55 protein-coding genes (2 of these 55 cut by a window edge) are annotated in these 57,671 nt (G+C 33.5%); 18 read left to right on the forward strand and 37 right to left on the reverse strand.

What is annotated here, in order from left to right; all coding sequences use genetic code 11:
- The 3 genes from EW093_RS04485 to EW093_RS04495 form a co-directional block, all read right to left on the reverse strand.
- On the reverse strand, positions 1–539 hold the start of the coding sequence (locus tag EW093_RS04485; RefSeq protein ID WP_149567245.1) for a pullulanase-associated domain-containing protein. Its footprint begins 2,128 nt before the window's first position; the window shows 539 of its 2,667 coding nt (coding positions 1–539); its start codon is at positions 537–539; its stop codon lies off the left edge, out of view.
- Positions 526–954 (reverse strand): pullulanase-associated domain-containing protein, encoded by a 429-nt coding sequence (locus tag EW093_RS04490; RefSeq protein ID WP_223111650.1) that lies wholly within the window; start codon positions 952–954, stop codon positions 526–528. Before EW093_RS04490 ends, EW093_RS04485 begins: the two co-directional genes overlap by 14 nt.
- 66 nt (positions 955–1,020) lie before the next feature.
- Positions 1,021–3,336, reverse strand: coding sequence for an alpha-L-rhamnosidase-related protein (locus EW093_RS04495; protein WP_149567246.1), 2,316 nt, complete (start codon positions 3,334–3,336; stop codon positions 1,021–1,023).
- Between the two features lie 142 nt (positions 3,337–3,478).
- Between EW093_RS04495 and EW093_RS04500 the strand changes: the two genes are divergently transcribed.
- From EW093_RS04500 to EW093_RS04510, 3 genes are all read left to right on the forward strand, one after another.
- Positions 3,479–4,315: an IPT/TIG domain-containing protein gene (locus tag EW093_RS04500; protein ID WP_187759830.1), complete on the forward strand. Its 837-nt coding sequence runs from the start codon at positions 3,479–3,481 to the stop codon at positions 4,313–4,315.
- A gap of 54 nt (positions 4,316–4,369) precedes the next feature.
- On the forward strand, positions 4,370–6,895 hold the full coding sequence (locus EW093_RS17260) for an amylo-alpha-1,6-glucosidase (protein WP_187759831.1): 2,526 nt from the start codon (positions 4,370–4,372) through the stop codon (positions 6,893–6,895).
- A 69-nt stretch (positions 6,896–6,964) separates the two neighbouring features.
- Positions 6,965–8,851, forward strand: coding sequence for an amino acid permease (locus EW093_RS04510; RefSeq protein WP_149567248.1), 1,887 nt, complete (start codon positions 6,965–6,967; stop codon positions 8,849–8,851).
- Here EW093_RS04510 and EW093_RS04515 read toward each other — a convergent pair.
- From EW093_RS04515 to EW093_RS04540, 6 genes are all read right to left on the reverse strand, one after another.
- Complete coding sequence (locus EW093_RS04515; RefSeq protein WP_149567249.1) at positions 8,848–9,906, reverse strand: protein-glutamate methylesterase/protein-glutamine glutaminase; 1,059 nt, start codon at positions 9,904–9,906, stop codon at positions 8,848–8,850. The two genes, EW093_RS04510 and EW093_RS04515, sit on opposite strands and share 4 nt — an antisense overlap.
- Positions 9,899–10,759: a CheR family methyltransferase gene (locus EW093_RS04520; protein ID WP_149567250.1), complete on the reverse strand. Its 861-nt coding sequence runs from the start codon at positions 10,757–10,759 to the stop codon at positions 9,899–9,901. Before EW093_RS04520 ends, EW093_RS04515 begins: the two co-directional genes overlap by 8 nt.
- Entirely contained in the window at positions 10,749–12,812 is a 2,064-nt protein-coding gene (locus EW093_RS04525) for a chemotaxis protein CheA (protein WP_149567251.1), read from the reverse strand. The genes EW093_RS04520 and EW093_RS04525 overlap by 11 nt, the downstream gene beginning before the upstream one ends.
- An 82-nt stretch (positions 12,813–12,894) precedes the next feature.
- Entirely contained in the window at positions 12,895–13,134 is a 240-nt protein-coding gene (locus EW093_RS04530; RefSeq protein WP_149567252.1) for an STAS domain-containing protein, read from the reverse strand.
- The gene (locus tag EW093_RS04535) at positions 13,124–13,633 is read right to left on the reverse strand and encodes a chemotaxis protein CheW (protein WP_149567253.1); all 510 of its coding nucleotides are present in this window, start codon (positions 13,631–13,633) and stop codon (positions 13,124–13,126) included. The genes EW093_RS04530 and EW093_RS04535 overlap by 11 nt, the downstream gene beginning before the upstream one ends.
- Positions 13,634–13,642: 9 nt before the next feature.
- Positions 13,643–15,673: a HAMP domain-containing methyl-accepting chemotaxis protein gene (locus EW093_RS04540; RefSeq protein ID WP_246745070.1), complete on the reverse strand. Its 2,031-nt coding sequence runs from the start codon at positions 15,671–15,673 to the stop codon at positions 13,643–13,645.
- Positions 15,674–15,852: 179 nt separating this feature from the next.
- Here EW093_RS04540 and EW093_RS04545 point away from each other — a divergent pair, with 179 nt between their 5' ends.
- Positions 15,853–16,305 (forward strand): PTS sugar transporter subunit IIA, encoded by a 453-nt coding sequence (locus EW093_RS04545; RefSeq protein WP_149567255.1) that lies wholly within the window; start codon positions 15,853–15,855, stop codon positions 16,303–16,305.
- Here EW093_RS04545 and EW093_RS04550 read toward each other — a convergent pair.
- On the reverse strand, positions 16,298–17,293 hold the full coding sequence (locus EW093_RS04550; RefSeq protein ID WP_149567256.1) for a lipase family protein: 996 nt from the start codon (positions 17,291–17,293) through the stop codon (positions 16,298–16,300). The genes EW093_RS04545 and EW093_RS04550 overlap by 8 nt on opposite strands.
- A gap of 92 nt (positions 17,294–17,385) precedes the next feature.
- Between EW093_RS04550 and EW093_RS04555 the strand changes: the two genes are divergently transcribed.
- On the forward strand, positions 17,386–18,906 hold the full coding sequence (locus tag EW093_RS04555; protein WP_223111651.1) for an SDR family oxidoreductase: 1,521 nt from the start codon (positions 17,386–17,388) through the stop codon (positions 18,904–18,906).
- Here the strand turns inward: EW093_RS04555 and EW093_RS04560 are convergent.
- Genes EW093_RS04560 through ileS form a run of 10 tightly spaced genes read right to left on the reverse strand, consistent with a single transcriptional unit; the run spans position 18,885 to position 28,786 of the window.
- A complete protein-coding gene (locus EW093_RS04560) occupies positions 18,885–19,280 on the reverse strand; it encodes a bacteriohemerythrin (RefSeq protein ID WP_187759832.1) in 396 nt (131 codons plus the stop codon). The genes EW093_RS04555 and EW093_RS04560 overlap by 22 nt on opposite strands.
- A gap of 10 nt (positions 19,281–19,290) precedes the next feature.
- The gene (locus EW093_RS04565; RefSeq protein ID WP_149567259.1) at positions 19,291–20,121 is read right to left on the reverse strand and encodes a pyridoxamine kinase; all 831 of its coding nucleotides are present in this window, start codon (positions 20,119–20,121) and stop codon (positions 19,291–19,293) included.
- Positions 20,111–20,632, reverse strand: coding sequence for a shikimate kinase (locus EW093_RS04570; RefSeq protein ID WP_149567260.1), 522 nt, complete (start codon positions 20,630–20,632; stop codon positions 20,111–20,113). The genes EW093_RS04565 and EW093_RS04570 overlap by 11 nt, the downstream gene beginning before the upstream one ends.
- Complete coding sequence (locus EW093_RS04575; protein ID WP_149567261.1) at positions 20,632–21,693, reverse strand: PASTA domain-containing protein; 1,062 nt, start codon at positions 21,691–21,693, stop codon at positions 20,632–20,634. The genes EW093_RS04570 and EW093_RS04575 overlap by 1 nt, the downstream gene beginning before the upstream one ends.
- A gap of 3 nt (positions 21,694–21,696) precedes the next feature.
- On the reverse strand, positions 21,697–22,623 hold the full coding sequence (gene fmt / locus EW093_RS04580) for a methionyl-tRNA formyltransferase (RefSeq protein WP_149567262.1): 927 nt from the start codon (positions 22,621–22,623) through the stop codon (positions 21,697–21,699).
- Positions 22,623–23,120, reverse strand: a complete 498-nt coding sequence (gene def / locus EW093_RS04585) for a peptide deformylase (RefSeq protein WP_149567263.1) — start codon at positions 23,118–23,120, stop codon at positions 22,623–22,625. Before def ends, fmt begins: the two co-directional genes overlap by 1 nt.
- Positions 23,121–23,133: 13 nt before the next feature.
- Entirely contained in the window at positions 23,134–24,177 is a 1,044-nt protein-coding gene (add, locus tag EW093_RS04590) for an adenosine deaminase (RefSeq protein WP_149567264.1), read from the reverse strand.
- A gap of 12 nt (positions 24,178–24,189) precedes the next feature.
- Positions 24,190–24,792, reverse strand: a complete 603-nt coding sequence (gene hisH / locus EW093_RS04595; RefSeq protein ID WP_149567265.1) for an imidazole glycerol phosphate synthase subunit HisH — start codon at positions 24,790–24,792, stop codon at positions 24,190–24,192.
- A complete protein-coding gene (locus EW093_RS04600; protein ID WP_149567266.1) occupies positions 24,789–25,664 on the reverse strand; it encodes a hypothetical protein in 876 nt (291 codons plus the stop codon). Before EW093_RS04600 ends, hisH begins: the two co-directional genes overlap by 4 nt.
- Complete coding sequence (ileS, locus tag EW093_RS04605) at positions 25,637–28,786, reverse strand: isoleucine--tRNA ligase (protein WP_149567267.1); 3,150 nt, start codon at positions 28,784–28,786, stop codon at positions 25,637–25,639. The genes EW093_RS04600 and ileS overlap by 28 nt, the downstream gene beginning before the upstream one ends.
- Before the next feature lie 198 nt (positions 28,787–28,984).
- Between ileS and EW093_RS04610 the strand changes: the two genes are divergently transcribed.
- From EW093_RS04610 to EW093_RS04625, 4 genes are all read left to right on the forward strand, one after another.
- Positions 28,985–29,464: a DUF4395 family protein gene (locus tag EW093_RS04610; protein WP_149567268.1), complete on the forward strand. Its 480-nt coding sequence runs from the start codon at positions 28,985–28,987 to the stop codon at positions 29,462–29,464.
- 93 nt (positions 29,465–29,557) lie between these two features.
- On the forward strand, positions 29,558–30,058 hold the full coding sequence (gene tpx, locus EW093_RS04615; protein ID WP_149567269.1) for a thiol peroxidase: 501 nt from the start codon (positions 29,558–29,560) through the stop codon (positions 30,056–30,058).
- A 188-nt stretch (positions 30,059–30,246) separates the two neighbouring features.
- Positions 30,247–32,124 carry an adenylate/guanylate cyclase domain-containing protein gene (locus EW093_RS04620; protein WP_149567270.1) on the forward strand — a complete coding sequence of 626 codons (1,878 nt, stop codon included), beginning with the start codon at positions 30,247–30,249 and terminating at the stop codon, positions 32,122–32,124.
- Between the two features lie 14 nt (positions 32,125–32,138).
- Positions 32,139–32,786, forward strand: coding sequence for a lysoplasmalogenase family protein (locus tag EW093_RS04625; RefSeq protein ID WP_149567271.1), 648 nt, complete (start codon positions 32,139–32,141; stop codon positions 32,784–32,786).
- On the opposite strand, the gene EW093_RS04630 is transcribed toward EW093_RS04625, so the two are convergent.
- The 8 genes from EW093_RS04630 to EW093_RS04665 all read right to left on the reverse strand — a co-directional run bounded on the left by EW093_RS04630 (position 32,770) and on the right by EW093_RS04665 (position 42,286).
- A complete protein-coding gene (locus tag EW093_RS04630) occupies positions 32,770–33,216 on the reverse strand; it encodes an EamA family transporter (RefSeq protein WP_149567272.1) in 447 nt (148 codons plus the stop codon). The genes EW093_RS04625 and EW093_RS04630 overlap by 17 nt on opposite strands.
- Positions 33,158–33,646 carry a DMT family transporter gene (locus tag EW093_RS04635; RefSeq protein ID WP_187759833.1) on the reverse strand — a complete coding sequence of 163 codons (489 nt, stop codon included), beginning with the start codon at positions 33,644–33,646 and terminating at the stop codon, positions 33,158–33,160. The genes EW093_RS04630 and EW093_RS04635 overlap by 59 nt, the downstream gene beginning before the upstream one ends.
- Positions 33,636–35,414, reverse strand: a complete 1,779-nt coding sequence (locus tag EW093_RS04640) for an aminopeptidase P family protein (RefSeq protein ID WP_149567274.1) — start codon at positions 35,412–35,414, stop codon at positions 33,636–33,638. Before EW093_RS04640 ends, EW093_RS04635 begins: the two co-directional genes overlap by 11 nt.
- Before the next feature lie 360 nt (positions 35,415–35,774).
- Positions 35,775–36,617: an ABC transporter permease gene (locus EW093_RS04645; protein ID WP_149567275.1), complete on the reverse strand. Its 843-nt coding sequence runs from the start codon at positions 36,615–36,617 to the stop codon at positions 35,775–35,777.
- Positions 36,610–37,818 carry a quaternary amine ABC transporter ATP-binding protein gene (locus EW093_RS04650; RefSeq protein ID WP_149567276.1) on the reverse strand — a complete coding sequence of 403 codons (1,209 nt, stop codon included), beginning with the start codon at positions 37,816–37,818 and terminating at the stop codon, positions 36,610–36,612. The genes EW093_RS04645 and EW093_RS04650 overlap by 8 nt, the downstream gene beginning before the upstream one ends.
- A 12-nt stretch (positions 37,819–37,830) precedes the next feature.
- Positions 37,831–38,766 (reverse strand): glycine betaine ABC transporter substrate-binding protein, encoded by a 936-nt coding sequence (locus EW093_RS04655; RefSeq protein WP_149567277.1) that lies wholly within the window; start codon positions 38,764–38,766, stop codon positions 37,831–37,833.
- A gap of 13 nt (positions 38,767–38,779) precedes the next feature.
- On the reverse strand, positions 38,780–39,970 hold the full coding sequence (gene mfnA, locus EW093_RS04660) for a tyrosine decarboxylase MfnA (protein ID WP_149567278.1): 1,191 nt from the start codon (positions 39,968–39,970) through the stop codon (positions 38,780–38,782).
- A 558-nt stretch (positions 39,971–40,528) separates the two neighbouring features.
- Complete coding sequence (locus EW093_RS04665; RefSeq protein ID WP_149567279.1) at positions 40,529–42,286, reverse strand: formate--tetrahydrofolate ligase; 1,758 nt, start codon at positions 42,284–42,286, stop codon at positions 40,529–40,531.
- Between the two features lie 205 nt (positions 42,287–42,491).
- Between EW093_RS04665 and hisC the strand changes: the two genes are divergently transcribed.
- On the forward strand, positions 42,492–43,541 hold the full coding sequence (gene hisC / locus EW093_RS04670; protein WP_149567280.1) for a histidinol-phosphate transaminase: 1,050 nt from the start codon (positions 42,492–42,494) through the stop codon (positions 43,539–43,541).
- Complete coding sequence (locus EW093_RS04675; protein ID WP_149567281.1) at positions 43,538–44,053, forward strand: hypothetical protein; 516 nt, start codon at positions 43,538–43,540, stop codon at positions 44,051–44,053. The genes hisC and EW093_RS04675 overlap by 4 nt, the downstream gene beginning before the upstream one ends.
- Here EW093_RS04675 and EW093_RS04680 read toward each other — a convergent pair.
- The 5 genes from EW093_RS04680 to EW093_RS04700 form a co-directional block, all read right to left on the reverse strand.
- A complete protein-coding gene (locus EW093_RS04680; protein ID WP_223111652.1) occupies positions 44,050–44,421 on the reverse strand; it encodes a S66 peptidase family protein in 372 nt (123 codons plus the stop codon). The two genes, EW093_RS04675 and EW093_RS04680, sit on opposite strands and share 4 nt — an antisense overlap.
- A gap of 86 nt (positions 44,422–44,507) precedes the next feature.
- On the reverse strand, positions 44,508–45,605 hold the full coding sequence (gene ychF, locus EW093_RS04685) for a redox-regulated ATPase YchF (RefSeq protein ID WP_149567283.1): 1,098 nt from the start codon (positions 45,603–45,605) through the stop codon (positions 44,508–44,510).
- Between the two features lie 19 nt (positions 45,606–45,624).
- Entirely contained in the window at positions 45,625–46,638 is a 1,014-nt protein-coding gene (gene cmoB, locus EW093_RS04690) for a tRNA 5-methoxyuridine(34)/uridine 5-oxyacetic acid(34) synthase CmoB (protein WP_149567284.1), read from the reverse strand.
- A 3-nt stretch (positions 46,639–46,641) separates the two neighbouring features.
- Positions 46,642–47,385 carry a carboxy-S-adenosyl-L-methionine synthase CmoA gene (gene cmoA, locus EW093_RS04695; RefSeq protein ID WP_149567285.1) on the reverse strand — a complete coding sequence of 248 codons (744 nt, stop codon included), beginning with the start codon at positions 47,383–47,385 and terminating at the stop codon, positions 46,642–46,644.
- A gap of 48 nt (positions 47,386–47,433) precedes the next feature.
- A complete protein-coding gene (locus EW093_RS04700; protein ID WP_149567286.1) occupies positions 47,434–47,925 on the reverse strand; it encodes a hypothetical protein in 492 nt (163 codons plus the stop codon).
- 68 nt (positions 47,926–47,993) lie between these two features.
- Here EW093_RS04700 and EW093_RS04705 point away from each other — a divergent pair, with 68 nt between their 5' ends.
- Entirely contained in the window at positions 47,994–48,503 is a 510-nt protein-coding gene (locus EW093_RS04705; RefSeq protein ID WP_149567287.1) for an NUDIX hydrolase, read from the forward strand.
- Positions 48,476–48,763: a DUF1456 family protein gene (locus EW093_RS04710; protein WP_149567288.1), complete on the forward strand. Its 288-nt coding sequence runs from the start codon at positions 48,476–48,478 to the stop codon at positions 48,761–48,763. Before EW093_RS04705 ends, EW093_RS04710 begins: the two co-directional genes overlap by 28 nt.
- Here EW093_RS04710 and EW093_RS04715 read toward each other — a convergent pair.
- Positions 48,756–49,784 (reverse strand): hypothetical protein, encoded by a 1,029-nt coding sequence (locus EW093_RS04715; RefSeq protein ID WP_149567289.1) that lies wholly within the window; start codon positions 49,782–49,784, stop codon positions 48,756–48,758. The two genes, EW093_RS04710 and EW093_RS04715, sit on opposite strands and share 8 nt — an antisense overlap.
- Positions 49,785–49,917: 133 nt before the next feature.
- Here EW093_RS04715 and EW093_RS04720 point away from each other — a divergent pair, with 133 nt between their 5' ends.
- A complete protein-coding gene (locus EW093_RS04720; RefSeq protein WP_149567290.1) occupies positions 49,918–51,591 on the forward strand; it encodes a histidinol-phosphatase HisJ family protein in 1,674 nt (557 codons plus the stop codon).
- On the opposite strand, the gene EW093_RS04725 is transcribed toward EW093_RS04720, so the two are convergent.
- Positions 51,588–52,472, reverse strand: coding sequence for a tetratricopeptide repeat protein (locus EW093_RS04725; protein WP_149567291.1), 885 nt, complete (start codon positions 52,470–52,472; stop codon positions 51,588–51,590). The genes EW093_RS04720 and EW093_RS04725 overlap by 4 nt on opposite strands.
- A gap of 307 nt (positions 52,473–52,779) precedes the next feature.
- Here EW093_RS04725 and EW093_RS04730 point away from each other — a divergent pair, with 307 nt between their 5' ends.
- Positions 52,780–53,091: a hypothetical protein gene (locus EW093_RS04730; protein WP_149567292.1), complete on the forward strand. Its 312-nt coding sequence runs from the start codon at positions 52,780–52,782 to the stop codon at positions 53,089–53,091.
- A 40-nt stretch (positions 53,092–53,131) separates the two neighbouring features.
- Here EW093_RS04730 and EW093_RS04735 read toward each other — a convergent pair whose 3' ends face one another.
- Positions 53,132–54,160, reverse strand: a complete 1,029-nt coding sequence (locus EW093_RS04735) for a hypothetical protein (protein WP_149567293.1) — start codon at positions 54,158–54,160, stop codon at positions 53,132–53,134.
- Positions 54,153–55,268, reverse strand: a complete 1,116-nt coding sequence (locus EW093_RS04740; protein WP_149567294.1) for a tetratricopeptide repeat protein — start codon at positions 55,266–55,268, stop codon at positions 54,153–54,155. Before EW093_RS04740 ends, EW093_RS04735 begins: the two co-directional genes overlap by 8 nt.
- Positions 55,269–55,391: 123 nt before the next feature.
- Between EW093_RS04740 and EW093_RS04745 the strand changes: the two genes are divergently transcribed.
- The 3 genes in view from EW093_RS04745 to EW093_RS04755 are tightly spaced (at most 8 nt apart) and all read left to right on the forward strand, a layout consistent with a single transcriptional unit that may run on beyond the window.
- Positions 55,392–56,759: a tetratricopeptide repeat protein gene (locus tag EW093_RS04745; protein ID WP_149567295.1), complete on the forward strand. Its 1,368-nt coding sequence runs from the start codon at positions 55,392–55,394 to the stop codon at positions 56,757–56,759.
- A gap of 8 nt (positions 56,760–56,767) precedes the next feature.
- On the forward strand, positions 56,768–57,448 hold the full coding sequence (locus tag EW093_RS04750; protein ID WP_149567296.1) for a metallophosphoesterase: 681 nt from the start codon (positions 56,768–56,770) through the stop codon (positions 57,446–57,448).
- On the forward strand, positions 57,438–57,671 hold the beginning of the coding sequence (locus EW093_RS04755; protein WP_246745071.1) for a transcriptional regulator. 684 nt of this gene lie beyond the right edge of the window; 234 of the gene's 918 nt are visible here — the first part of the coding sequence; the start codon lies at positions 57,438–57,440; the stop codon falls past the right edge of the window. Before EW093_RS04750 ends, EW093_RS04755 begins: the two co-directional genes overlap by 11 nt.

Here is a 57,671-nt window from a genome sequence, read left to right on the forward strand (position 1 = left end):
TCAAGGGTTAACTCTTTATCTGTTTTCATTCTAAATTTTAACTTTATCTGTTTATCAGTAACAGCTACTGCAGATAATATTTTATTATTTAGGCTGGAGTCAGCGTCCTTGAAAGTTAAATACTCAGTATCATCCCCAGATATTGCCCAATACTCATTATTAGAGTCTAGTTTTGGAAATGTTCTATCCCCATCGGGATCTTTATTATCACCGTTATGAATAATAAAGTTAAGTTCACCTTCTCCACTATATGGAATATCCCAATAAACACCAAAGGAGCTCTCTCCTGTAACAGGTAAAGCTGCTTCCCATTTAACTTCAGGTCCATTGTAACCTGCACCCCAAACATGAATACCCCAACCGGAGTAGTTTTTATCAAATCTGTGATAGTTTAACCTAACCATACCCTTAGGAACAGCAGGAGTATCACCCTTATCACTACCTGAAGAGACGCTTGCACAGGATGCAAGCGTTACCACAAGAAGAACTAAAAAATATTTAGTATCTTTCTCATTTAATCTCCTATTACTGAACATCATCTAGAGATGTATATAGTACTGAATCTCCTGAAAGTGCCCAAAATTCGTTAATTGTTTCTACGCCTTCAAATGTTCTATCACCATCTGGGTCTTTTTCATCACCATTATGAATAATGAAATTTAGCTCATCTTCACCAAAATAAGGGATATCCCAGTAAGCTCCAAAATCATCAAAACCTGTTGGCTCTACAGCTGCGGCCCAATCTACAGTATCTCCTGCATATCCTGCACCCCAAATATGTAAACCCCAACCTTCATAATTGTCATCCATTCTCTGGTAGTGTAATCTTACGTTCCCATCTTCAATAGCACCTGCTTCCACCATATCTTTAGTATTAGCTTCTGGTGCTGTTGTTAAACAACCAGCTGTTAATAATAACATTGCAATTACAAATAAATTAATAATTTTCTTCATTTCTATCTCCTATAACATATATAATGCAAGCGTTTGCAATACCTGTCAACAAAAATATTTACAAATTTATTCTATCGGTAAAATATATAGATTACCAAGCTCCGCATTATTAATTTCTATATTCATATTTTGATCATCATTAGCGTAAAATAGAGCTAAGGAGTGCTTTCCACTATCTAGAAGTAGCTCTATACTGTTTGAATAACCTACTTTTTTATTAAGTCCCCCTCTTTGTGGAAAAATAAATTTCCCAACAAACTCACCATCTAGTTCCGCCGATCGAATAGCACATTTATTCTCTGTACTAACATGTCCATTATTATTTATATAGTCGAATCTAATTAGATATAAACCCTTCTTCCCAACTTCAAAATCTAATTCAACCCTATCATCTTTAGAATTCCTAATGGCAATATAGTTATCAAATGTTCTACTGCTCCTTGGGTTTTTAACTAGTCTATCATCTAAATATTTTCCACTTTCTACAGGAATTGTTAGACTACCACCACTATAATTTGTTACAACATAGTTACTATAACCAGATTCAATACCATTTTCAGAGTATGCAAGAACTGAATAAATAGACGTTTTATCACTATCTAAATTATCAGTATAGGTTAAATCTTCAACTATTTTAGTTAACTCACCGTTTTTAAATATTCCATATTTATACCCCTCTGACACTGGTCTCCATTTAAGAACTACTTTATTATCCTCAATACTATATTTTAATTGGGGAACCCCAGGACTCTCGATACCGCTGTTTACAACATTTATTTTACTATTTATCTCATCAGATTCTAAAATTATTTCTACTGTATGATCTCCTATTAGATCGTAGGGAAGAGTATTACTAAGATAAGTTTCCCCGTCTAAGTTAAAACTTTTAACTTTAGACCCATGCCCACTAATTGAGATATCCAAAACAGCTTCCCTTAGTCTAAAATTAGATAAATTTAACTCTCCTTCAATCCAACTAGGAACCATTGGATTAAACTCTAAACCAGCTGAAGTCCACTCCATTCCAAACAGATCCCTGTAAATTAGGGAGAGATAACCTGCCACAGACCATAATTGTCTTGAAGAGTTTATCTCTGTTCCACTATTATGCCCATTATCATAAACCATATTTTCATAGTTACTTAAAAATAGAGCAGAGGCTCTAGTTAGGCTTTTAAGACCATAATCCACAACTTCCATATTTTTAGTTTTACTTCCAGCCCATGTAAAGTATGCTGTAACAAATGGCCAAATACCTCTATTGTGGTAGGGTCTAATCCCCTTAATCTGTGGATGGAGACTTGGAACACCAAATTCTACTACAGGTAAATTCTCAACTAACTCTGTAGCCCTATTATCAGAGACAACCCCCTGAATAACAGCAAGAGATTCTCCTAAAGAGTCTGTCTTTTTAGATAATACTCCACCCATAATATTAGGATACATAAAGGAACTAAAGTACCCCTTCTCTTCTAACCATAAATTAGAATTAATACTACTTTTAAGCTTATTAGCTTCATATTCCCAACTTACTGCTTCATCCTTTAAACCTAGCTCTTTTGCCATTAAACTTAATATTTTCCTAGAGCTATAATGGGCTACATTGGTACTTATTGACTTACTCTCACCAATTTCTGTTGGTCCCATCCACTTAGGGTAACTCTGCTCTCTCCAATCCATAAAACTAGATTCACCCTTAAACAGACCAGTTTTTTTATCAAATGATGTTTTATTATCTCTAAGAACACTCCTTTCTATTATATTGTAGCTATACTCTAACCATAAATTATCACCTGTTACTTTATATACCTCCCAGGCAGCAAGAGCCCAGACAACCCTATCAGTAGATATTGGCCATGAACCACCAGTTCCTGTATCCTGAATTATTACTCCATTATTATTAACCTTAGCTTCTAGAGATGTTTTAGAAACCTCAGGATATATCATAGCTAGTGCAAGATGTATTGAGTATGAAATATCCCTAGTCCAAACTCCTTTCCACTTCTCCCCTGCCATAAAAGCCATAGAATCTTTAAGAATATCTAACTTACTCTCTTCTAAAGCCATGTTATATAGAGCTTCTAGTAGAGGAAATCCTGGGGCCTTTAACTTTGGTTTATCTTCAATACTCTCCTGTAGTTTCCAGGATTTTTCATTTTTATAATAGGTAGATCTAATCTCAGTTGGACTTATAACCCATGCTTTTTTATCACTCCCTTGAATAACCATATTAGGTAAAATTTTAAATTCCTCTCCTACGGGGTACTCTTTTTTCGGTCTTTTAACTATATTTTTCGTATCTATAGTTACTTTGGTCGTATTACATGACAAAACTAACAATAAAAAAGCTAAAAAAATAGATTTTACATTTTTCTTAAGCATATACTCTCCTTAAATATTTAGTACAAATTAGTCTACCATGGAGTATTACAGTGTCAATAAATATTTGTTGACATTTTACCTAACTGGATTTAACATAATTTATAAAAATAATGCAAACGCTTGCATTACAAAGGAAGGAATAATGTCAAAATTTAGTCAATTAGTAGTTTTATCCCTACTTATAACTACACTATTATTTTCATGTGCTTCTACACCTAAAGTTGTAAAAACAACAATTATTGGTGATAGTGCAGTAGATCTATCTGCAGCTGAGATCTATTCAGTTAGTCCAACGGTTGTTTTACCAGGGACATTAATGAGTATTACAGGTGCAGGTTTTGGTGAAGACGCTGGAATTATAAATATTGGTGGCGTTGATGTAACAACTTTTCTTGGTTGGGAAGACGATGTAATTTGGTTTAGAGTTCCAGAAGGTATTGCAGATGATGCAGAGATTCAAGTTGGATACGAATACGCGGAACCATATATAACAACTGCACCAGAGGGAAGTATTACTGTAAAATGGATTATTGATGCTGCTGCCACTCAAGAGATGGTAAACGTTAAATATACCCAATACAAATTAGATAAGGCTCCTAAATGGGTTGCTCCACTACATATTAAAGGTCAATGGTCCAAGAGTGAAGGTACTTATGGATTAAAAGATGACGGTTGGGATGGTGGTTCCCGACAGTTAATGTATAATATTCCAGGGACTGATACATGGGTTACAGAAGCAGTATTTACTCCAGAAGCAATGAATAGTTTTGCAAAGACTAGTATGAAGTTTGCAGTAGAGGATGGAGATGATGAGTTTAGAAACCTATCTTCTTTTGAAAGTGACTTCGCTTATATTATTAAGAGTAGATGGGCAGGAGAGTTAGGTCTAAGTGGTGATCCAGCTTTTAAAATAGATGAAGAGAATAAAAACTTCGACCCAGAAACAAGAACAATAACAGTTAAATATCCAATCCAATAGACTCCTTACCCGGATTTAATCCGGGTTTTTTTATTTATAAACAAAAGGAATAATATGAAAATCTACTTACCAGCAATAATTATACTAATAGCTTTATCCCTGTTTAATTGTACTTCAATACCTAATCCAGATACAAAAATGGAATTTACCATGGAGGATATCCAAATGAAAGAGAGGATAGAAAATCAAGAAATAACTAATTTTTTTACAAATATGGGTATTAAAGTTAACAATAGAGAGAAGGCTCAATTTATTGTTGGTGACAATATAGATGGTTATTACGAGGGTTATACTAACTCCTATGTTCAGGGTAATGGATATTTAATGGGTTCTAGAACTATATACAAAAATTTTAAATCCTTTATTAATGGTGTTTTCCTAGACAGAAAGAGTCAAACAATATCTCAAACTGTCCTACCCTATGGAACTATAATTGAACTTAACAACAATATAAAAGAAGAGTTTGCTCTACACTCTAAAACAAGATCACTCTCTATGGCTGTAAACACAGAAACTCTAGGTTTATTAGGAGTTTATCCAATTATAAATGGTGACTTTAAAGATTATGAATATATTAATAACAATAAGGAGTTATATCTTAAGGATGGTAATTCTATAATTGTATTTACAGCTAACCAACCCTACAAGTTCAAAGATGGACTTTTTACATCCATAAACAAAACAGATAATTTTATTTTATACATGGCCTTTGCAGATAGTGAAGTCGAGGCTCAAAAAAAAGCTAAAGAATTAAGGGAGATAGAAGCCCATAGTTATGAAAAAAAGAAAATATACAATCTTTTAACTAACTCTTATATCAAAACCGATGACCTAGAGTTTAACAAAGCAGTAAACTGGGCAAAGTACTCTGCCTACACTATGGTGGTAGAGGAGTTTGGTAAGGGTATATGGGCAGGACTTCCATGGTTTAAAGATAACTGGGGAAGGGATACATTTATAGCTCTTCCCGGAACACTCCTAGTTTCTGGTAATTTTTCTGAAGCTAAGGAAGTTCTAAATAACTTTATTAAATTGCAAAATATTGGTAATCCACAATTAGTAATAGAGTTACAAAATATAGAAGTTTACTCTAACATTAAAAGGTTCCTTAAAACCCAAGGGTTAAAGATAAAAAGGAATGATAATAACTATACAGTACCACTAACAAAGGATTATATATTAGATAAAGCTAAAGCAAAAACAGTTCTAGACACCATAATAGAAGAGAATCATGGAGTAAGTGGAAGGTTTGAAATAGTAAAAGATGAATCCTATGGAAGGGTACCAAACAGGGTAACCTCGTTAGATAATATAATTTATAATACAACCGATGGCACACCATGGTTAATAAGAGAGATATATGAATATATTAGTTATACTGGAGACCTAGATTATGGTCGAGAGATATTTCCATTTATAATAACAGCAATGGATGGTGTAATTCAGAACTTTTTAGATAAAGACTCATTTATGACCCACGATGATGCAGATACCTGGATGGATGCAAGAATTAATAATGACAAACCTTGGTCAGCTAGAGGATCAAGGGCAGTAGAGATACAAGTTTTATGGTACTCCATGCTGCAGATATCATCCTATTTGGCTACTATAAATAATAGGGATGATTTAAGTCAAAAATGGCAGTTAATTGCAGATAGATTAAAATATAGTTTTAATGATAAGTTTTGGGATGAAGATAATAAAAGGATTGCTGATCGATTAAGAGAAGATGACACACCAGATTTTAAAGCAAGACCAAACCAATTAATGGCAATTTCTATCCCCTTAATATCCCCTATCATAGATAGTTTAAAAGAGGCATACATAGTAAAAAACAGTACAACTGATCTACTATATCAATATGGGATAGCATCACTTAGCGAGGATGAGGAGTACTTTCATCCATATCATGAGAACCTAAGATATAACCATAAGGATGCAGCCTATCACAATGGGGTTATTTGGGGCTGGAATGCAGGACTTATTGTTGAAGGTTTAACAAAATATGGATATAACGACCTTTCATATAGTCTAACAAAAAACCTTTCAAGACAGATATTAACAATGGGTACTTTAGGGTCCATGAGCGAAAACTTAAGTGTATACCCTGATAAACGTGGAAACTTAATATTGTCAGGAACTTATAGCCAAGCATGGAGTGTATCTGAGTTTTCCAGAAATGCTTATCAGAACTATATAGGTTTTAATCCCAGGTTAATAGATAATACAATTGAGTTTACCCCATCCTTCCCTAATATATGGAGCTTAATAGATGTAAAACTACCATTTGGAGTTGATGAATATATCTATATTAACGGAGTAAAAAAAGATGATATATGGGAATTTAAGTTAGACCTTATTTCTAATGACTCAAAAACCTTAATATGGGATGGGGCAAAGTTTGTAATAGAACCAGGAAAAACAGTATTTAACTGGAATCCTACAAAATCTTTAAGTAATAGATATAAAGAGATTATTGGACCCCTTAAGTTTAGAGAGATTAATCTAGAGAGGGAATTTCCTATGTATGAAAAAAAGAATAAACTTCAGGAAATTATAAATAAGGATGAATATAGATAAGAATAAATAAAATACTATTGTTACAGTTTTTTAATTTGTTGAAAAATAAAATTAGAGTATAATCTAATCATGGAATTGAAGAAATCACTTAAAACATACGACGTATTTAGTTTAGCAGCAGGAGCGATGATAAGTTCAGGACTGTTTATTTTACCCTCTGTAGCATATAAAGAGGCGGGAAGTTGGGCAATATTATCCTACTTTTTAGCAGGAATTTTAATGATACCAGCCCTAATATCCCAATTAGAGTTGGCAACAGCACTACCAAAGGCTGGAGGAACCTACTTTTATATAGAGAGAATATTAGGTAGCTCTTCTGGTATGGCAGCAGGCTTTGCAAACTGGTTTTCTATCGCTTTAAAAAGTGCTTTAGCACTAGTTGGTATTGGATTTTTTGCTAATCTAATATTTCCTAACCTAACCCCATTTCAGTTAAAACTTATTTCTGCAGGGGCATGTGTACTCTTCTCACTAATTAATATTTTCTCTGCAGAATCAGCAGGGCATAGTCAGGGTATCCTTGTAGTTGTTCTACTGATAATATTAACACAATTTGTATTAGTAGGTTATCGAGAGGCGGATTTAAACCTAATAGTTCAGGGAGCACAAGTCTTCGACTGGGGTAGCATAATATCAGTTACAGGGATGGTTTTTATATCCTATGGAGGTTTAACTAAAGTTGCCAGTGTTGCTGAAGAGGTAAAAGATCCCGGAAAGTCCCTTGTTAGGGGGAGTTTTATAGCCTTCTTAATTGTTCAATCCCTCTATGTTCTAATTGTTACAATAATAAGTGGAGTATTATCTGGAGAGGAGTTTTCATTATCCCTAGCCCCTCTATCCGATGCGGCACAAAAAATATTTACGAACCCAATTATTAAATGGACCGAGGTCATACTTCTCTCTCTAGCTGCAATAATTGCATTTATTACAACAGCAAATGCGGGAATAATGGCAGCTTCTAGAGTACCTTTAGCTATGAGTCGGGATAAAATGCTACCAAAGGTTATGGGTCGAGTATCTAAACGAGGAACCCCTGTAAACTCTATACTATTTACATCCATATTTATTCTTATACTTATCTTTGCCCTAGACCTAAAGGATCTAGCTAAAATTGCATCTCTATTTATGTTATTACTATTTATTTTGGTCAACATCTCTGTAATTGTAATTAGAAAAACAAATATGAGTAATTATAGACCTACTTTTAAATCCCCGTTTTTTCCCCTGTTACAAATTATAGGAGTTATTTTCTACACAGTTTTAATTCTAAATATGGGAATTAAACCAATAATTACAGCAATTATATTTCTTTTTGTATCCGTTTTATGGTACTACATCTTTGTTAATAAACATGTAAATAGAACTTCAGCTTTAGTCTACATGATAGAGAGAGTTGCAAAAAAAGAGATTTTAACTTCTATGGAGGATTTAGAAGAGGAACTTTTAGGGATTCTTTTAGAGAGGGATGAGGTTAAAGAGGATAGATTTAGTAATATAATAAGACAATCTATTGTTTTAGACTTTAATAAAGAGTTAAACAGAGATGAACTATTTAGTGAAATATCCAAGGAAGTATCTAAAAGATGGAGTATAGATGCTGATAAATTTATGAAAAAACTTAATATTAGGGAGAATGATTCTGAAACACTAGTATATCCAGGTGTTGCAGTTCCCCATGCTATTCCCCACGTTATTGTAGAGGGAGAAAACATTTTTGATATACTTCTAGTCAGGGATAAAAATGGAATAATTTGGAACGATGAAGGAACTATAGTACATACTGTTTTTTGCCTTATAGGAAGTAAGGATGAGAGGGATTTCCATTTAAAGGCTCTTATGTCTATAGCTCAAATATTACAAAGTCCAGGTTTTATAGAGGATTGGGAAAATGCCGAAACCCCAGAAGAGCTAAGAACAGTTATGTTATTAGCTAAACGGAGGTTTTTAGAAGTTTAAACCTTTGATAAAATATGCCCCGCTATTCTCTCTAATGACATGATAGAACAGTGGGCATCCCTTTTTATGGCCTCTTTTGGCATACCAAAAACAACACAACTAGCTTCATCCTGGGCTACGGTATATGAGCCAGCAGACTTCATCTCTAATAGACCCTCTGCTCCATCATCCCCCATTCCTGTCATTATAACACCTATAGCATTTTTACCTGCATATCTAGCAGTGGACCTAAAAAGAACATCTACAGATGGTCTATGTCTAGAGACTAGGGGGCCATCCTTAATTTCAACATAATAACGGCTACCACTTCTTTTAAGCAGTGTATGTTTATTACCAGGGGCTATAAGGGCAGTTCCCCGTAAAACCGAATCATTGTTTTCTGCTTCCTTTACCTGAATAACACAGGACTCATTTAACCTTTTAGCAAAAGCAGCTGTAAAATTCTCTGGCATATGCTGGACAATTACAACACCAGGAGTATCAATAGGCAGGGATTCTAAAAATATTTTAAGAGCAACAGTTCCACCAGTAGATGCTCCTACAACAATAAGTTTCTCTGTAGTATCTATAGAGTGGAAGTTAGTTGGTTTTGACATTATAACATCAGCACTTAGCTTAGGCTGAGCAACAATCTGCTTACTAACCTTTTTGGGACTACTTTGTGCCGCAGCTCTAATTGCATCACAGATAATATTTCTTGACTCTTCTAAAAATACCTTTGTCCCCATTTGGGGTTTTTTAATAATATCTACAGCTCCATATTCTAGGGCCCGTAAGGCGTTAGCTGAACCATCCTCACTCTTACTACTACAGATAATAACAGGTATTGGGTGCTGCAGCATTAGTTTCTTTAAAAAAGTTAACCCATCCATACGAGGCATCTCTATATCCAGAATAATAACATCTGGAACCATCTCTTTTAATTTTTTAGCAGCAATATATGGGTCTGCTGCTGTACACAGAAGGTTTATATCACTCTCCTTTGAAATAAGATCTGTAAGAGTACTTCTAACAACAGCAGAGTCATCAACAATCATAACATTTATACTACTCATTTATCACTTTCTCCTTTTTAACATAGATAGATGCTCCAACTCGTTTAAATGGAAGAGAACTATTAGGTAAATTTTCTGAATGACCTAAAAAGAGATAACCCTCTGGATGAAGATGGGTATATAGATTACTTAAAATTTTATTTTGAATTTCCTTATTAAAATATATCATAACATTTCTTAGGAAAATAATATGGTATAACTTTTTTATCTTGTATGAGTCAGTAATTAAATTTATATGTTTAAATAAAACCTTTTTTCTTAAATCCTTTTTAATCCGTATAGTTGGTTCATCCTTGTTTTTACTTAATAAACAGTATTTTTTCTTATAATTTAGTGGTATTGGCTCACTATCTGCTAGGGAGTAAACAGCATTCTGTCCCTCCGCCAATACTTTCTCAGATATATCTGTTGCTAATATTTTATAACTTTTATTTGGGTTTTCTTGAATAAACTCTTCTAAAAACATTGCCATGGTATAAGCTTCCTCCCCTGTAGAAGAAGCTGCAGACCATAACCTTATCTCACCCCTTGGTTCAAGATTTCCTATTTCCGGTAATACATGACTCTTTAAATAGTTAAAATGATCAACTTCTCTAAAAAAATCTGTTTTATTAGTAGTTATACACTCTATAAAACGGGGAATCTCCTCTTTTTGACCTAATGGACTAAAAAAATACTTTGCATACTCTTCATAAGTAGATATTTCTAGGGCTCTTAATCTTCTTAATAATCTGGATTCTACCATTATTTTCTTAGCATCAGGCATAGAGATTCCTATTTGTCCCTGTATATAGTCTCGAAACTTATAGAAAGTCTCTTTTTTCATACTTTTTGATTCTGAGCTAATTTCCAACTGATATTTCCTCAAAGTCTTGAACAACACGAACTAGTTGTTCTATATCAAAAACAAGGGCGACAGAACCATCACCTAATATAGCAGCACCTGAAATCTCCTTAATATGACGATACATAGAACCTAGAGATTTAATTACAGTTTGATTCCCTCCAATAACATTATCAACTAATAATCCAATTTGAGAGCTATTACTATTTACAATTACTATCTGTTCTATATCTCTTCTACGACCTTCTACTTCAAAAAATGTTCTTAGATCTATATATGGTACAAGTTTTTCCCTAAAAGTTATAACGTTCTTACCAGATTTATGGTCCTTGTTCTCTTCCTTAAGTTCCACACAAGCTTCCACAGTACTAAGGGGAATGACATAGGAATCCCCACCGATATTTACTAATAATCCTTCAATTATAGCAAGGGTTATAGGCAGTGTTAGTGTTATCCTTGTATATTTACCCTCTTCACTTGTTATTGCAACACTTCCTTTTAACTCTTCAATCTGTTTTTTTACAACATCAAGACCTACACCTCGTCCAGAAACGTTGGTAATACTAGCAGCAGTAGAGAAACCAGGAGCAAAAATAAGATTAAATAGATCATCATCTAATATCTCTTCACCATCCCGAATTAATCCTCGGGCTATCCCTTTAGATCTAATCTTCTCCCTATTTAATCCTCCACCATCATCTTGGATAACTATTTGTACCGAAGCCCCTGCATGTATAGCTGATAACTTAATTGTTCCTGTTTCATCCTTTCCATTAGCTTTACGAACTGTAGGACTCTCAATCCCATGGTCAATACAGTTTCTAATAATGTGAACTAATGGGTCATGTAACTGCTCAATAACATTTTTATCTAGCTCAGTTTCAGCACCCTCAGTAACAAGCTCAATTTTTTTACCTAACTCACTAGATAGATCCCTAACTAATCGTCTAAACCTAGAAAAGGTGGATCCAATAGGTAACATTCTCATACTCATAGAGTTATCCCGTAACTCCTCGGTTAAAAGACCAAATCTCTCAATTATAGAGATTAATTTACTGTCATTTGTATCATGACTAAGCTGTAACATCTGGGCATAAATAGTAACAATCTCCCCGACTAAATCGATTAAACTATCTAGTTTATTAGAGTTTATTCTAATGCTATCATTTGCTGGAGCTGCAGCCTCAATCTTCTTAGTTTTAGTTTTATTTATATAAGTTTGGGCTTTTAGAGCATTCTTTATCTCATGTTCAGACAACATGCTCTCTTTAACTAAGATTTCACCTAACTTATGTTGTTCCTTTAAAGCCTTATCTAACTCTTCTTTTTTTAAACTACCTCGTTTAACTAGGAGATCTCCAAGTTTTTCAGGTATTGGCTCTTCACTGTTTAGTTCCCACTCTTCTATTGTTACCTCAGAAGGGGCGTCTACAAAAATAAAGATATCGTGTATTTTATTAACACTTTTTTGTGTAGTAATATAAATTTCCCAATAGACATAACACTCTTCTGTATTAAGGTTTGATAATTTTGGTATTTTTTCATAATAAGGAATTACTAATCCATCACCTAATTCCAATACTTCGTGGACCATCATTAAGGGATTTGTGCCAGTAAAAAACATTTTTGGTTCAGGCTTAAAGATAACTCTATAAGTGATACTCTCTTTATTATCATCTGGGGAGATATAGTTTTCATTTAAGGCATTTTTGAAATCAACAAAAAAAGCCTCTTGATCATCTATTCTATACTCGGGATCATTTATCATTGAGAGTATAATATCCCTAGATCTAAGGGTATAATCGATAAACCCTTTACTAACCTTAATATCTCCCGATCTTACTGATTCTAAAATAGACTCTACCTCGTGGGTAAATTTAGATATTAGATCTAAACCAACCATACCAGCTGACCCCTTAACTGTATGCATTACTCTAAATACAGCAGAAATTAGATCTTCATCATCTGGAGATGATTCTAATTCTAAAAGAGAATCTTCTAAATGGCCTAGTAATTCTAATGCTTCTTCTTTAAATATTTTTATAAAGTTGTCATCTTCCATATACGCCTCTATATCCCATCCTCAATAAAACTTTGCAGTTCACTCCCATTACTTATTATATTAGGAGAAAAACAAATTTTATTTAGATCCTGGGAGAAGTTACTTTTAAACTCCCCAATAAATAAATAATCTTTTTTAATTCCTTTAACTCAGCAACAATACTAATTAGCAGTTGTAGTCCTGATATATCAATTTTTTCTACACTTGATAGATCTATTGTTATATCACCCTTAACGTCTAATTTTCTAAGTAGCTCATCTTTTATATCCTCAACATTGTGTATCTTTAAATCCTTATCTAGAATGATATTGCTACTCACCACTAGGAACCTCTGTTTTAGTTCTAATTATATGAAGGTCCTTAGTATTAAGGATTTTATTAATATTTAAGAGAATAATAAACTCTTCATCAACCTTTCCCATACCGTGTATAAACTCAGTATTTATCGGTATCCCTATTTTTGGAGCTGCTTCAATATCCTCAGGCTCTATTGTTAATACTTTTTGCACAGAGTCTGTATAAATTCCTATAGTTAATTTTCCATCACCACCATCTAAATCATCAACCTCTGTAACAATAATATTATTTCTAATACTACCAATACCATCATCCATCTTAAATTTTGACTTTAAATCCAGTACAGGGACAACACTACCCCTTAGATTTATTACCCCACACATAAACTCAGGCATTCTAGGGACTCTAGTTAGCTCAGTGGCCTCTAAAACTTCCCTAGTATTTACAATATTTATGCCGTACTTCTCTTTACCTAGAGTAAATGTTAAATATTGATTTAGGACAGCCACACTAATATCACTCATATATTTCTCCTAAAATTCCTCATAATCTTTATCTACTAAATCGTTATATACTGTATAGTTCTCATCATCATCTAAGGCTATATCTATCCCCTTATTAGGATTTTTCGGAGTGGGATGACTCTTAGGCTTTTCTGACTGACTGCTTTTTACAGGTTGTACATGTACTGGCTTATGCTCTACATGGGGAAGAACTTTTTTACTCCTATTTGTAGAGTGATTTAAATTATCCATTTTAAAGAAACTAATTGCATCCCTTAAAACCATAGATTGACTACTTAACTCTTCTGCCATAGATGAAGACTCTTCTGAAACAGCAGCGTTTTGCTGTATAACCTTATCTAGCTGCATAATAGCCTGATTAATCTGTTCTGCTCCGGCATTCTGTTCATTACTTGATGCACTAATCTCCTGAATTAACTCTGCTGTATGTTTAATATCCGGTATCATCTCCATTATTGTAGTTCCTGCATCCTCAGCAACCTTAACACTTCCACTGGCTAACTCATTTATCTCAGATGCGGCTAGTTGACTTCTCTCTGCTAACTTACCTACTTCTGATGCAACAACTGCAAACCCTTTACCATACTCTCCAGCTCTAGCTGCTTCTATTGAGGCATTTAATGCAAGTAAGTTAGTATTTCTAGCTATCTCTTCAATAACTCCAATTTTTTTGGCAATATCTTTCATTGCCTCAACAGTTCTATTTACAGCTTCACCACCATTTTCTGCATCAATGGCAGATTTTCTTGCAATCTTTTCTGTCTGGTTAGAGTTATCTGCATTTCTTTTTATATTAGAAACCATCTCTTCCATGGATGAGGAGATCTCCTCAATTGATGAAGCTTGTTCAGCAGCTCCTTGAGACATCTGTTGGGCCGTATCACTTAATTGACCACTACCGGAGGCAACATTATCCGAACTAGACCTTACACTTGTAACAACTTCCTGAAGCTTATCTACCATACCGTAAAGAGAGTTATGAACACCAACTAAAGGTTTATCTGTATTAAACTTAATCATAAGATCTCCCCCCTCGATAGAAGTTGCAATATCTGCGATTTCCGAAGGATCTACACCTAACTGTTTTAAGATACTAGAAGTAATAAATAGAGCTAATAAAATACCAATTAGTACAGCTAAAGCAGATGTACCAATTACAATAGTTATATAAACTGTGTTTTGACTCTGAAGGTTAGCTCCTAAAGCCTCTTGTTCATTTTTAACAGATAACTTAATCTCTTCAATATTATCAGCAATCAATGGGCCTAATACATTTAATTTATTATCAATAAGTTTATTTCTATCAATTATTATTGAGTAAACTTCCTTAAAACCATCCCAATATATGCTGTGTAACGAGTCTACCTCTTTTAATAGATTTATTAAGCTTCTATCCTCTATCATACCTAGTAATGAATCAAAACTCTCATCTAATAACTTCATCTCAGAATCTAGCATATCAGAGTATATTTTTTGGTTATCTTCTAAATATTTAGCAACAAAGAGCCGTCCTAATAACAGATGTCTTAATGCTATTCCAGCTTCATAGGAGACTTCATTGTTATTAGCATCATTAGCATAAACCATTATTTCTGCCAATTTATTCTCCATTGTTGTTCCGTTAATACCTAAGTTGTTATCTACAATCTTATCCCTCTGGCCCATAAATGTTACAACTTGTTCAAAGGATGTTGAGTATTCTTCTATCTCATTTTTAGATTTTAATACAAGAGCAGCCCTCTCTGGATTTTGTATCTCATTTTCTGCTTCTACTATAAAGCCATCAACTAGATCCATATACTCTTGATAATTATCAACATAAACATCCGTACCATCCTTTAGATAGTTTAAAACATTAATACGAACCATTAACATATTTGCTTGTAACCTACCAGATAGATTTGTATCATTTGCCAAACCTTCATACTTAGTAAAACCATTGGAGGCACCATTTAAAGCTATAAATGCAACAATACTTACAATTAATAGGAGTAATATAACTGAACCAAACCCCATTAAAACTTTTGCTCTTAATTTCATTTCTATCTCCATTTATTTTTATAATAATTAAAGTATTATTTAACAGGTTATTGGATACAAGGAAAATTTTTATAAATAATGGATAAATTATAAAAAAGTAGAGATAGCTATATTACAATTGTATAAAGTTTAATTTTAGTAGAAAATTAGATAAGGAAATATTTCAAATAGGATATAAAATGGCATTAGTTGATCTATTAAACAAAAAAGTAATAAAAGTTCCCTTAAAATCAAAGAATAAAAGTGATGTTCTTTTAGAATTAACAACAATCTTAGCAAAAGCTGGGAAATTTAAGGACATAAAAAGCGTAGTTAAGGCATTAGTTGAACGGGAAAACATTGGTAGTACAGGTCTTGGTTCAGGGATTGCAATACCCCACGCAAAAACAGAACTTGTAGATGAGTTAACAGTTGCAGTGGGAATTAGCCCTAAGGGTATAGAGTTTAATGCCATAGATGGAGAGTTATCAACTATTTTCTTCCTTATTTTAGCACCACCTGATCAGTCTGTACAACATGTAAAGACTCTTTCGGAGATAGCAAATATTGTGAAAGATTACTCCTTTTGTGAAAGTCTATTAGAAGCTAAAAAACCAAATACTGTATTAGATATTTTTAAGAATACTATTTAACTAATTTATTCCATAAAAGTGTTGCATAATATATTGGCATATGGTCATTTATATTAATAGTTGTATCACTTTTTAACTTAGTTAGGTAATCCTTCCATTCTAAGATACTTGTTTTTATATGATCCGTTAACTCTATGGTGGAGGAGAGGTTTTCCCTCTCCTTTCTGTGATATTTAATAACTTTTTTAGCAATTTTAGCCTGTTCTAATGGAGTAAGATTTGGTCTCTCTTTTACAAATTCCATATCATTATTTATATATACAAGATCTCCCATATCTTTAAATTCGAATTTTATTTTAGGAAGGTTAGGAGGTAATGAGACTATAGGATCGTATCTATTTTCTACCCTCCATATAAGCCTATCCTTTGTAAGATTAACAAAGTCTTTATCCCCGACCCTAGGAGCTCCAAACATAACTAGACTATGGGCTTTATTAAAAAGAGTGAAACAGAGTGCAGCTAAAGCCCCTCCTAAACTGTGACCAGTAATCCATATTGGTCTTTTTTTATTCTCTTTATATATAGCTTTAAGATATTCAAATAGACCATTCTCCCCTTCCCAAATCTCATATAAAGCTTTAAGAAAACCGTTATGAACTTTTCCTCCAAGTTTAAAATCAGTAGGTTTAGCATTAAGGTCTGTCCATAACTCATGGATTGCTGATAGCGACTTTAACTCAGTTCCACGAAATGTAACAATAACTAACTTTTTATTTTTAGCTATCATACACTCAGTTCCGGTTCCATTAAAAAATTTAAACTGATTAAGACCAGCATATCTATAAGAGAGCTTAGCAAAGCCGGGGTGATTATATACAAGGAAGGAACTCTCTGCTAACCACCAGAGATTATTATAGGATAATTTATTACTTTTTGGTTTAAATTTGAACTTCTTACAGTTTTGGAAATAGATATAGTTCATATCAGGGGGTATTACAGGATAATCATTAGAATCAGGGAGCTCTTTTTTTAATATTTTATCAAACATAAAAGAAGTTTATTCCTAGTTTAAATAAGAATCAATATTGCAACCAAGGCAAATTAGTGGTAAAAATACTAAACTAAAATTAAGGATTACTGGTGGAAGAGAAAGATATTGATAAATGTATAGATACTCTAGAGTATCTATTGGAAAATGATGAGTTTTATGTAACTTTAGGTGAAAAGAGGCAGATAGCTCTTATGAAACTTGCAGGAAGAATTTCTCACCCAGATGTATATACTCTTAAAAATAGACGAAAAATAAAAAAAAGACTAAAAAAACAAGAAATTGTAGCTATAGAGAGAAAAGCAAGAGCTGCAACAGGTATTAGGGTAGCAAGGGAGGACGATGTCTTTTCAGCACCTCTTTTATTAACTGATGATTCTATTGTTAATAGGGATGATCTAATTTTAAACTCACCAAGAAACTGTTACGTATGCAAGGCTGAGTATACCCAGATGCACTTTTTTTACGACTCAATGTGTCCTAAGTGTGCAGAGTTAAATTATCAAAAACGTTTTCAAACAGCCGACCTTACTGGCCAAGTTGCTGTAATTACCGGTTCTAGGTTAAAAATCGGTTACCACGCCACACTTATGATGTTAAGGGCTGGAGCTACTGTTATAGCTACTACAAGATTCCCTGTTGATTCAGCAACTAGATTCTCTAAGGAGAGTGACTTTAATGTTTGGGGGCACAGGTTGCATATTTATGGCTTAGACCTAAGACATACTCCTAGTGTTGAAATATTTTGTAGCCATATAGAGCAGACTTTTGATAGATTGGATATACTAATTAATAACGCGGCTCAAACAGTAAGAAGACCTCCAGGTTTTTACTCCCATATGATGGAAAATGAGATGAAACCATTTTCAGAATTTTCCGATGGAGTCCAGATGCTTCTTCACAACTTTGAGGTTTGTAATGATAAAATAAACTCAATCTCTAACAATAGCCCAGACCCTGAGAGTTCTCTTCCTGTTAACTGGAATACAAAACTTCCTGGAATTGGCTTAAGGGAGTCTGCTAAGTTATCCCAGATTCCATACTCCTATGATGATGCACTATCCACTGAGGAGATTTTTCCTACTGGTCAATTAGATGTAGATCTTCAGCAGGTTGACCTAAGAACAACCAATAGCTGGAGATTAAAACTAGGTGAGGTTAATACTTCAGAGATGCTTGAGGTACAACTAGTCAATACAATTGCACCCTTTGTATTGTGTAACCAATTAACACCACTTATGAAGAGGGATAATACTGGTAAAAAACATATTATTAATGTTTCTGCTATGGAAGGTAAGTTTAAACGCTTTAAGAAAGAGGCAAGACACCCCCATACAAATATGGCAAAAGCAGCACTGAATATGCTAACCCATACATCTTCAAGGGAGTTAGCTGACTATGGAATCTTTATGAATGCTGTTGATACAGGTTGGGTTACAGATGAAGATCCTGCTCAGTTATCAAAGTTGAAGGAAGATTTACATGATTTCCAGCCACCATTGGATATTGTAGATGGTGCAGCTAGGGTTATGGATCCGCTTTTTGATGGTATTAATAGAGGTGAACACTGGTGTGGTAAGTTTCTTAAGGACTACTTTCCAATAGATTGGTAATTAACATATTTTTGGTCTTCAATGGCAATATGCTGTTGAAGCCATTTTATTAGAAAAAAGAATAACTGTACTGGATTATAGTTCCCATCACTATCTAATCTATTTTTAAGAGTATCAAACTCTTTAATGAAATTTGAATGAATTGATTTGTGAGAGATAATGTCATCATAACCTATCTTATCCATATAAGCTTCCTCTTCTGAAAAGTGTATAATAATGTACTCTTCTAGAAAGTTTAATATTCTATAGACTTCCCTATTTGTCTCCCTAGAATTTTGCTCAAGCTTTTTTAACTTAGTAATTTCGTCAAAAAGCCTTTTATGTTGTACATCTATAAAATCAATTCCTGTCTTATATATACTTGTCCACTCCACTATTAACTCCTTAGAAATTTATTTCAGGTTTCTCTAAATTAATTCCATCATTTGGATCTATACCCATACTATAAGTAAATTTTAGTGATGATTCAATAAAGCCTAGGCTATGGGATAGGGACTGTTTTAAATTATACCCCTTTAAAAGAGATCCAATTAAAAGTGTTGTAAAGGCATCTCCAGTTCCTGAATAATCCTGGGGGATATACTCACACTGGTCAAAAAAATATTCGCCACTTAACTTATCATAGGCTCCGGTATATCTACCCTTACCATCTTTAAAATGTATACTAGTTAAAACTACAATATTAGGTCCTAGAAGAGATAACTCTTTTAACAGATCCTTTGCCTCATCTACACTCAACTCAGGGGAGTAATCTCTTTTTAGCAGAGCTGCAGCTTCTGTAGTATTTGGTGTAATAATATCAGCATTTTTTACAAGTTTAACCATTTTGTCTATTATACCTGAATCGATTATAGAGTATATTTTACCACCATCTCCCATTACAGGATCAACAACAACTAATGGTCTATTTTTACTAAACCTCTTTATAAAATCAATGACTATATCAATTTGTGAAGCAGAACCTAAAAAACCGGAATATATGGCATCAAACTTTAAGCCTAGTCTGTCCCAATGATCCATTATTGGGATCATTTGATCCGTTAGATCTAGATATGTTCCATTTTCAAAGGCTCCATGGGTTGATAAAAGTGCTGTAGGTAGAGGACACACCTGAATATTCATTTTTGAAAAAAGGGGAATAACAACGGTTAAAGATGACCTACCAAAACCTGATAGATCATGTATTGCCGCTACACGTTGAGCCTTAAATAGCATGTTCCAGCTTTAATCCCCTTGCTCTTAGAGCTTTAATAATTTCCTCAATCATACTATCTTGCTGACCTTTAATAGAATCAACTATTAGATCGGCATATTTATTATATAAAAGCTCCCTCTCATCAAAGAGTTCTTGGAATGTCTGGTCAGGGCGTCTAGCAATACCCCTATTCTCATAGTTACTTACACGATTTTTAAGTTCATCTAAGGATGCCCTAATAAAAATGACTATTCCATCTTTTTTTAAATGTTTCATAGCCTTAGCACCGTAAACAGCACTGCCTCCAGTGGAGATAACACTATTTTTAACATTTAACTCAGACAGGACTTCTTCTTCAACTTCTCTAAGTCTTAGATATCCATCCCTATCCATAGTTTCTTGTAGGCTCTCTCCTGTTTTATTCTGAATATTTAAGTCAGAGTCTATAAAATCAAAGGCTACTCTTTTAGCTAAAAGAACCCCAATTGTACTTTTCCCAGCTCCAGGCATTCCTACTAAAACTATATTCATTATTTTTGTCTCACTGTAAATGAGTTTATCTCTTTACCATCAACTGTAACAATTAGTTTATTTCCAACTTTCTCAAGGTAAGGTATTGTTAATGGACCACCAAAAGTTCTTGATGTAAATATAGTCTCTATATCACCCTCAGAATTAACTCTCTCTAACTTCATTGGTAGACTTACTGGATAATTTGAAACAACTAACTCAATTAAGCCAAAGGAGAAATCTGAAGGATAGTCCTCTGGGGCAGTCATTGTCATCTCAACAATTGTAGACCAAGGAACAGTAATACCTCTGTCTGGTGTTTGATAAACAATTACACCTGGATTTTCATCATTTCTTCTATTTCTAACTGTAAATCTGTATCGTATAGGCCACTGTGTAATTTTATTAAGACCATCTAAAAATGGAAGTCCCTTCATTGTTGGAACCACGTAGGATGACTCTAATTTACCTTTACTTATATGAAATGTAACCTCTGTAACCTCTGTTATCTCCGTTCCAGCAGGAGGATCTTGGGATAAAATAGTTCCTTCCGGTTCATCACTTACTATCTCAATAGGTGTACCAATTATAAGAATAGGCTCTGAACTTGTGCTTGAAAAAAGCTTCTGTAGCTCTGCTCTAACAGCATTAATTGTCTGCCCTTCATAGGAACCAACAATATCTATAACTCCACCTAAACTTGAAGTGATATTTATAAGTCTTCCAGCTTTTACAACTGACCCAGGAGATATATCTTGACTTATAATAAGTCCCTTCTCCTTTGGAGAACTATTTTTTACAGTAAGTTTAGGATACAGTGCTCGTTCCTGTAACTCTATAATTGCTTCGGATAATTTAAGCCCAATTAAGTTAGGAACTTTAGTATCCTCTTGTCCTTCAAGAGTAGCAAAAAAGATTATAGCAAAAAGTATAACAATAAACACTGCCGAGGCTATAATTCCCCATACAGCCTTAAAATAAAACTCTTTTTCAATCTTCTCTCGAATTAATAACTCTTCTTCTGTTAACTCAATCTTTTCTCTATTCTTTGAACCAAATAGTTGTTTAAAAATATTTTTCATTATCTATCCCAATAGTGTATTTACAAAATTCTTTACACCGTTATTAAATGATTTATAATCTAAAGCTTTTTTAGACTGTAATTGTAACCTAGTAATATAAATAGTACCATCTCCGGTTTTAACTAAAAAACCATTTGCTTTTGAGTATTCTAAAACTCTTCCTGGTTCACCATCACCTACTATATCCGAGGCCTCTGCCTCAATAATATTTAAGCCTTTTCCTTCAAATTCTGTCTGGGCCATTGGCCAAGGATTGTATGCTCTAATCATATTTAAAAGTTGATTTGAGTCCATACTCCAGTCAATTATACCATCATCCTTCATAATTAGTTTACAAAATGTTGCATCATCATCATTTTGTTCCCACTCTGTTACAGAATCACTTTCAATATCCTTAACAACTTTAACAATATATGGTGCAGCCATTGTAGCAACCCGCTCAGTTAACGAACCAGTTGTCTCCTTTTCTGATAACTCGAATTTTTCTTGAAGAAGAATATTTCCACTATCCATTTTAGCTGCTAATCGTTGAATAGATATTCCAGATACTTTATCTCCATTTAAAATTGCTGCACTAAGAGGTGAAGGGCCCCTATATATTGGCAATAGAGATGGATGAATATTTACTCCTCCTAGGGGGAAAATATCTAGAAACTCCTTTTTAAATATTTTACCATAGGCGATGCAAACTAAAAGATCTGGTTTTAACTCTTTTATCTTACTGTATAGTTCACTCTCTAGTCTATCGGGTTGAAATATATTTAGTTCTAACTCTTCTGCCCTTGCTTTTATAGGGGATGGGAAGAGTGTTTTTTTTCTACCCTGGGGTCTATCAGGATTTGTTAAAACCCCACAAACGTCAAACTCATTTACAAGGGCATTTAATGAAGGCACACCAATTTCAGGGGTTCCAGCAAAGAGAATACGCATTATATACCCATAGCCTTTTTATATTTCTTTACAATCTTTTCTTTAGGTTTATCCTGTAGATGATCAATAAATAGAACGCCATTTAGATGATCTATTTCGTGCTGTATAACAGTTGCCAACATTCCATCAGCATCAATGGTGAAAGGTCTTCCCCGCTCATTCCAAGCTTGTACTTTTATCCTTTCTGGTCTGGTAACTTTGGCATACATGCCTGGGATACTTAAACATCCCTCTTCATATACATTCTCTTCTAAGGAAGTTTCAATTATTTCTGGGTTAATAAGAACAAATGGTTCTACATCCTCAAATCCTACAACTACAAATCTTTTTGATACACCAACTTGGGGAGCAGCAAGACCAACACCGTTGGATTCTATCATAAAATCTATCATCTCTTTAATAAATGATTTTAATTCTGGAGTAAATTCTGTTACAGGTTCTGCAACTTTTCTTAAAACGACTTCTTCTTCTTGGAAGCCTAATTTATACATATCCATAATAGGAATAATACTAAAGATAACCCTTATTGTTCAAGGTTTCCCGTATTTTAATTTCTAAACTATCCTTCTTATCTTTATCCATAAATGTAGCAAATAAGTTATTTAGGATAAGTTGTCCAATCTCTTTTTTATTAAATATTTCATTTTCTAGAAGAAGAACATACTCTTCTAACAAGGTAGAGCCAAAAATTGTAGGATCATCAGAGTTAACTGTTATAAATATTCCCTTATCAAAAAAACTCTTAATTGGATGGCTACCTATATTTTGAACATAAGCTTTAGTAAAAAGATTACTAGTGGGACATACTTCTAAGGGAATTTTAAGCTCTTTCAAATGGTTCATACACTCTTCATTTTCCATAGCTGATATACCATGGCCAATTCTTTCGACTTTTAGAATATCTACTGCAGCATTTATAGATTTATAGTCAGCATCCTCACCAGCGTGGGCAACAAGATGCAGTCCGTGCTCTCTTGCTTTATCAAAAACTGTTACAAAATCCTCTGCATTTCCAACTTTTTCTGCCCCGCCTAGACCTATCCCTATTATCCTTGGATGATTAAACTCCAGGGTTAAATCTAAATTTTTCATGGCATTTTCTAAGCCAAATCCCCTAGATACGTCTATTATAAACTTTATATCAATACTCTTTTCTTTAAATATCCTATCGGCACCAGAAACAAGAACATTCATAATGTCTTGAAAAATAAAACCATTTTTTAAAAATGATGTAGGAGCCACAAATACTTCGGCATAAACAATATTATTACTGGTTAAATAATCTTCTAAATCATCCATAAGCAGTTTAAAATCTTCTGGATCTCTATATGATGCTTGGATAACATTAATAAATAGATCAATAAAGTCGGAAAGACTATTAACTTTAAATTTATTCTCTAGGTCCTCAATATTATGAACACCTTCAATATCTAATTTATGTTTATTAATAAGTTTCCATACTGTTTTAGCTGTAGTAACAGCTTCTATATGAAGATGAATCTCTGTTTTAGGTATCCCTTGTAATTCAGTAATAGTACTTTTTTTAATATCCATAAATTATCCTTATTAAGCCTCTACAAAGTTACGAAGAAGTTGTAAACCTACTTCCCCAGATTTCTCTGGATGAAACTGAAAAGCAGTAATATTCTCATATTCTACACTTGAACAAAACTCAATGCCATAAGTTGTTTTTCCTATAACATTTTTTTTATCCTTTGGTTCTACATAGTAAGAGTGCACAAAATAGAAAGATGCTTCCTTTGGAATACCTCTAAAAATACCCTTACCATTATGCTCAACGGTATTCCAACCTATGTGGGGAATCTTTAACCCCATATCCTTTGGAAAGTGTTTTGCCTCTCCTGGAACCAATCCAAGACAGTTAGTATCGCTCTCCTGGGAGTGATCAAGAATAATCTGAGATCCAAGACAGATACCTAAAATAGGTTTCCCACTCTTTTTAAATTCCCTTAAACTCCTCTCTAAATCCCTAACTCTTAGTTGCTCCATAGCCCAGTTTGCTTCACCTACTCCAGGGAATATCAATTTGTCACACCCCATTAAAACAGAGTGTTCAGAAGAAACCACATAGTCAGAACCTATAAAACTTAAAGCAGAGACTACACTTGTAAGATTTCCTGCATTATAATCTACAATCCCTATTTTCATTTGTCGGCCTCTCCTTCTAAAAATATAATATTATTAATAAAATCTACAATTATTTTCTCATTTATAGCTATATTTTCCAATACTACAAAATTATTTTCTGTCCTAACCTCTATATTTTGACTTATATCATTAAGAATAACACTGTTAGAAGTCAGGGATGAGAACTTAAAAAATAGGTTTAGCAAACGATTAAAGGCTTTTGCTTTATTAATTGTTTCAAATCCTAGCTCTCCTATAATAGTATACTCAAGATTTCTGGGATTTAAAGATAATTTTAAACTTTTAACTCCACCTTGTATAAATCCATTACTAAGTCTTTTAGTTAACTCATCTTCAACCCTAGGTTTAATAAATAGAATAGCATCTACTGGAGTTTCTAAACTGAACTCTCTATGTTTTTTAATTATTGGAACAATATCCAAAGAGGAAAAGATAATAGTATTATTATCAGAAAAGTAAATTTTTACACCATCTTTATTTACCCAATACTTAATACCTCTATCCTTAACTTTTTTCCAGGAGAAAGATAAAAATAGTCCAAACTCACTCTTACCCCTAGAAAAGTCCCCTCGAAGAACACCATCAAAACCAGATTTAATATCACTGTTAAGTCCAAGAAAAACATCAAAACTTTGAGTTATAAAACCTTTAGTAAACTTATCTAGATTGTATGTAGCGAGAACTCCATTAATAATAGACTGATTCTCTTTAAAATCCACATAGATAATTGAATCTCTCTGATCAGAAAAGAGGTTATCAATAGAGACGCTCTCTTGTATCCTTAAAGATGGAGGATTTGTCTGGCAGCTATATAAAAATAGCAGGCCTAAGCCTGCTATAATAATTATGCTTTTTCTAAAAAGATTGTGCATGTTTCATCTCCACATGATACTTCATTGGAGAACTCCTTTGATGTAAAATCTAAAGTTGTAGCTAAAGTTTCATTTAATAAATACTCTTTAAAACTCTCTGCTGCCTCTTTAACTTTATCTGAACCCTCTATTCCTAGACTAATTCTATCTACAACTTCAAGGTTACTATCTTTTCTTAAATTATTAACACCACGAATTATGTCTCGAACTATACCTTCCTGAATTAACTCATCAGTTAAAACTGCGTCTAAGGCTATTGTTAACATTCCCTCGTTTAATACCTTAAGCCCCTCTTTCTCGGCCCTTGAAATTACAACATGCTCTTCAGTTATTTCCACATCCTGTTCTGTTTTATTGGAACCAACATAGGATACAGTTAAAGTTTTACCCTCTAATAATCCCTTTATTGCAGAACCATCTAGCTTACTAATTTCAGCTGCTGCATTTTTCATGTTTTTACCTAACAGTTTACCAAGTACTTTAAAGTTTGCCTTACAGCTATACTCTACTAACTCCTCTTCATTCTCTCTTAAAAGAACCTCTTTAACATTTAGCTCTTCTTTAATTATATCAGACATTTCAAGTAGTACACTCTTCTCGTTTTCATCCCGAGTTACCATAAACATAGATTTTAAAGGCTGCCTGGTTTTTAGTGTATGTAGAGATCTTAACGCACGTCCCATAGATACAGCCTGTCTAGTTAAGGACATTTTTAACTCTAGTCTCTCATCCCTATTCTCCACTTTTGCTACAGGGAAATCACATAGATGAACAGATTCTGGCATATCCTCTGTCCTTAGGTTTTGATAGATCTCCTCTGAAATATATGGAACAAATGGACAAGCAACTTTTACAAGGTTCATTAAAGCGTACCAAATTGCTTGGTAAGCTTCTGTTTTATCATTATCACTCTCTGACTTCCAGAATCTCTTTCGACTTCTTCTTATATACCAATTATTTAATGAGTCAATAAACTTAACAAACTCATCTATGGCTTCTCTTACATCATAGGCATCTAATTTTTCTGTTACATTGGCGATTAATGTCTCTGTTTCAGATATTATCCACTTATCTAATGGGTTTTCAGGGTTTTTAGGTCCCTGCTTAATTGTAACATTATCAATATTAGCATATGTAATAAAGAAGGAGTATGCGTTCCAAAGTGGTAGAATTATTGATTTTAATACATCTTTTACCCCATCGTCAGAGTATTTTAATCCCTCACCCTTAACCACAGAACTATGCATTAAAAATAGCCTTAGGGCATCTGCACCAAAATTGTTTATAACTTCCATTGGGTCTGTATAGTTTCTAAGACTCTTGGACATTTTTTTACCATCTGCTGCTAAAACTAAACCATTAACAACAACATTTTTAAATGCAGGTTTATCAAAAAGTGCTGCTGCTAAAACAGTTAAAGTGTAAAACCAACCCCTAGTCTGGTCTAAACCTTCAGATATAAAATCTGCAGGATAGTTGGCTTCGAACATCTCTTTATTTTCAAATGGGTAGTGGTTTTGAGCATAGGGCATAGCTCCAGATTCAAACCAACAGTCTAATACCTCTTCAACCCTTTTCATTGTTCCACCACAACTACATGGAATAGTAATATCATCAACAAAGTGTTTATGTAGGTCATCTATATCAGTTTTCCCTGATAGATTTTCTAACTCTTGTCTTGAACCAATACAGATATCCTTTTTACAATCAGGACACTGCCATATAGGAATAGGATTACCCCAATATCTATTTCTAGATACAGACCACTCCCTAGCTCCTTCTAACCACTTACCAAAACGCCCTTTTTGTAAATGGGAAGGAACCCAGTTAATCTGCTCATTTGCACTTAACATTTTATCTTTAATCTGGTCTACATCTATAAACCATGAACTTATAGCTCTATAAATTAGAGGGCTTTTACACCTCCAGCAGTGGGGGTAACTATGAAGATACTGCTCTCTTTTTATTAACTTACCCTCTTCCTTGAGTCTATTAGTTATATCTTTATCACAATCTTTTACATACCTATCTTTATAATCAGGAATTTCTCCAGTAAATTTACACTCACCATCTATCGGACAAACTGTTTTAATTCCTGTTCCCTTTAATACAAGGTGGTCGTCCTCACCAAATCCTGGAGCAATATGAACAATACCTGTACCACTATCAGTAGTTACATAGTCTGCTGTAAAAACTTTAAAAGCTCCCTGCTCTACTGCATCTTCAAAGTATGGCATTAAAGGTTCATAGGATAAACCTAAAAGGTCACTACCCTTCTTCTCCCAAACTATATCAAGGCTCTCCCCTTCTTCTAGCTTGTAGTAGGCAGAAACCCTCTCCTTAGCCATTATATAATAACAATCTTCATCCTTATCCTTAACTTTAACATACTCTATTTCAGGCCCTACAGCTAAAGCTAAGTTACTAGGTAGTGTCCATGGTGTTGTAGTCCATGCCATAAAAAATGTATTGTCTTCATCTTTTAACTTAAACTTTACTGTTATAGCGTTATCGTGAACATCTTCGTACCCACCCATATTTAACTCATGGGTTGATAGAACTGTGGAACACCTAGGACAATAGGGCATAATTCTATGACCTTCATATACTAACTCTTTATCCCAAAGCTGTTTAAATACCCACCATATAGACTCCATATAGTCAGGATCCATTGTTTTATAATCATTATCAAAGTCTACCCATCTACCTAAACGGTTTATTACAGACTCCCACTCTTTTGTGAATCTTAATACAATAGATCGACATTTTTCATTAAACTCAGGTATACCGTACTTCTCAATCTCTGTTTTACCAGAGATTCCAAGCTCTTTCTCCATTTCGAACTCTACAGGCAGACCATGACAGTCCCACCCAAATCGTCTCTCTACTTTTTTACCCTTCATTGTTTGATATCTTGGGAATATATCCTTTATAGTTCCTGGAACAAAGTGCCCAAAATGGGGAAGTCCGGTTGCGAATGGAGGTCCATCAAACATAATATACTCTTGGCAGCCTTCTCTTTGTTCAATAGATCTTTTAAAAATATCCTTTTCCTTCCAGAACTTTAATATTTCTTCTTCCATTAAAGGAAAACTTACCCTTGGGTCTACTTGCTTATACAAAACGACACTCCTTAAATTCAATAAAAAATTAGAACAATTTTATTATTTTTATTAATAATTGGCAATAGAGGTCAAATAACTACTATTTATTGGATACATATTTGAATCTTAACAAATTACTTGAAAATGGTAATAAACATTAACATAAGTTAAGATTTAATGTTTACATAAAGAAAATTTGCATTATACTTATTAATTATGATTATATTTAAATATAAAGATGAATTAGACGAAGATTCGGTAAGAGCTGCTGCACTACTGTGCGTTATTCTAGGTGTATCAACCTTTATAAGTCATAGCTTAGTACCACTTTTAGTTTTATTATGCGATAACATAGTTTCATTTTTTTTAACACCTAAGCACTCTTTCCTTACAAGGTTTTCAAAGATTACAATTCTACCAATAGCAAATTTTAGAACAAAAAAGATAAGTGCTAATGCTAAACATTTTGCTCTACTACTTGCTATAATTACCGAATCTATAATTATACTGTTTCTATTTAACGGTTATATTTTATTTGCAAATACTCTACTCTTCTTTTTAATTTTTTTTGCATTAACGGAGACTTTTCTAAAATTTTGTATAGGTTATTATATATTTAATATTTTATCACTTAAGGGGTTTATAAACGAAGAGTTGAGTGATGATTGTCTATTAAGTTTTAACCACAACCATTAAAATATCATAAATAGTAATAATTACTATTTACAATAATAGTTTTATATCTTATATTGTAAACATAATTAAATAAATAAAAATAAGGATATATAAATGGCAACAGTAACATTAGAAGGCAATAAAATTGAGACAGTAGGAGTACTTCCATCTGTAGGTAGTAAGGCACCAGACTTTAAACTAGTAAAGCAGGATTTATCAGATATTAGTTTATCTGATTACTTAGGGAAAAAGGTTGTTTTAAATATTTTTCCTTCTCTTGACACAGGAACATGCGCAGCATCTGTAAGGGCATTTAATAAGAGTGCAGCAGATTTAAAGGATACAGTAGTTTTATGTATTTCAGCAGATCTGCCATTTGCAGCGGGAAGGTTCTGTGTAGCAGAAGGTATTGAAAATGTTGAAACAGCTTCTAACTTTAGAGATAAAGATTTTGGGAATTTATACGGGGTAGACTTTAAAACTGGCCCCCTAGTTGGTCTATTAGCGAGATCAGTAGTAGTAGTTAATGAAAAGGGTGAAGTTATTTACACTGAATTAGTATCAGAAACAGTAAATGAACCTAATTATGATGCTGCACTAGCTGTATTAAAGTAATGGATACTTAGTCATATAAGGCTAAGTATATATCTTTTAAGGTGACCCTGAGACTTCCTCCTGACTATATAATTTGATTTTTATTCATTTTTAACCAGGGTCACTTTTTCTTCTTTCAAAAATTAAAAATCTTGTTAAATAAATATAATAATATATAATTTAATTATATCAATATTCAGGATTATTTTTTGAAAATTAAGTTCATTATAGTTTTTATAATATTAACAGCCACCTCTTGCACTTATAAACAGATTAATTCTGTTTTAATTGATAACGGTATTACTAATTTTTCAAATATTCTTTTTGATAAAGGAGAGATTGTTAAGCTAGATGGGGATTGGATTTTTTGGCCTGATAAATTACTAAGTTATAATGAAGTAATAAACAGTTTAGATGATGGTTATAGGGTATATAAAGATTTCCCTGGTTTATGGCAAAAGCTAACCCTTCTTGAAAGTAAAAATAACCTAATAAACCGTGGTACTTTTGTTTTAAGATTAAAGTTACCTAAAAGTATTGATTCATGGTCAATTAGAGTTCCAAATGCTATATCCTCAACAACACTATACTTAAATGAAACTAAGTTAGTAGAAATAGGTAAAACATCAAACTCCATTAAGGATTATATTCCAAATAGTAATTTAAAAGTTGTTCCTTTTACTTTAAACAGAGAAGATAACATTTTAATTATGCATGTTTCAAACTACTTAGTTCCCTATACAGGTACATGGGACAGTTTAACTATTGGTAGAACTAAGGATATAAACCATAAAAGATTTATTGATATTGTTATATCCTCTTTAATTTCAGGTGCATTATTAATTATGGGGGTTTATCATTTAGCACTTTATCTACTTAGAAGAAAGGATAAAAGTACCCTTTGGTTCTCCCTTATCTGTATATTAATGAGCATAAGAAACTTAATAACAGGGGAGAGGATACTAATTGAACTACTACCTGTATCTGAGTTAATGTGGAGGATATGTTTTAGTATAGAACACCTCTCTGCTCACCTTACCCTTCCACTATTTTTCCTATTTTTTAGTGTGATTTTCCCCAAATATATAAATAAGATAGTAATTAATACGGTTTTATATGTTGCAGGACTCTGGCTATTTATACATATTTTTACCCCTCCAATGTTTCACCACAGGTTTTTATCTTTCTACGAATACTTTCTTATGATTACTTCTATTTACCTTTTATCAAGTATAATTAGAGCATTTGTAAATAGAGAGGATGGAGCTCTAATATCCCTATCAGGAATGTTATTTCTTTTTTCAGCAAGTATAAATGATGTTCTTTTATCAAATGAAATTATTGATAGTATCTACCTAGCCCCAATAGGTTTATTAATATACACCCTTACTCATAGTTTTTTTATATCTAAAAGATTTTCAACAATATTCCATGAAGTTGAAATATATTCTAATAATTTAAAGACTCAAAATCGATCTTTAGAGAGGTTTATACCTAATCAAATTCTTCTCTATCTTAAAAAAAATGAAATTGTAGATGTGAAATCAGGAGATTCAATTAAGCAGGAGATGGCTGTCCTTATTTTAGATAGGGAGTATTCTAATGATTCTTTTAGTTCTTTATCCGATGAGGAAAAACTAAAAGAAATAAACTTATTTACTACTAGATTTGGTACATTAATAACTAGATGTAATGGTTTTATAGAGAAGTATACAGAAAATGGGTTTATAGCCCTGTTTCCATCAGGTAGTGGTGATGCTTTAAAATCCTCCCTATATATAAGAACAACATTAATACATTACAATAACGAGAGAATGTTTAATAATTTAGCCCCACTTAAAATTAATATTGGTATAGACAAAGGCGAAGTTTTAATAGGCACTGTTGGTGATGTAAAAAGGTTAGACTCAATTATAATATCGGATACTATAAGTAATGTTATACAGTTAAAAGAGTTAGGATATAAATTAAAAAAGGATATAGTGGTATCTAATAATTCTGTAAAAGAACTCCAAAATCCTGAAAAATATAGATTAAGGCTTCTTCCAAAACAGGATCAAAATTACTACGTAGTTGATTGGGCTTAAAAAGGATTTATAAAATGAGAAAATATAGACATTATATAATATTCACACTATTAGTTATCCTATATATTATTAGATTACTCTTTTTTTCTAATTATACTTACTCCTTTATATTAAAACTTCTCCCTACTATTTATACACTTTGTTTACTTCTAAAAAATTGTTTCAAAAACTCTTACCTACTGGTAATATCACTTTTAGCCTCTATGTTAGGGGATCTTTTTTTAGATTTAAACCCAGAACTTTTTTTTGTTTATGGACTATGTTCTTTTGCCCTAGCCCACATAGTTTTTATTATCTACTTTACAATAAATTACAAATTTAGCTTTGATAGAATTCTAATTAAAACATTACCACTAACCATATTTGCATTTTATGTTGCTTGGACATTTAGAGTAGCTCCAGAGGATTTACTAATTCCTGTTTGGTTATATATAGGAGTAATATTTTTATTAGCTATTGTAGTTTTTATAAAGGAAGACACAGATAAATTAATTAAAATAGGAGTAATCTCCTTTATTATATCTGACATAGTTATAGCTTATGATAAGTTTATTTATTCTTTTAATTTAGTATTAGTAGTTAACTCAGTACTATACTTTCCAGCCCTCTTTCTAATAATTTATGGTTCTATTCTTGATAAAAAAGTTAAACCCTCTTATTAGGCCTGTAATAATAGACAATAAAGGATAGAGCGACTATTAACATTCCTACAATTGATTTAAAGGTAGGAGAGTCATTAGGCATAATAATCCAGCTTAGAACACCTCCGCTTACAGGCATTATAAACTTCCATATATTCATAGAGATAAGGCTCTCCTTCCTCTTTGCAAGAAGATAATACCATATAGAAAAACCAGCTGCTGAAACGAAAATTAACCATCCAAGGGAGAGATAAAATTTCATAGGTAATAAAAATGTAAGATCATCATATATAAATAGTGAAAGAGTAAAAAGCATAACACCCCCAAGTAGAAGTTGGGCTGAAGTTAAAATACCAGGTCTAACTTCCTTATTGTACTTTAATACAACTATGTTACTTATACCTCCAGCTAGGGAGTTTAGAATAAACATTATTATTGGGTAGTGAACCATTTTTACCTCCACTTAAGGAAACAAGGGTCACTCCAGAGATACCTAAAATAAAACTAATTATCTTTTTTCTATTAAATTTATCAGTTTTAATAAAGACGTGGCCTAAAACAGCTCCAATAAGTGGCCCCAAACCAACTAGTGCAGCTCCAGTTGAAGCTTTAATTCTTGATAAGGACAAAAAGAATAATAAGTAGACTGAAAATGTTTGTAGAAAACCAACAATAACAATTAGTTTAAAGTGTCCTTGTATCTCTTTAAAATAGCCCTCCCCGGCAAAGGGGATTAAAATTAAACCAGCTAAAAAAAATCTAATTCCTGCAACAAAAAGTGGTGGGGCAAAAGTTATTGAATATTTTACCCCAACAAAGGCTGTAGACCACAAAAGACAAGCAAATAGGGCCAATAACCAGGATGGAAACCTATATTTCACGAGTTTTATCTTCTAACCAAGTATTTTCATCTGCTGTGAGGTACTTAGAAAGCCGAGTTTTAACCTCTTTATGATAGTTATTTATCCACTCAATCTCTTTAATAGATAGAAGCTCACTATCGATTAATTCTAAATCGTAGGGATAAAGGGTTAATGTTTCAAAACCTAAGAACTTCTGATATAAACCATCACTATCAAATTTTGTAAGTACTAGATTCTCTATTCGAATACCGTGTTTACCCTCTATATATAACCCAGGCTCATTAGAAGTAATCATTCCCTCTTTTATAGGAGCTTTAAAACCCTTTGGAGAGATGTTTTGAGGTCCCTCATGGACACCTAGAAAATAACCAACACCATGCCCTGTACCGTGACCAAAGTTTAAACCATGCTCCCATAAGGGCTCCCGAGCTAATATATCCAACTGTGCCCCTGTTGTTCCCTCAGGGAACTTAGCCATACTAAGTTTTATATGTCCCTTTAGAACCAGGGTATAGTGCAAAATCTCCTCAACTGTTGCGTTACCTAGGCTAATAGTTCTAGTTATATCCGTAGTACCTTCATAGTACTGTCCTCCAGAATCTATAAGGAGCAAACCATCCCTTTTTATTAACTTTGCACTCTTCTCATCTGCACTATAGTGGCAAAGGGCTCCATTACTGTGATAACCTATAATTGGACTAAAACTCTCATCAACACAGCCTTCCATTCCTAATCGTTTCTCTCTTAATAGAGGAGCAAGTGTATACTCAGTAAACTCTTCATCCTTTATTCTATGTTCAAACTCTTTAAAGAACTTAACAAGGGCTGCACCATCTTTTTCCATGGCACTTCTAATGTTATCTATCTCTGTCTTATTTTTTATAGCTTTTAAATCTGTAACAAGATCGACACCTCGAATAACTTTTATATCCTGGTTTATAAGTGTTGATAAAAAACAGTTTAAAGACTCGGGCATATAATAGATAACAGAGTCCTTTTTAAGCTTAATTATATAGTCCCCAATAACATCATAATTATTTATGGTAATTCCTGCTTTTTCTAATTCCACTTTTAATTTTTTAGGAAGTTTTTCGTTCTTAATAAATAGGTTAACATTGTTTAAGTCTACAATAAGATAGGATACAATTAACGGTGTAAAACGGACATCTTCTCCCCTAATGTTTAGAAGCCAAGCTATATCTGCTAAAGAGGAGACAATATAGGTATTAGCCCCTACACCCTTCATCTTATTACGTACCCTTAATATTTTATCTTCCCTTGACTCACCACTAAACCTTACAGGTAGGTCAAATGCCTTTGACATAGGAGCTTCAGGTCTATCTTCCCAAAGACCTTCCACAGGATCAAAGCTATTATCTATGGATATATCAAACTTTTTTAATTCTAAGTTGTACTTTTCAAAGTCTGATGTGGAGAATAGTGTACCATCAAAACCTAGGGTATCCCCTTTTTTGAGATTACTTTTAAGGAAATCCAATATTGAAGGTGTTTCTTCTAAACCATCCCTATATAGTTCTATCTCACACTCTTTTAATACATTACTTGCTTCAATATAGTATCTAAAATCAGTCCATAAACCTGACATATTTTCTGTAACCACTAGAGTTCCTGCACTACCATTAAAACCAGAGAACCAAGCTCTACTCTTCCAATGCTCATGAACATACTCACTTGAGTGAGGGTCTGTACTAGGAATTATAACAGCATTTAGACCCGCTAAAGCCATTTTATCCCTTAGTTTTCTCAATTTATCTTCTCTTAACATATATAAAGAATATCACATATTATAATCAATAAAAATATTTTTTCATTTTTTTTAAATTTTAACTTAAGTTCTTAGACTCTTCACCGATACTAATATTGTAATACAAAATATCCCCTCCAAAGTGATATATGTGTTGCCTAGGTCATTGTCTTATTTGCCTGATGATAATGATTAAACTTTTTATGAGCATCCCTCCCAAAGAGGCTCATAGTTAGTTGGATTATATAAACCCCAGTTTTGCCTGAACTGGGGTTTACTCTTTTATAAGGTCTATTTTTTGCATAAAATTATAAATAAAAAAGAGGAAGTTTTAATTCAAACTCCCTCTTATATTTAATAACTTATATATCTTTTAAACTGTTATTTCTTTTTTGAAAATGAAAATGTAATTCTATCAATAATAATTGCAAGAACAACAATTGATATACCAGCTTCAAAACCTCGACCAACTTCAATTCTATTAATTGCTAGTAGAACTTCCATTCCTAGACCCTTTGCTCCAATCATTGAGCCAATAACAACCATTGCTAGTGCCATCATGGTAGTCTGGTTAATACCAACCATAATACTTGGTTTTGCTAGGGGTAGTTGAACATCAAAAAGGACCTGTTTCTTAGACGCTCCATAGGCTAAGGCAGCTTCTACAGCCTCTTTATCGACATTTCTAATACCCACATTTGTTAATCTTATTACTGGGGGTACTGCATAAATTATTGTTGCAAACATTGCTGGAACCTTACCCATACCAAAAAACATTAGAGCTGGAATTAAGTATACAAAACTTGGCATTGTCTGCATTCCATCTAGAAGGGGTTTCATAAAGCCTTCAACCTTGTCACTTCTTGCCATGATAATTCCCTGGGGAATACCAAGTAGTAATGAAAAGAATACTGATGTAATTACAAGGCTTAAAGTTCTCATTGATAGTTCCCAATAACCAAAAGTACCAATTAAAAACAGAAGAGCCATAAAAACAATACCTGTAACTTTACTCCCTACTAGCTTCCATCCAAGGAAACCAACTATTGGTATAAAAATAAACCAAGGAAGATAAAGAAATATATTTTCAAATGTTACTATCACTTGAAGAATTACTGCACCTATAAAATCAAAGAAAAACTCTAGGTGTAGTAATAACCAATCCATTACATTGTCTATCCATACATCTAATGGAATATTTATTATATCTGGAAAACTACTCATTTAAATCTCCTTCATAAGGGATAATGTTTTCAAATATTATATCGGATGTTATTTTACCTTTAAATTTCCCTTTCTCATCTACAACAGCAATAGGGTGTTGATTTTGAGCAAATAGAGTAAACATGTCCTCTAATATAGTATCCATTGTTACAGACTCTCTCTTTTTTATTATTGATTCAGGAATAACTTTTACATCACTATCTGTCTCTACAATTTTAAGAAGATCTTTTTCATTAACAACCCCTAAAAATTCTCTTTTTTTATTAACAATAAAGGCACTCTTTCTATTTGCCTTACTCATAAGTGTTAAAGCTGTTCTTGGACCTTCCCATGCATAAATAAGTGTTGATGGTTGCTCTAATACTGACCCTGCTGTTAAAACCTTAGCAGGTGATGCGTCCTTAACGAACTCCTCTACATAGGAGTCCTCTGGCTTACTAATTATCTCTTCAGGGGTTCCCTCTTGGATAACTTCACCATCTTTTAATATTGCTATTCTGTCCCCAAGTTTTAATGCTTCGTGAAGATCATGGGTAACAAATATAATTGTCTTTTGTAATCTATCTTGTAACTCGACTAACTCATCCTGCATCTCTCGTTTTATTAATGGGTCTAAACCACTAAAAGGCTCATCCATTAGAAGAATCTCTGGATCGTTTGCTAGAGCTCGAGCTATTCCTACTCTTTGCTGCATACCACCACTTAAATTTTTAGGATAGTAGTACTCCCACCCCTTTAAACCTACAGTTTCTAAAACTTCTAATGCTTTAGCACTTCTCTCTTCCTTAGAAATACCCTTTACTTTTAAACCATAAGCTGCATTTTCTAAAACTGTAAGATGGGGAAATAGACCGTAGTGCTGGAATACCATTCCAAAGGTCTCTTTTCTAAAATCGAGTAACTCATCATTATTCATTTTTGTTACATCTTTTCCATTAATGACAATAGACCCAGATGTAGGGTTTACAAGTCTAATAATATTTCTAAGTAGGGTTGATTTACCACTACCAGAGAGTCCCATTAACATATAGAACTCTCCTCTTTTTATCTCAAGATTTATGTTTTTAAGACCAACAATACATCCTGTTTTTTTTTGTATCTCATTTTTAGAAAGGGACTTAAAGTCCTTTTTAAGGACCCTTTTAGGGTCCCTACCGTAAACTTTCCAAACATCTTTTATCTCTATTTGGTTTTCACTCATGTTATCTCCAGTTTACAGTGCGCTTTCAACTTTTGTTGCAACATCTGCTGGAACCCAACTTTTCCAAAGATCTTTATACGTAGTTAAAAACCACTTTGCAGTCTCTTCATAACTCCACTCATTATCTTCCATAAGAGCTAAGAACTTGTTATTTTGTGCAACAGTAGTTGAGTATTTTTTAAGAACTTCAACAATCTCTGGAGCCTTCTCTTCCATCTCTTCACTGATTAGAATATTTACATCTGCAGGTTCATATCTACTACCCTCTAACATAACCATGTCGAGTTTTCCTAAAATAGCAGTTGGTGCCCAATAATAACCAACCCATCCCTGCTCTTTTTTGTATTGACCAACCATAGTTCCAGCTAGAGCTGTACCTGATCCTGCAATACCAAAGTTAAACTTATCTTCTAAACCAGCATCATCAAATATTTTTTGAGAAATAGGTAACTGACCCCAACCTGCGCAACCACCATAAATTAGACCCTTTGTTTTATCTTCAGGATCTGTAAATAGTTCAGGATACTTTGCTAAATCTTTTACTGATTTTAAGTCCGGTGCTAGTGCATCATCCCCTTCTACTAAGTATCTTGGTACAAACCATCCCTGGGGTGCATCTGGTAAGTTTTTACCTAGGTCAATTAATTTACCCTGTTTAATAGCTTTGTCATATAACTCTCTAAAGTTTGAGTGCCATGACTCCATATCTACATCGATATCACCCTGCATAACACCATTAACTACAGGTATTGTATCACCTGCAATATAGTCAATTTCATAACCTTCATAACCATTTTCAATGATAAATGCCATTATTCTATTGTGAACTTTAATACTGTCCCATGATTTATCACCAAAAACTATTTTTTTCGAACCATCGTCCTGTTTTGCACAACCTGTTAATAGCAGTGATACCGCTAAAAGCATTGCAACTACAATTTTCTTCATCTATTTGTCTCCTCTAATATGTCGATAATCTTGCTCGAGCAACACTATATGTATTCTCTCGAATTTCTGTTATATTTGTAACTCTATACGAGTCTAAGATCTTATTTAAATCCTTCATGAATTTTTTAAGATAGCTCTTTTTTACATGGGGCATTACTGTAATTCGAATGTAATCCTTCCATTCTGATACGGCCCAGCCTCTCTCTCTTAACTCTGCTAAAATCTCTTTTATATCAATCTTACCAGATGTTGTTATACCTACAACGTTACACTCAGGTTCTACAATTGTAGTCATAAGTGGCATCTTTTTAATCTCATTTGTAAACCATTTAGTTAGTGCCATAACTTTATCAGCACCCTTCTGGTACCCCTCTATTCCTAGGTAGTTATATACCATCCAAGCAGCAGCAATTGAAGCACCACTTCTTGTTCCTAAAATAGAGTTATTTTTTGTATGTCCACCACTTAGATATGTTACAGGGATTTGAACAGCATCTAAAACCTTCTTATTTCTGTAAATTATACAACCGGCCTGAATTACAGATCTTCCCATTTTATGGGGATCCATAGTAATTGATTTGACACCTTCTAACCTAAAATCAAAGGGTGCGCTATCCTTAATAAATGGGAATATAAATCCTCCAAAGGCTGCATCAACATGAAGATAAATATCTTTTTCTACAGCAATTTTAGACAACTCTTCTATAGGGTCCATAACACCAGAACCTGTAGTTCCTGCAATACCAACTAATGCCATTGTATTATCAGAAATAGCCTTTTTAACTAGGTCCAATCTTATTTTATGGTTACTATCAGCGGGTATTTTAATTAAGTTCAATCCAAGTAGGTTAGCAGCTTTATCAAAAGAAAAATGACATGTCTCTGAAACAATGACATCTCGTTGATACTCTTTAGCAAGAGTACGAGCAGTCCATAATGCTAGAATATTAGCCTCTGAACCTCCAGAAACAACCATACCCTTAGCGTCATCGTTAGATAGAAGACTTCCTAATTCGGAAATATACTCTTTCTCTAACTCTATTAAATTAGGGAAAAGCCCTGGATCTCCTACATTGGTTGATAAAAAGTGCTTATAAGTTCTCTTGGCAACTCTATGTGGTTCGGTACACATCGAACCTAAAATAGTGTGTCCAGTGAATTTGTGATCACCAGATAATCGTTTTTTTAGTCTTTGTATTTTCATTTTTTTCTCTTCTTGTGGGTTTTGTGAATCTAACACTAAATGAATGATAAATTTTTATTTCGAAATAAATACTTAGTGTCCTAAACATTAAATATACTTAGTATACTAAGGAATTAAGGCATTTATGTCAAGGGTTAAGGTTTTTTAGGCTATATTTTGATTTTTTTGTTAATTAGAGTACAAATATATTTTATAAAAAAAAGACTCCCTAGTAGTTATAGGGAGCCTAAATTAAAAATAAAAAAGGAGTAATGAATTAAAAACATTTTTATAATACACATATAAGGTTAATAGTTTATTGCTACAACATTACAACTTTGCCATAAACAAAAAAAAGCTCCTGACTATAAGGAGCTAAAAAAATAGAGGAGATTTATCTTAAAAAAACTAACTATGTATTAAAACCTTCTTGTAATGGTGTACCTTATCCCTGTGGAGTTTGCACATGTTCCATTACCTAAGGCTTAACAATATATATAAACCTTGAATCTCTCCAAAGTGTTACCTAAATATAAAAAGTTTATTTTAGGTTTTTGTTAGCTCTACATTAGTATTCTGTTAAAACAGACCAGTAATTTTACCTGTGTCTGTATCTATATCAATATTCATATATGCTGGTTTGCTAGATAGACCAGGCATAGTTCTTACATCCCCTGCTAGAGGATATAAAAATCCAGCTCCAACACTTGCTCTAATATCCGTAATAGGAAATATATAACCCTTTGGAACATTTTTTAATTTTGGGTCATGACTTAAGGATAAGTGACTTTTAGCCATACAGATAGGGAACTTATCATAACCTAATTTTTCATACAACGAGATCTTACTTAAAGCTTCAGGGGAGAACTCTACACCATCTGCACCATAAACCTCTTTAGCAAGAACCTCAATTTTATCCTTTATAGATATATCTAAGTCATATAAGAACTTAAAGTCATGCTCCTCCTCACAGGCCTTTATTACAACTTCTGCTAAATCCTTAGCTCCATCTCCACCCTCGGCCCAGTGGTTTGTAACAACAGCTCCATATGCTCCACTCTCTAATGCAATTTTTTTTACTAATTCTAACTCATTCTCAGTATCTGTATGAAATTGATTTATTCCAACAACAACAGGTATACCAAACTTTTTTGCTATTTTTATGTGGGCGGACATGTTTTTACACCCCTCTTCTAATAGTTCGAGGTTTTCCTCTTTATAAACAGAATCTAAATCCCTTCCAGGAGTAACTTTAGGTCCTCCACCGTGCATCTTTAAAGCTCTAACGGTTGCAACTAATACCACAGCATCAGGAACTAAACCACTCTGCCGGCACTTTATATCAAAGAACTTCTCCATTCCTATATCAGCTGCAAAACCGGACTCTGTAACTAAGTAGTCACAGTAGTTACTTGCAATTTTATCAGCAATAATCGATGAGTTTCCATGGGCGATATTTGCAAAAGGTCCTGCATGAACAAAGGCTAAGTTCTCCTCCATTGTCTGCATTATATTAGGTTGTATCCCATCCTTCATTAAAACTGTCATTGCTCCTGCGACACCTAAATCCTCGGTAGTAATTGGATTTTTACTCTTATCCATTGCAACAACTATTTTACCAATTCTCTCCCTCATATCCTTTAAATCTGTGGTAAGGGCTAAAATAGCCATTAATTCACTAGCTACTGTTATATCAAAATGAGCTTCCCGTATAGGACCATCTCCTAATCCACCCTTTCCAATAGTAATATTTCTTAAACATCTATCATTTATATCTACAACCCTATTCCAAGTTACAGATGTTGGTTCTATATTTAACTTTTTCATGCCCCTTTTTTCAAAAAAAGAGTCACTCCATCTAGCTTCATGGTGTAATCTTGCATCTATTGCAGCAGAACATAGATTGTGGGCTGCTGTTATTGCATGAAGATCCCCTGTAAGATGCAGATTAAAATCCTCCATAGGAACTATCTGGGAGTACCCTCCCCCGGCAGCTCCACCCTTTATTCCAAAGGTAGGACCCATTGATGGTTGCCTTATAGCACATGCGGACTTTTTCCCTAATTTAGCTATACCATCGGTTAGTCCCACAGTAGTTGTGGTTTTCCCTTCCCCTAGAGGTGTTGGAGTTATAGCTGTTACATCTATATATTTTGCAGGTTTTTTATTACTCTTATTAAGTGCACTTAATTTTACCTTTGCTTTTTCTGTACCGTAAAGTATAAGATCATCTATATCTATACCAAATTTATTAGCTATTTCTAAAATAGGTTTAACTACTGCAGATTGGGCAATATCTAAATCACTAGGAACTGGATTAACTCTTTCAACTGACATAAAGACCTCTTGTATATTAATTTATCTTTATCATACATTCTAGGGATAATTATTTCTATATGTTTATAAAAAAAGACCCTGCTAACAGCAGGATCCCAAAAAAGGAGTAAATTTAAACAAAATTGCCATGTTGTTTAATTATAAAGACAACTGAACTATTAAAAAGTTACATTTTTTTTTAAAATATAATCAGATGGAGTAAATTATGATAATAAAAGAGAATATTAAGGGAATCCCTCCCTACGTACCAGGTATTAAAATTGAAGGGAAAGAGAAGCTATCTTCCAACGAAAACCCCCTAGGTTCCAGCCCCAAAGCTATTGAGGCGATAAAAAAAATAGATAGCTATAGTATCTATCCAGATGGTAGTTCCTTAGAGCTAAGAAAAGCTATAGCCAATAAACATAATTTGACTCCAGAGAACATTATTGTAGGGAATGGATCAGATGAAATTTTAATGTGGCCTTCCCTATGTTTAATAAAAGATGGAGACAATGCTGTAACAGGTTTAAATACCTTCTCGGAGTATACTTTTAGCACACTAGTAACAAATGGTGAGATTCGAAAGGCCCCTCTAATAGATGGAACATTTAATAAATATGAGAGTTTAAAACTTGTTGATGATAAGACAAAGATAGTCTATATATGTAACCCTAATAATCCAACAGGGACTTTTTTACCTAAGGATGAGATTCTAGATTTTATCCACTCAATACCCAGTGATAAATTAGTAATTGTAGATGAGGCATATGGTGAGTATGGTGATGATAGTTTTTACTCCTGTATACCTGAGATAAACAATTATCCAAACCTTTTAATTCTTAAAACTTTCTCTAAAATATATGGGTTAGCCTCCCTTAGACTTGGTTATGCTATTGGAAACATAGAGTTAATATCAAACCTATGGAGAACAAAACAGCCTTTTAATGTTAATCAAGCAGCTCAAGTTGCCGGTTTAGCTGCATTAAGTGATACTGAATTTGTAGAGCGGTCCTTAAAGATGAACCAAGAGGGTAAGTTATACCTATATAAAGAGTTAGACAGATTAGGATTGGACTATTACAAAACCCAGGCTAACTTTATCTGTATTAATGTTAATAGGGATAGTAAAGAAGTTTACAACTCTATATTAGAGCAGGGTATGACAATAAGACCGTGTGGTTCCTTTGGACTACCTAATTTTATAAGAATAACTATTGGAACAAAAAAACAGATGGAGAATTTTATTAAATATCTGGAGCATGGGATAAGGTGATATTAGAGATTGTAAAAACCCTACTCCCATCAATATTAGTTCTAATCCTACTATATTCAGTAATACAGATAACTATAGGTGTGGATAGGGTTTTAGTTTACAAAGCTCTTATACTTGGAATATTAGCTGTTTTACCGGCGCTAATCTTTATGAAAATCTTAGGTTTAATAATTATTATAACTATACCTATTAACCTACCCTTTTTATTTTTCAAACTACTGTCAGCAATAAATGAAGAGGGTTTTAAATACATCGCAATTAAGCAGTTTAAAGATATTCCTAATAGACCAGTAATATCACTCTTTGTAGGGGGAGGCTTCTCCCTATGCGAAACTTTATACCTTACAATTGAAAATTATAATTATTCCCTTATAAGATCATTTACAGCCCTCCCCCTACATATAATAACAGCCCTTCTATTATCAAAGAGTCTAAGCAGAAAGAGATACTTTGTTTTATCCCTATTTATTCATCTATTTTACAACTTAACCCTCTTTAAAATATATAATTAAATAGAGTCTAAAATTGTTACACTCTTATTTGTTGCATCAAGCTCAACAAAACAACCTATAGGTAGAGTTATCATTGGGTGGGTATGACAGGAATCAAATTCAGCTAAAAATGGAATCTTCTGACCATCTAATACTTCTAGAAGTATCTCATAGGGTTTACGTCCAGTTCCCATATCATTAAAAAGCTCGTGTTTACCTAAAAGAATACCAGAGATCCTATCAAAAACACCATTTAATTTAAGTAGAGAAAAACTTCTCTCTACTGTAGCCGGCTCCTTTAAACCCCTTGGACTCCAAGAAGGCTTTTGCTCTATTAAATCGTTTTGGAGCACTAGCTGTAATTGCAGAAGAGGGAGAGAAGATCCCAATAGTGTCACCTTTTTTTAGTTTATACATATTTACCTCAAAAAAAACCCGACTTTATAGCCGGGTTTATACTTAATATTAACTTTTATTATACATTAAATCGGAAATGCATTACATCACCATCTTTAACTACATACTCTTTTCCCTCAATCCTAAGTTTACCCTTAGACTTTATGTTAGCCTCTGTATGAAGTTCAAATAGATCTTCACAATGGTATACTTCAGCCTTAATAAAACCCTTTTCAAAGTCAGTATGAATTACACCTGCTGCCTGGGGAGCCTTATCCCCATCTTTATATGTCCACGCTCTAACCTCAATATCACCTGCTGTAAAATATGTTCTAAGACCTAACATATTGTATCCCTCATGAATTAAGTGGGAAAGACCAGACTCCTCAAGTCCGGCATCTGAGAGAAACTCTTCCTTCTCTTCATCTGTTTCAAGTTCAGCAATCTCAGCCTCTAATTGACCACAAATTTTAATGGCTCTAGCACTCTCTTTTTCTGCAATCTCCCTAACTACCTTTACATAGTCATTATCCTCATGGAGGGCTGACTCATCAATATTACAAACATATAATACCTTTTTCATTGTAATTAGATGAAGAGACCTAACCAACTCCCTCTCTGAATCAGTAAATTCTAGAGTTCTAGCTGGCTTTCCATTCTCTAGAGCTTCTTTTAATCTCTCTAGAATAGGCATAAGTTTTTTTGCGTCAGCATCGTTTGCTCTAACAAGCTTAATAGTCTTCTGCATTCGCTTCTCAACTGTATCAAGGTCTGAAAATGCTAACTCTAGGTTAATTGTCTCAATATCAGATGCTGGATCAATCTTGTTGTCTACGTGAATAACATCCGCATCATCAAAACATCTAACAACATGGATAATAACCCCAACTTCCCTAATATTTGCAAGAAATTTGTTTCCTAATCCCTCACCCTTACTTGCACCCTTAACTAGACCAGCAATATCTACAAACTCAACAGATGCTGGGATAAGTTTTTGTGGAGGTATAAATTCAGAGATCTTTTTCAATCTTTTATCTGGAATATCAACAACCCCTACATTTGGATCTATTGTACAAAACGGGTAGTTAGCAGCCTCAGCTGGAGCTGATGTTAATGCCGAAAATATTGTAGACTTACCAACATTAGGTAGTCCAACTATTCCACAGTTTAATCCCATATATAATTCCTTCTATACGCTAATCGTATATCTTTTTATTTCTTTTAAGTGGCTTTACAGCCGTTGTATATATTCTTACTGGAGCAGGATAACCTTCTACAGTTTTAGTTAAATCATTAGGGTCTAAAAAATCCTCTAGGGAGTTTGTATCAATCCATGGAGTCTTTCTCTGTTCTTCCATTGTTAATGGTTCTTTATAAAAGGTTTTAATTTGGGTAAAACCAGTTCTATGTAACATATTCTCAATAGTCTTCCAGGTTGGTAAAAACCAATATCCAGGAGCTTTACAATATCTCCCCTCAGGCAGTAGTGCTACAGGCTCATCCCCAGCTATCCCGGAACACTCCATAACAATTGTCCCGCCTTTTTTTAATGAGTCATATACACTTTTTAATGAGCCTAAAGGGTCTCTTCTATGGTATAAAATACCCATAAAAAATGTATAGTCAAAAAAGTCCTTAAACATTCCAGCTTGATCAACACCAAATAGTTCAAACTCAACCCTTGGGTCCTGAACAAATCTTCTATTTAATAGATGATTAAAGTAGTACCTAGGTATGGGATCAAAACCTAAAATAAGTTCTGGATCACCCTGTAACATTTTGTACATATAATAGAGATTATTACACCCAATGTCTAGAATACGTTTACCTTTAAAGTTCGGTTTTACAGCCTCTAAAACCCTATCCCACTTCATATTACTTCGCCACTCAGTATCAATATCCACACCAAAGTAGTTCCATGGTCCCTTTCTCCAGGGTTTTAGGTCAATTAGGGTCTTATCTAAGGCTTTTTTACCTTCATCATCTAACTCACTCTCTAATCCTATAGAGACAGACTCCCCAGTAAGGTCTAGAAAGTCAGTTTTTAAATCTGGTAGATTATTAATATTATCCCAGTGGTGTCTATTTGCCTCTATATCTAGGAGTCTAGACTGAACTGCCCTCTCTTTTAATATCTCATCAATTAAAGGTAGTTTTTTACCCCTATATTTCTCTAAATAGTTGTTATTAATATAATCTTTTGACGTCATTTCCTACTTCTTTATACAGATAAATGATGTAAAATTATACCAAGAGAAAAAGGCATCAACACCCTTAAAACCACACTGGGTAAAAAGAGCAGTCTCTTCCTCTAGGGTATAAGGAATTAAAACATTCTCCAAAGCTTCTCTTTTTTGGGAAATCTCTAACTCACTATAACCATTTAATCTTTTCATGTTGTAATATTTATCAATAAAAGTTCTACTAATATCTGTGTTTGTCTGTAAAAGTTTATCACTTACAAGCAAGATCCCATTGTGACGTAGACCATTATAAATCTTTTTAATTATAGCTTCCCTCTTTAGAGGATCGGTAAACTGTAGGGTATAATTCATAATTACAACAGAAGCATCATGTATCTCTTCCTGTAAAAAATCCCCTAAAGATATAGAGACATGATCCTTAGAAGCACCTAAGCTATCTAGTTTAATTCTAGCTTCTTCACACATTGCCTCTGAGTTATCAATACCCTTTATTGTAAAATCAGTTACACCTCTATCTATAAGCCCTTGATAAACTAGGGCTGAAGTTGTTGCAGTACTACAACCTAGATCGTAAATTTTAGAGCCCTCCTGAAAAAAAGTAAGGGATAAGTCAGTTATCATCTTTTGTACTTCCCTATAGAAGGGAATAGATCTCTCTGCCATATCATCAAAAACATGGGCTACTTTTTCATTAAATGTAAATGGAGGGATTTCTCCTAGGGGGTTACTAAAAACCTTATCAATTTTTGCCATCGGAAGAGTATATCATGTTTAATCTAGTAAAAAAAGCCCTTATTGTATCTAATCCTTAATGAAATCATTCCAATCTTCAAAGGTCCTATTTTGCACACTAAAAGCCGTCTCGTAAATTTTTATCTGAATAGTAGAAACGTAAGGACTTATAGCTTGGGTAGTATGCCCCATAAAAACCCACCCTGTTTCATAAACAACTCTAACTGTAAAAGTTTTTTCTATGTTAGTCCTGATTGAAAAGTCAATTGAATTTGAATTAGAATAAATATTCCTAACAACTCCACCTTCTAAATCTATAAGTTCATCCTCTACTGTTGTAAAAAATTGAGTATGATCGTAATCCTCTTCCTGTACAAACTTGTAATCAACACCGGGATCTGATATCCAAAGTTCTAATTTTGTCACAGAGGAGTCTACAGCCCTTGTATTGGGAAGTCCAGTGGGGGTTATTACTAAACCTACACTAACTTCATCATTAAAAAGATTACTACAACCTGTAAAAAACGCTAAAATAGATATTAAAAGAAATAATTTTTTCATTAGAGACTCCTTAACACTTATAATTATAAACTATGATCTAATATAATTCTAGTTAAAAGGAGTATCAAATGTATACAAAAACACCAACACGGGAGTTTAAAGATTTTATCTCTAAGGGGAATATATACTCTAGAAATAACCCAATAGGCCATATAACAGGCTCCTGCTGGATAGTAAGCAGGGATAAAAAAAGAGTCCTATTAACTCATCATAAAAAACTTAATATATGGATTCCTACTGGAGGCCACTCTGATGGGGAGACAGACCCTTTAAGTATTGCTATTAGGGAGGGTTTTGAAGAGACAGGTCTAAAATTAACCCCCTATAACATAGAACCCTTTTATCTTGATATACATCTAATCCCAAAGTATAAGGAGGTAAAAGAGCATAAACATTTTGATTACACATATATTTTTTATCCTACTTACCATGAAAATTTTACTGTTAGCAGTGAGTCTTTTAACTTAAAATGGATACCAATAGATAGGATTGAAGAGTATACTAAAGAGGAAAACGTCTTAAAAATGGCAAAAAAAACAATGGAGATGGAATGGAATATAGAAATAACCACGTATTAAGAAAATTAAGATATGCTCTAAACCTTAGGGAAAATGATATAAAAAAAATATTTTTATTAGATGATTATAAAGTAGAGGAAGAGACTATTACCCAGTATTTATCAAAGGAGGACAACCCCCTGTTTAGGGAGTTATCTGACGACATTTTAGAGAGATTTCTAAATGGTTTAATTACATTTAAGAGGGGTAAACAGGAAAATCCTAAATACAAAAACCCTAAAAAACCTAAACGTGTATTAATGCCAAAGGATTTTAACTAACAATACACTCATCTACATATAAAAAGGATGACATATCCCTTAAAGCCCGTGTGATCTCAAAACTATTTGTTGACTTAATTATGTTACGAACTAAATTATAATTCTCATGGGCCTTTTTAAAATCCCCCTGCTTTGTTGATAGAACTTCCATCAATCTAAAGATTCTAAGATCTAAGGATTTTAAATCCTTCTTATCCTGGGTTGCTCTATTTAAAAGATCAAAACCCTCTTCTAAGCAGTCTAAGTTAATAAAAACCTCTGCAATATTTAATATCCCATCAATATAGTGGTACGAACTTGTTTTACACTTCAATAAGTTCACAATCTCTGGAATCAACTCTATATTTATATCATTGTGCAGTTTAGAGTTAATTAAAAGCTCTAAACTTTGAGCATAAGCCTCTAAAAAGATATTATTTAGATCTTCACCTCTACTTATAGTAGAGAATAGAGATATTGCTAAATCCACTTTATTAAGCTCTAACAACCTACTAACCCTATTCAATTGGTCCAGCTGGGGAAGTTCTGTGGTTTTAGATAGAAGGAGGGATGATAACTGGTCCTCACCCCTATTTATTAGGATAAGGGATAGGATATAGTTTAAAGACTGGCTCTCATTACCCTTTGATAACTCCCTTACAATATTTAAGGAAGATAAAGTATCACCTATATAAAAAAGGTTTAATGCTATAGAGCTATTAATCAATTCATACATGTTCGATCCATACTCTACCAAGCCTAAGGCTCTATAAAAACTCTTAAGGGCACTATTATACTGGCCACCCATGGAGAGGATATTACCCTTTAACCACCTTGTTTCAGCTTCGCCTCTTTTATAACCAATAGACAAAGACAACTTAATACACAACTCTACAGAACCTAAAAGGAAGGATGATAATCCATTTGTAGAGTATTCTTCAATTTTACTATTAAAATTATTTATAAAAGGTTCTAGTTCGTTTAAGTTAACTAAATCTGATTTTTTTAAATAATTATTCGCATCTCTACAGCACCTATTCATGTTTGCTATAATACTTTAACTTATGGAATTTTTCTATATTAAACCTGGCCCTAAACGTTAAATAATAAAAAAAATTAAAATGATACTTCATAAGATTTAATCATTAACATAATATAGTTAAAGGAGTAATTATATGGAAAATTTTGTTTGGGAAACCCACGGTATACATACAGGAACAGGTAGCGACCATGTAAAACATGGTATAGACGATATAGAAAATGTAGTAAGGATAGCTATAGAGAAGGGTTATCCAAGTGTTACATTTATTATACACACCCCTCGACTTACCGGTTTTAGATACCAGGGAGAGAGAAATACAGATATAAAGTTTATTAGAGGGGATAATGCATATTTTAACTATGGAAAAAACATAAATGCATTAAAGAAAAAATATAAAAACAAGATAACAATAAAACATGGGATAGAGTTAGAGTGGCAGGGGAGTGATATTGGCCTTGCATGGAATAGAAGCAAGACATTTCAAGCAGATGGAATCGACTTTGTTATTGGATCAATACACTTTTCCAAGGAAAAAATAGCCTATGATGGATCTAAGGAAGAGACAGAAAAACTTATAGAAAAACGTGGTGGCTTAGAAAATTACTGGTTAGGCTATTTAGATGAGATGGTAGAGATGTTAGATGCAACATGGGACAATATTCAGGTTGTGGGACATCTTGACCTTTTAAAACTCTATACTCCCCTACCTGAATGTTTTATGGATTTAGATAACTCTGATGAACCGGTTGCTAGGAAGATGAGGTTAGTATTAGAAAAAATTAGCGAGTACAACCTTGCTTTAGATGTAAATTTAGCAGGTATTAAAAGAGAGTGTGGTATCTACCCCCATATTAGCATATTAAAACGAGCAAACACCCTTGGTATACCTGTAACTCTTGGTACAGATACCCACTATATTGAGAATTTAGGGAAACTATATAAAGAGGGTATAGAGTACTTAAAAGAGGCGGGTTATACCCACTACCTAAGCTTCTGTCACTGTATACCAGAAAAAAGACCTCTAGATTCAACACCGGAGAAAATTAAGATGTACTCCCTAGTTAATAGTGCCATAGAGCTACTAAACAAGAGGAGTGTTACCCATAGAAATAGGATTCCAAACTACTCCTTTGGTGGAGCCTATACAAAACTTTCAACGGACTTTCCAAACTCTGTAAAAGGTGGAACATTTGACTGTGTAACAGTAAGAAAAGATGATAGATCTCTAACAATCTCACCTAACCACCCTGAACCAAATGCGGTAAAAAAGTTAGGTATCTACTCATCCCATAGGGATCAGCCTGGGGTATTAACAATACTGATAAACGCCCTAGCCTCAGAGGGAATTAATATTGAGACTGCAGAACTTAACTCTGACGGAAATGGAACTGCAGAGGCCTTTTTAACATTCTCCGGGAATTCCGATGATGTAAAGGAGGCTTTAGAGTTTACAAAGGGTACAGGGCAGGGACTATTCCACACACTAGAACTTAAGGAGATGACAGGTATCTCTGAAAAGAATATTGAAGACCTATACCTACTAGAAATTGACGGTGTGGAGATACATACACCAGTAACTAAACATATGATAATTACTAGCCATAAAAATAGATCGGGAGTTTTATTAATTCTTCTATCAGCCCTATCATCCTTAGATGTAAATATTGAAACACTGCAACTTGGAGAGAGGGGGAATAGGGGGTATGCAGTATTAGGAATAGAGGGAGACTTTGACTCTATAGCCCATATCCTACCTAGGTTAGGGCCACACTTTAAAGAGGTAAGTCATATAAAACTAAATGATTAGAGAACCTCTTTAATCTTATCCTTATATTTATACTCTGGATTTAACTCTAGGACCTGTTTAAGATAGGTCCTAGCCTCCTCCTGTCTATCTAGGGTAAATAGTAGCTGACCTAGATAGTAGTATGCATCGTAAAAATTACTATCCATTTCTAAAACCTTTTTAAACCCTTTCTCTGCAGCCTCACTATTCCCTACCTCGGTATATGCAAGGGACAAGTTATAAAGTTTTAGAGTTGAGTTTTTATCATTATTGTAAGACTCTTCTAAAAGCTTTAAAGAGTCATTATACATCTTATTATGAAGATATGAAGTTCCTAAACTAAACCTTACATCTGGGTCATCAGGTTTAATTTTATATGCTAATTGTAAAATCTTAAGCCCATCCTCATATCTACCAAACCTATCGTAAATATTTCCTAGGTTTAACATAGGTTTATAATAATTATTATCCAGCTTAACTGCAGCTAAGTAGTAGGAGATTGCATTATCATCCCTACCTAGAGCCTCGGATATTTGACCAATAGTATATATATAAGTAGGTGAGTTTGGTTTTAATTTAATAGCCAGGGAGATATCAGTTAGTGCTTGATCGTACTGTCCAATCTCCATCCTAGCCATACTTAAGTTGTAATAAACCTCACTCTTTGTTTTATCTATACTTAAAATACTCTCATATATCTTAATAGATTTATCAAACTCTTTTAAGTTAAAATATGCTAAAGCAACTCCCATCTGATATTTTACGCTATCCTTAGAAATTCCATAGGCCTTTAAAAATAAGTTAAGAGCCTCACTATAGTTCTCTTTATCAGTATAATACCGACCTAGTTCATATAGTGTTGCAGCGTGGTTTGGTCTTAGGGAAGAACCTTTTTTAAGCATGGCTTCCCTGTTATCATTATCCCCTAACTTCTCGAAGGTTAGAGCATAGGGGTAGTAAATTTCAGGATAACTACTATCTAAACCTATAGCTGAATCTAAATACTGGGCAGCATTTTCATACTGGGTTAGCTTGTAGGATGCAATACCAGCCTTTACATAAAAATCAGCTGTTGGGTCTATTTTTAATACTCTATCAAGGGTAGATAACTCTTTTTTAAAATCCTCATTTCTATTATATAGATCAACAAGGGATTTTAAATAATCTAGATTATTTGGCTCCCTATCTAATACATTTAAAACCTTTCTTATGGATCTAGGGATCTCTGACTTATCACTTTTAGAGTTTATTATAGAGATGTCAGCTAACCCTTTAAGAGCTTCGAGATTATTATTATCTAGTAATAGAACCTTATTAAACTGGTCCTCTGACTCTAATAGAGCCTTATTTTCAAAACTCTTTTTAGCTTGTGTAATAAGCTTATTAATCTCCTTTAGTCTCTCCTGCTCTTTTTTATCAGCTAACTCTCTCTCTTTCTGTTTAATCTTATTTATTAACTCTTTAACCCTAGGATTAGTAGGATCTAGCTTAGCAACTTCCTGTCTTAAATCTTCTGCATAATCAAGTTGTCCTTTATCTATAGCATTTGTAGCTCTACTTATTAACTCTTCAACCTGCTTATTAAACTCTTCCTTCTCTTTTTTAGTATGATCTCTTTTAATTTTGCTACATCCTTATTTTTAGGATCTAGTTGTATTATCTCCTGCCTATACTTTTCTGCACTATCAAACAGTTTACTATTTATAGCTGCTTCAGCCATGGATATAAGATTTGAAACCTTATCATTTAGTTTTTTCTCTTCTTCTCTCTCTTTAATCTTCTCTTCTAAATCCTGGGCTAGCCTATTACTTGGATCTAGGTCGAGGATACTCTTTCTAAGAGTCTCTGCCTCTTGAAATTTACTGTCTTCTATTAATTTCTGAGTATCATTTAAAAGACGGTCGATCTTCTTTTTAAAAGCTGCCTTCTCTTCTTTTGTTTGAAGCTCTTTTTTAAGCACTGCTAATCTATTATCTAACTTATTTGCTAAATTGTTCTTAGGATCTTGTTCTAATATCTCATTTTTAATAATCTCTGCATTATTTACCTGGGATCTAATAAAATCACTTTTTGACTCATCTAAAAGATCATAAATCATCTTTTTTAAAGCATCTGCCTCTTCTTCACTTTTAGCATTAAACATAGAGTTCATTAATATCTGAACTTTTTGTAATAGATCTCTCTCTTGGTTATCTATACCTTCAATTATTGCTTTTATTTTTGAATTACTTGGATCAATTAGTAAAAGCTCATCTTTTAACTGGGAGAATTCATCTAATATGTTATCTAAATAGATAGACTCTATATCATTAGTTATACTCTCTTTAAATTTTGCCTTTAATTCTTCATTCCTTAAATAATCTTCTTCTTTACTCTTAATCTGGGAGGCTAATTGAATAAGTTCATCATCACTACTATTTAGTAATAAACTACTTAAAACTTCCTCTGCACTTGTATAATCATTGTTAGTTAGGTACTCGTTTATTAGTTCTAACTTACTATTTCTATTGTATAAGTATGCACCAGCACCACCTAAAAGGGTTAAAATTATTATAGCCGAAGCGATTATTACACCATTTTTTTTACTCATCTATTCCTGACCCCTCTAACTCTCCAAATGCCCCTTCGCTACTAGCATTTATTCCCTTAGCGTTTTCACCAATCTTCTCAAGGGATTGAAGTATATCATTCATTAATTCTTGCTGACGTTTCTCTTCTTCAATTTTTTTTCTATTAAACTCTGCAAGCTCTTTAGCACTCTCTTCTGCCTTAATCTCTTCCTCTGTCTTAGCTCTAGGGGCTTGAATCTCAGACTCCATAGCCTCTTGCCGACTCTTCTCTAGGGCGAGTTCAGTCTCTTTTAGAGCTTCTTCAGCCTCTAAAACCCTCTGTTCCCGCTCGTTTAACTCTTTTTCCCTTAATTGTAGAACCCTTCTCTGCTCCTCAATATCAGGGTCAGGAGGATTAAGGACCTTCTCTTCAGCTATTTCAAAATCCCTTTTATCCTGTTCCAAGTCCCTTGTCTGACTATCATAAAGAAGTCTCTCCTCTTCTAGCTGCCTAGCTTTAGCCTCTCTTTGGGCTTCTAAGTCCTCATTTAGCGCTGTTTTTGATAATCTCTCTTCTTCTAATAACCTAGCAGCCTCTTCCTTAGCTATCCTATTAGCTTCATCAATCTTTTTCTCTTCTTCTAATTGATCTAGCTGCTCTTTTAATAGTTTCTTTAATACAAAAACCATTTTTATTATCTTTCTCTTTTGAGTTGTATTAGGCTCAAGCTCTAAATATTTTGAATAGTTATCAATTGCATTAGAGTATAGTTTAAGCTGGACGGAGACATTCCCTATATTTAAAAAGGATTCATTTACATATTTTTTATTAATAGTAATTACTTGTAAATAGCTCTCTAATGCATTTTTATAATCACCTAATAGGTGATATGCATTACCAAGTTTGAAATAGAAATAGGATGCATCCCCTATTCCTGTTGTGACACCTTCTTCTAAAATGAGGATCTCATCCTCATGATTCCCAAGAATATTGTAGGATTCAGCAAGATATTTATATACATCTTCTGTGGGATCAGTTATTAAAGCCTCTTCAAAAAAATAGACAGCTTCTTCTACTTCATTGTTTTCAAAAAGCTCAATCCCCTCTTTAAAACTACTAGCAGAGTATAAATTTAGAGGAAATATCACAATTATTAGTATAAAAAATTTAAACTTATCCAAAATAAAATACCTTATGTTTGACAGTTATTAATAAAACCATTAATCTTTATAATAAATTATATACATTATCTTACACATTTTAGAGGGCCCATGACTACTATAATAATTCTTTCTATAGCAATTACCATGGTTTTTGCAATAATTGTATTTCTAATCGTTAGAAGAGCGGGTAACCACAATATAGGTTCCATTCAAACTCTTATAAAACAGGGAAAGTCTTCCCACGCGATAGATGTCTTAAAAAAGATGATAGCTAAAGATCCACAAAACGTAGATGCCCACTTTCTTCTAGCAAAAGCTTTTATGATGGAGAATAAGCAGGAACTAGCCTTTATGGAGGTTAAATCCATCAATAAGATTGGAGAGTTTTCCCCAGCCTGTCCAGAGAAGGAGTTTAGAAAACTATCTTCAAAACTCTTTTTACAGTTTAATCAACCTGATGAAGCGTTAAAGGACTACCTACTTCTAATTAAGTTATCTCCATATGAGAGCGAAAACTACTACAATGTTGGTCTTTTATTTGAAGATAGGCAGAAATCTAGTAAGGCTGTTAATTATTATAAGAAAACCATTGAGTTAGACCCAAGACATGCAGGGGCCTACCTTCACCTTGGGATGATTATGTATAACTCTAAGCGATACAAGGATGCAAAGCTGTTCTTAGACTCTTCGTTAAAATACGATGAGACTAATTTTATAACATACTTTTATATAGGTAAAATTGCCAAGGAGGGTAAGGACTACATGGGGGCTATTGAGGCCTTTGAAAAAGCCCTTCGAGATAAAAGTATTAAGCTAAAAGCTTTAATGGAGAGGGGTATATGTTATATTGCCCTTAAAAAGTTTGATTTAGCAATTACAGAACTTGATAAGTCCTTAAATCTTATACAGCGTGATTCAGAAATTAAGTATTCAGAGCAACAACTACTCTATATCCACTATTTTATGGCAATGGCCTTCGAGCAAGTAAGGGATCTTGATAAGGCTATAGAACACTGGGTAATAATAAATAAGAGTAAAAAGAACTTTAAAGACGTATCAGAAAAACTCTCCCAATATAAAGAGTTACAAGAGAATGATCGAATGAAGGATTATCTAACATCAACAAGGGATGAGTACGTAGAGATATGTAAGGCTATATGTGGCCAGATTAATCTAACAGCCCAAGACATTAAGGATGTAAAGTCTGGGATACAGTTAATTGGTCTTGAGAGTGGTAAAAAAGATTGGAAAGCCTCTAAAAAAATGTCATATTTAGTAAGACTTTTAAGGGATAGTAACCCTGTATCAGAAACTACTGTTAGAAATGTTCTAGATGAGATGAAGAATATGAATATAATGAAAAGTATACTAATTTCAAGCACAGAGATTACTAGTGATGCTAAGAAATTTGCTGAATCTAGACCTATAGAGTTAATTGGTAAGAGGAAACTTGTAAAAATATTAAATCAAATGTAAGGTTAATTATGAAGATATTGTGTATAGCAGATCATGTTGACCCAATTGTTTATTCAAATGCAATAAAAGAGCGCTTTAAATGTGTCTCTTTAGTATTAAGTGCTGGTGACCTTCCAATGGACTACCTAGGCTTTGTTGTAAGCTCCCTTAATAAACCTCTATATTTTGTATTTGGTAATCATAATTTAAAGTATTTAGGTGTTTTTAATAAAAGGTTTGATAAGGGGCTTTTAACAAACTCCCTTAGAAATACAACCTTCGGTTCCATATATGTGGGATTTAATATGAAATATGATAAAAAAAATGATTTAATTATAATGGGTTTAGGTGGATGTAAAAAATATAATAAAGCAGAAAACCAGCATACAGAGTTACAGATGTATCTAAGTATGATAAGAATGATCCCAAGGTTGGTTTTTAATAAAATATTTAGGGGTAGATACTTAGATATTCTATTAACCCACGCTGCTCCTAGGGGAATCCACGACAAAGAGGACCCATGTCATGTAGGTTTTAAGTCATTTTTATGGTTTATGCGTAAATTCAAACCTAAATATCTACTCCATGGTCATATTCATCTATATAATAAAAATGAAAAAAAAATTACAGACTACCATAATACAAGGGTTATAAATGTTTATGATCACTATGTATTAGACTTTAATAGGGAGGATAGTTTTGGACAATAACATGCTTAATGAAAGAGCTATTGATGACTTTGGAAAAGCTAGATTTAAAGAGAAGATATTATCTATTCTAAATTTATTATCCCCTGAGAAACAGCAGTTACTCTCTTTATACGATATAAAATCTTTAGTAAAACCAAATAACGAGTCTTATAAGGGGATGAAAGTTGTTGCAGTTAAAGATATTGTTGGGTCAGAGGGAAGATACAGAGACTTTAACAAAGCC

Origin of the sequence: Thiospirochaeta perfilievii, assembly GCF_008329945.1 — a bacterium.
Classification (GTDB): domain Bacteria; phylum Spirochaetota; class Spirochaetia; order DSM-2461; family DSM-2461; genus Thiospirochaeta; species Thiospirochaeta perfilievii.

Excerpts from the sequence above, each read along its gene's own strand:
- EW093_RS04490 (WP_223111650.1), bottom strand. The coding sequence starts at position 954 with ATGAAGAAAATTATTAATTTATTTGTAATTGCAATGTTATTATTAACA.
- EW093_RS04495 (WP_149567246.1), bottom strand. The coding sequence starts at position 3,336 with ATGCTTAAGAAAAATGTAAAATCTATTTTTTTAGCTTTTTTATTGTTA.
- EW093_RS04500 (WP_187759830.1), top strand. The coding sequence starts at position 3,479 with ATGTCAAAATTTAGTCAATTAGTAGTTTTATCCCTACTTATAACTACA.
- EW093_RS17260 (WP_187759831.1), top strand. The coding sequence starts at position 4,370 with ATGAAAATCTACTTACCAGCAATAATTATACTAATAGCTTTATCCCTG.
- EW093_RS04510 (WP_149567248.1), top strand. The coding sequence starts at position 6,965 with ATGGAATTGAAGAAATCACTTAAAACATACGACGTATTTAGTTTAGCA.
- EW093_RS04515 (WP_149567249.1), bottom strand. The coding sequence starts at position 9,906 with ATGAGTAGTATAAATGTTATGATTGTTGATGACTCTGCTGTTGTTAGA.
- EW093_RS04525 (WP_149567251.1), bottom strand. The coding sequence starts at position 12,812 with ATGGAAGATGACAACTTTATAAAAATATTTAAAGAAGAAGCATTAGAA.
- EW093_RS04535 (WP_149567253.1), bottom strand. The coding sequence starts at position 13,633 with ATGAGTGATATTAGTGTGGCTGTCCTAAATCAATATTTAACATTTACT.
- EW093_RS04540 (WP_246745070.1), bottom strand. The coding sequence starts at position 15,673 with ATGAAATTAAGAGCAAAAGTTTTAATGGGGTTTGGTTCAGTTATATTA.
- EW093_RS04545 (WP_149567255.1), top strand. The coding sequence starts at position 15,853 with ATGGCATTAGTTGATCTATTAAACAAAAAAGTAATAAAAGTTCCCTTA.
- EW093_RS04550 (WP_149567256.1), bottom strand. The coding sequence starts at position 17,293 with ATGTTTGATAAAATATTAAAAAAAGAGCTCCCTGATTCTAATGATTAT.
- EW093_RS04565 (WP_149567259.1), bottom strand. The coding sequence starts at position 20,121 with ATGCTATTTAAGGCTCAACGTGTAGCGGCAATACATGATCTATCAGGT.
- EW093_RS04570 (WP_149567260.1), bottom strand. The coding sequence starts at position 20,632 with ATGAATATAGTTTTAGTAGGAATGCCTGGAGCTGGGAAAAGTACAATT.
- EW093_RS04575 (WP_149567261.1), bottom strand. The coding sequence starts at position 21,693 with ATGAAAAATATTTTTAAACAACTATTTGGTTCAAAGAATAGAGAAAAG.
- fmt (WP_149567262.1), bottom strand. The coding sequence starts at position 22,623 with ATGCGTATTCTCTTTGCTGGAACCCCTGAAATTGGTGTGCCTTCATTA.
- def (WP_149567263.1), bottom strand. The coding sequence starts at position 23,120 with ATGGATATGTATAAATTAGGCTTCCAAGAAGAAGAAGTCGTTTTAAGA.
- add (WP_149567264.1), bottom strand. The coding sequence starts at position 24,177 with ATGGATATTAAAAAAAGTACTATTACTGAATTACAAGGGATACCTAAA.
- hisH (WP_149567265.1), bottom strand. The coding sequence starts at position 24,792 with ATGAAAATAGGGATTGTAGATTATAATGCAGGAAATCTTACAAGTGTA.
- EW093_RS04600 (WP_149567266.1), bottom strand. The coding sequence starts at position 25,664 with ATGCACAATCTTTTTAGAAAAAGCATAATTATTATAGCAGGCTTAGGC.
- EW093_RS04610 (WP_149567268.1), top strand. The coding sequence starts at position 28,985 with ATGATTATATTTAAATATAAAGATGAATTAGACGAAGATTCGGTAAGA.
- tpx (WP_149567269.1), top strand. The coding sequence starts at position 29,558 with ATGGCAACAGTAACATTAGAAGGCAATAAAATTGAGACAGTAGGAGTA.
- EW093_RS04625 (WP_149567271.1), top strand. The coding sequence starts at position 32,139 with ATGAGAAAATATAGACATTATATAATATTCACACTATTAGTTATCCTA.
- EW093_RS04630 (WP_149567272.1), bottom strand. The coding sequence starts at position 33,216 with ATGGTTCACTACCCAATAATAATGTTTATTCTAAACTCCCTAGCTGGA.
- EW093_RS04640 (WP_149567274.1), bottom strand. The coding sequence starts at position 35,414 with ATGTTAAGAGAAGATAAATTGAGAAAACTAAGGGATAAAATGGCTTTA.
- EW093_RS04645 (WP_149567275.1), bottom strand. The coding sequence starts at position 36,617 with ATGAGTAGTTTTCCAGATATAATAAATATTCCATTAGATGTATGGATA.
- EW093_RS04650 (WP_149567276.1), bottom strand. The coding sequence starts at position 37,818 with ATGAGTGAAAACCAAATAGAGATAAAAGATGTTTGGAAAGTTTACGGT.
- EW093_RS04655 (WP_149567277.1), bottom strand. The coding sequence starts at position 38,766 with ATGAAGAAAATTGTAGTTGCAATGCTTTTAGCGGTATCACTGCTATTA.
- mfnA (WP_149567278.1), bottom strand. The coding sequence starts at position 39,970 with ATGAAAATACAAAGACTAAAAAAACGATTATCTGGTGATCACAAATTC.
- EW093_RS04665 (WP_149567279.1), bottom strand. The coding sequence starts at position 42,286 with ATGTCAGTTGAAAGAGTTAATCCAGTTCCTAGTGATTTAGATATTGCC.
- hisC (WP_149567280.1), top strand. The coding sequence starts at position 42,492 with ATGATAATAAAAGAGAATATTAAGGGAATCCCTCCCTACGTACCAGGT.
- ychF (WP_149567283.1), bottom strand. The coding sequence starts at position 45,605 with ATGGGATTAAACTGTGGAATAGTTGGACTACCTAATGTTGGTAAGTCT.
- cmoB (WP_149567284.1), bottom strand. The coding sequence starts at position 46,638 with ATGACGTCAAAAGATTATATTAATAACAACTATTTAGAGAAATATAGG.
- cmoA (WP_149567285.1), bottom strand. The coding sequence starts at position 47,385 with ATGGCAAAAATTGATAAGGTTTTTAGTAACCCCCTAGGAGAAATCCCT.
- EW093_RS04700 (WP_149567286.1), bottom strand. The coding sequence starts at position 47,925 with ATGAAAAAATTATTTCTTTTAATATCTATTTTAGCGTTTTTTACAGGT.
- EW093_RS04705 (WP_149567287.1), top strand. The coding sequence starts at position 47,994 with ATGTATACAAAAACACCAACACGGGAGTTTAAAGATTTTATCTCTAAG.
- EW093_RS04710 (WP_149567288.1), top strand. The coding sequence starts at position 48,476 with ATGGAATATAGAAATAACCACGTATTAAGAAAATTAAGATATGCTCTA.
- EW093_RS04715 (WP_149567289.1), bottom strand. The coding sequence starts at position 49,784 with ATGAATAGGTGCTGTAGAGATGCGAATAATTATTTAAAAAAATCAGAT.
- EW093_RS04720 (WP_149567290.1), top strand. The coding sequence starts at position 49,918 with ATGGAAAATTTTGTTTGGGAAACCCACGGTATACATACAGGAACAGGT.
- EW093_RS04725 (WP_149567291.1), bottom strand. The coding sequence starts at position 52,472 with ATGCTTAAAAAAGGTTCTTCCCTAAGACCAAACCACGCTGCAACACTA.
- EW093_RS04730 (WP_149567292.1), top strand. The coding sequence starts at position 52,780 with ATGGATCTAGGGATCTCTGACTTATCACTTTTAGAGTTTATTATAGAG.
- EW093_RS04735 (WP_149567293.1), bottom strand. The coding sequence starts at position 54,160 with ATGAGTAAAAAAAATGGTGTAATAATCGCTTCGGCTATAATAATTTTA.
- EW093_RS04745 (WP_149567295.1), top strand. The coding sequence starts at position 55,392 with ATGACTACTATAATAATTCTTTCTATAGCAATTACCATGGTTTTTGCA.
- EW093_RS04750 (WP_149567296.1), top strand. The coding sequence starts at position 56,768 with ATGAAGATATTGTGTATAGCAGATCATGTTGACCCAATTGTTTATTCA.